This window comes from Pseudescherichia sp. (assembly GCF_031979925.1).
GTDB lineage: Bacteria > Pseudomonadota > Gammaproteobacteria > Enterobacterales > Enterobacteriaceae > Pseudescherichia.
The window spans coordinates 1-57,671 of the sequence record NZ_DALZFB010000009.1; the positions used below are offsets into that span (position 1 = coordinate 1).

Annotated in this window: 48 protein-coding genes and 1 pseudogene (1 of these 49 running past the window's edge); 16 read left to right on the forward strand and 33 right to left on the reverse strand. The window is 58.5% G+C overall.

The window, feature by feature from the left end:
• Positions 1-122 precede the first annotated feature (122 nt).
• The gene (gene amiC / locus RTM13_RS14995) at positions 123-1,376 is read right to left on the reverse strand and encodes an N-acetylmuramoyl-L-alanine amidase AmiC (protein ID WP_312212822.1); all 1,254 of its coding nucleotides are present in this window, start codon (positions 1,374-1,376) and stop codon (positions 123-125) included.
• A 231-nt stretch (positions 1,377-1,607) separates the two neighbouring features.
• Here amiC and argA point away from each other — a divergent pair, with 231 nt between their 5' ends.
• On the forward strand, positions 1,608-2,939 hold the full coding sequence (argA, locus tag RTM13_RS15000) for an amino-acid N-acetyltransferase (protein WP_312212824.1): 1,332 nt from the start codon (positions 1,608-1,610) through the stop codon (positions 2,937-2,939).
• 34 nt (positions 2,940-2,973) lie between these two features.
• Here argA and recD read toward each other — a convergent pair whose 3' ends face one another.
• From recD to rppH, 12 genes are all read right to left on the reverse strand, one after another.
• Entirely contained in the window at positions 2,974-4,806 is a 1,833-nt protein-coding gene (recD, locus tag RTM13_RS15005) for an exodeoxyribonuclease V subunit alpha (RefSeq protein ID WP_312212826.1), read from the reverse strand.
• A complete protein-coding gene (gene recB, locus RTM13_RS15010) occupies positions 4,803-8,363 on the reverse strand; it encodes an exodeoxyribonuclease V subunit beta (protein ID WP_312212828.1) in 3,561 nt (1,186 codons plus the stop codon). Before recB ends, recD begins: the two co-directional genes overlap by 4 nt.
• Complete coding sequence (ptrA, locus tag RTM13_RS15015) at positions 8,363-11,245, reverse strand: pitrilysin (protein ID WP_312212830.1); 2,883 nt, start codon at positions 11,243-11,245, stop codon at positions 8,363-8,365. Before ptrA ends, recB begins: the two co-directional genes overlap by 1 nt.
• 116 nt (positions 11,246-11,361) lie before the next feature.
• Positions 11,362-14,730 (reverse strand): exodeoxyribonuclease V subunit gamma, encoded by a 3,369-nt coding sequence (gene recC / locus RTM13_RS15020; RefSeq protein ID WP_312212832.1) that lies wholly within the window; start codon positions 14,728-14,730, stop codon positions 11,362-11,364.
• Between the two features lie 12 nt (positions 14,731-14,742).
• A complete protein-coding gene (locus RTM13_RS15025) occupies positions 14,743-15,066 on the reverse strand; it encodes a prepilin-type N-terminal cleavage/methylation domain-containing protein (protein WP_312212833.1) in 324 nt (107 codons plus the stop codon).
• Complete coding sequence (locus RTM13_RS15030) at positions 15,051-15,458, reverse strand: DUF2509 family protein (RefSeq protein ID WP_312212835.1); 408 nt, start codon at positions 15,456-15,458, stop codon at positions 15,051-15,053. Before RTM13_RS15030 ends, RTM13_RS15025 begins: the two co-directional genes overlap by 16 nt.
• Positions 15,455-16,018 carry a prepilin peptidase-dependent protein gene (locus RTM13_RS15035; RefSeq protein ID WP_312213078.1) on the reverse strand — a complete coding sequence of 188 codons (564 nt, stop codon included), beginning with the start codon at positions 16,016-16,018 and terminating at the stop codon, positions 15,455-15,457. The genes RTM13_RS15030 and RTM13_RS15035 overlap by 4 nt, the downstream gene beginning before the upstream one ends.
• Entirely contained in the window at positions 16,009-16,479 is a 471-nt protein-coding gene (locus RTM13_RS15040) for a prepilin peptidase-dependent protein (protein WP_312212837.1), read from the reverse strand. The genes RTM13_RS15035 and RTM13_RS15040 overlap by 10 nt, the downstream gene beginning before the upstream one ends.
• Before the next feature lie 183 nt (positions 16,480-16,662).
• The gene (gene thyA, locus RTM13_RS15045; protein WP_312212839.1) at positions 16,663-17,457 is read right to left on the reverse strand and encodes a thymidylate synthase; all 795 of its coding nucleotides are present in this window, start codon (positions 17,455-17,457) and stop codon (positions 16,663-16,665) included.
• Positions 17,458-17,463: 6 nt separating this feature from the next.
• On the reverse strand, positions 17,464-18,339 hold the full coding sequence (lgt, locus tag RTM13_RS15050) for a prolipoprotein diacylglyceryl transferase (protein WP_312212841.1): 876 nt from the start codon (positions 18,337-18,339) through the stop codon (positions 17,464-17,466).
• Between the two features lie 165 nt (positions 18,340-18,504).
• A complete protein-coding gene (ptsP, locus tag RTM13_RS15055; protein ID WP_312212843.1) occupies positions 18,505-20,751 on the reverse strand; it encodes a phosphoenolpyruvate--protein phosphotransferase in 2,247 nt (748 codons plus the stop codon).
• Positions 20,752-20,763: 12 nt separating this feature from the next.
• A complete protein-coding gene (rppH, locus tag RTM13_RS15060; RefSeq protein WP_312212845.1) occupies positions 20,764-21,294 on the reverse strand; it encodes an RNA pyrophosphohydrolase in 531 nt (176 codons plus the stop codon).
• 680 nt (positions 21,295-21,974) lie between these two features.
• Between rppH and mutH the strand changes: the two genes are divergently transcribed.
• Complete coding sequence (mutH, locus tag RTM13_RS15065) at positions 21,975-22,670, forward strand: DNA mismatch repair endonuclease MutH (RefSeq protein ID WP_312212847.1); 696 nt, start codon at positions 21,975-21,977, stop codon at positions 22,668-22,670.
• Between the two features lie 63 nt (positions 22,671-22,733).
• Positions 22,734-23,447 carry a TerC family protein gene (locus RTM13_RS15070; protein WP_312212849.1) on the forward strand — a complete coding sequence of 238 codons (714 nt, stop codon included), beginning with the start codon at positions 22,734-22,736 and terminating at the stop codon, positions 23,445-23,447.
• Positions 23,448-23,484: 37 nt separating this feature from the next.
• Here the strand turns inward: RTM13_RS15070 and RTM13_RS15075 are convergent, their stop codons facing one another.
• Positions 23,485-23,709 carry a hemolysin XhlA gene (locus RTM13_RS15075; RefSeq protein WP_312212851.1) on the reverse strand — a complete coding sequence of 75 codons (225 nt, stop codon included), beginning with the start codon at positions 23,707-23,709 and terminating at the stop codon, positions 23,485-23,487.
• Between the two features lie 196 nt (positions 23,710-23,905).
• On the opposite strand from RTM13_RS15075, the gene RTM13_RS15080 reads away from it, so the two are divergent.
• Positions 23,906-24,124 (forward strand): YgdI/YgdR family lipoprotein, encoded by a 219-nt coding sequence (locus RTM13_RS15080; protein WP_312212853.1) that lies wholly within the window; start codon positions 23,906-23,908, stop codon positions 24,122-24,124.
• A 123-nt stretch (positions 24,125-24,247) separates the two neighbouring features.
• The gene (locus RTM13_RS15085; RefSeq protein ID WP_312212854.1) at positions 24,248-25,288 is read left to right on the forward strand and encodes an NADP(H)-dependent aldo-keto reductase; all 1,041 of its coding nucleotides are present in this window, start codon (positions 24,248-24,250) and stop codon (positions 25,286-25,288) included.
• Positions 25,289-25,328: 40 nt separating this feature from the next.
• On the opposite strand, the gene lplT is transcribed toward RTM13_RS15085, so the two are convergent.
• Together lplT and aas are read right to left on the reverse strand one after the other, a co-directional pair.
• A complete protein-coding gene (gene lplT, locus RTM13_RS15090) occupies positions 25,329-26,522 on the reverse strand; it encodes a lysophospholipid transporter LplT (RefSeq protein WP_312212856.1) in 1,194 nt (397 codons plus the stop codon).
• Positions 26,515-28,674 (reverse strand): bifunctional acyl-ACP--phospholipid O-acyltransferase/long-chain-fatty-acid--ACP ligase, encoded by a 2,160-nt coding sequence (gene aas / locus RTM13_RS15095; protein WP_312212858.1) that lies wholly within the window; start codon positions 28,672-28,674, stop codon positions 26,515-26,517. Before aas ends, lplT begins: the two co-directional genes overlap by 8 nt.
• Before the next feature lie 421 nt (positions 28,675-29,095).
• Here aas and galR point away from each other — a divergent pair, with 421 nt between their 5' ends.
• Positions 29,096-30,103, forward strand: a complete 1,008-nt coding sequence (galR, locus tag RTM13_RS15100) for an HTH-type transcriptional regulator GalR (RefSeq protein ID WP_312212860.1) — start codon at positions 29,096-29,098, stop codon at positions 30,101-30,103.
• On the opposite strand, the gene RTM13_RS15105 is transcribed toward galR, so the two are convergent.
• Both RTM13_RS15105 and lysA read right to left on the reverse strand, forming a co-directional pair.
• Positions 30,100-30,549 carry a GNAT family N-acetyltransferase gene (locus RTM13_RS15105; RefSeq protein ID WP_312213080.1) on the reverse strand — a complete coding sequence of 150 codons (450 nt, stop codon included), beginning with the start codon at positions 30,547-30,549 and terminating at the stop codon, positions 30,100-30,102. The two genes, galR and RTM13_RS15105, sit on opposite strands and share 4 nt — an antisense overlap.
• Before the next feature lie 10 nt (positions 30,550-30,559).
• Complete coding sequence (lysA, locus tag RTM13_RS15110; RefSeq protein ID WP_312212862.1) at positions 30,560-31,822, reverse strand: diaminopimelate decarboxylase; 1,263 nt, start codon at positions 31,820-31,822, stop codon at positions 30,560-30,562.
• 113 nt (positions 31,823-31,935) lie between these two features.
• Here lysA and RTM13_RS15115 point away from each other — a divergent pair, with 113 nt between their 5' ends.
• Positions 31,936-32,862, forward strand: a complete 927-nt coding sequence (locus tag RTM13_RS15115) for a LysR family transcriptional regulator (protein WP_312212864.1) — start codon at positions 31,936-31,938, stop codon at positions 32,860-32,862.
• Here RTM13_RS15115 and RTM13_RS15120 read toward each other — a convergent pair.
• Positions 32,859-33,551, reverse strand: coding sequence for an aspartate/glutamate racemase (locus tag RTM13_RS15120; protein WP_312212866.1), 693 nt, complete (start codon positions 33,549-33,551; stop codon positions 32,859-32,861). The genes RTM13_RS15115 and RTM13_RS15120 overlap by 4 nt on opposite strands.
• A gap of 149 nt (positions 33,552-33,700) precedes the next feature.
• Here RTM13_RS15120 and RTM13_RS15125 point away from each other — a divergent pair, with 149 nt between their 5' ends.
• From RTM13_RS15125 to RTM13_RS15145, 5 genes are all read left to right on the forward strand, one after another.
• Entirely contained in the window at positions 33,701-34,030 is a 330-nt protein-coding gene (locus tag RTM13_RS15125; protein ID WP_312212868.1) for a cupin domain-containing protein, read from the forward strand.
• A gap of 287 nt (positions 34,031-34,317) precedes the next feature.
• Complete coding sequence (locus tag RTM13_RS15130) at positions 34,318-35,208, forward strand: carbohydrate ABC transporter permease (protein WP_042387955.1); 891 nt, start codon at positions 34,318-34,320, stop codon at positions 35,206-35,208.
• Positions 35,201-36,103, forward strand: coding sequence for a carbohydrate ABC transporter permease (locus RTM13_RS15135; RefSeq protein WP_312212870.1), 903 nt, complete (start codon positions 35,201-35,203; stop codon positions 36,101-36,103). The genes RTM13_RS15130 and RTM13_RS15135 overlap by 8 nt, the downstream gene beginning before the upstream one ends.
• Positions 36,104-36,115: 12 nt before the next feature.
• On the forward strand, positions 36,116-37,243 hold the full coding sequence (locus RTM13_RS15140) for an ABC transporter ATP-binding protein (RefSeq protein WP_312212872.1): 1,128 nt from the start codon (positions 36,116-36,118) through the stop codon (positions 37,241-37,243).
• 13 nt (positions 37,244-37,256) lie between these two features.
• Positions 37,257-38,546, forward strand: coding sequence for an ABC transporter substrate-binding protein (locus RTM13_RS15145; RefSeq protein WP_312212874.1), 1,290 nt, complete (start codon positions 37,257-37,259; stop codon positions 38,544-38,546).
• A 46-nt stretch (positions 38,547-38,592) separates the two neighbouring features.
• Here RTM13_RS15145 and RTM13_RS15150 read toward each other — a convergent pair whose 3' ends face one another.
• The 3 genes from RTM13_RS15150 to kduI form a co-directional block, all read right to left on the reverse strand.
• Positions 38,593-40,011, reverse strand: coding sequence for a sugar porter family MFS transporter (locus tag RTM13_RS15150; protein ID WP_312212876.1), 1,419 nt, complete (start codon positions 40,009-40,011; stop codon positions 38,593-38,595).
• A gap of 347 nt (positions 40,012-40,358) precedes the next feature.
• Positions 40,359-41,120: a 2-dehydro-3-deoxy-D-gluconate 5-dehydrogenase KduD gene (gene kduD, locus RTM13_RS15155; RefSeq protein WP_042387961.1), complete on the reverse strand. Its 762-nt coding sequence runs from the start codon at positions 41,118-41,120 to the stop codon at positions 40,359-40,361.
• Between the two features lie 61 nt (positions 41,121-41,181).
• On the reverse strand, positions 41,182-42,018 hold the full coding sequence (kduI, locus tag RTM13_RS15160; protein WP_312212878.1) for a 5-dehydro-4-deoxy-D-glucuronate isomerase: 837 nt from the start codon (positions 42,016-42,018) through the stop codon (positions 41,182-41,184).
• A 491-nt stretch (positions 42,019-42,509) separates the two neighbouring features.
• On the opposite strand from kduI, the gene RTM13_RS15165 reads away from it, so the two are divergent.
• A complete protein-coding gene (locus RTM13_RS15165) occupies positions 42,510-43,685 on the forward strand; it encodes an oligogalacturonate lyase family protein (protein ID WP_312212880.1) in 1,176 nt (391 codons plus the stop codon).
• Between the two features lie 151 nt (positions 43,686-43,836).
• Here the strand turns inward: RTM13_RS15165 and RTM13_RS15170 are convergent, their stop codons facing one another.
• From RTM13_RS15170 to RTM13_RS15185, 4 genes are all read right to left on the reverse strand, one after another.
• Positions 43,837-44,517, reverse strand: coding sequence for an oligogalacturonate-specific porin KdgM family protein (locus RTM13_RS15170; RefSeq protein ID WP_312212882.1), 681 nt, complete (start codon positions 44,515-44,517; stop codon positions 43,837-43,839).
• A gap of 379 nt (positions 44,518-44,896) precedes the next feature.
• Positions 44,897-45,709, reverse strand: a complete 813-nt coding sequence (locus RTM13_RS15175) for a MetQ/NlpA family ABC transporter substrate-binding protein (protein WP_222888758.1) — start codon at positions 45,707-45,709, stop codon at positions 44,897-44,899.
• A 28-nt stretch (positions 45,710-45,737) separates the two neighbouring features.
• Positions 45,738-46,406, reverse strand: coding sequence for a methionine ABC transporter permease (locus RTM13_RS15180; RefSeq protein WP_103818366.1), 669 nt, complete (start codon positions 46,404-46,406; stop codon positions 45,738-45,740).
• Positions 46,399-47,421: an ATP-binding cassette domain-containing protein gene (locus tag RTM13_RS15185; RefSeq protein ID WP_312212885.1), complete on the reverse strand. Its 1,023-nt coding sequence runs from the start codon at positions 47,419-47,421 to the stop codon at positions 46,399-46,401. The genes RTM13_RS15180 and RTM13_RS15185 overlap by 8 nt, the downstream gene beginning before the upstream one ends.
• 410 nt (positions 47,422-47,831) lie before the next feature.
• Between RTM13_RS15185 and RTM13_RS15190 the strand changes: the two are divergent.
• The 3 genes and pseudogenes from RTM13_RS15190 to RTM13_RS15200 all read left to right on the forward strand — a co-directional run.
• A pseudogene (locus RTM13_RS15190) lies at positions 47,832-48,794 on the forward strand (PLP-dependent cysteine synthase family protein); the annotation flags it as partial.
• Entirely contained in the window at positions 48,792-49,970 is a 1,179-nt protein-coding gene (locus RTM13_RS15195; protein WP_312213082.1) for a PLP-dependent aspartate aminotransferase family protein, read from the forward strand. The pseudogene RTM13_RS15190 and the gene RTM13_RS15195, both read left to right, overlap by 3 nt.
• Before the next feature lie 87 nt (positions 49,971-50,057).
• Positions 50,058-50,588: a sterol desaturase family protein gene (locus RTM13_RS15200; protein ID WP_312212887.1), complete on the forward strand. Its 531-nt coding sequence runs from the start codon at positions 50,058-50,060 to the stop codon at positions 50,586-50,588.
• Here the strand turns inward: RTM13_RS15200 and crtB are convergent.
• The 7 genes from crtB to RTM13_RS15235 form a co-directional block, all read right to left on the reverse strand.
• Entirely contained in the window at positions 50,524-51,453 is a 930-nt protein-coding gene (gene crtB, locus RTM13_RS15205; RefSeq protein ID WP_312212889.1) for a 15-cis-phytoene synthase CrtB, read from the reverse strand. The two genes, RTM13_RS15200 and crtB, sit on opposite strands and share 65 nt — an antisense overlap.
• Positions 51,450-52,928 (reverse strand): phytoene desaturase, encoded by a 1,479-nt coding sequence (locus RTM13_RS15210; protein WP_312212891.1) that lies wholly within the window; start codon positions 52,926-52,928, stop codon positions 51,450-51,452. The genes crtB and RTM13_RS15210 overlap by 4 nt, the downstream gene beginning before the upstream one ends.
• Positions 52,925-54,085 carry a lycopene beta-cyclase CrtY gene (gene crtY / locus RTM13_RS15215; RefSeq protein ID WP_409456054.1) on the reverse strand — a complete coding sequence of 387 codons (1,161 nt, stop codon included), beginning with the start codon at positions 54,083-54,085 and terminating at the stop codon, positions 52,925-52,927. The genes RTM13_RS15210 and crtY overlap by 4 nt, the downstream gene beginning before the upstream one ends.
• On the reverse strand, positions 54,082-55,323 hold the full coding sequence (locus RTM13_RS15220; protein WP_312212893.1) for a glycosyltransferase: 1,242 nt from the start codon (positions 55,321-55,323) through the stop codon (positions 54,082-54,084). The genes crtY and RTM13_RS15220 overlap by 4 nt, the downstream gene beginning before the upstream one ends.
• Entirely contained in the window at positions 55,320-56,363 is a 1,044-nt protein-coding gene (gene fni / locus RTM13_RS15225) for a type 2 isopentenyl-diphosphate Delta-isomerase (protein ID WP_312212895.1), read from the reverse strand. The genes RTM13_RS15220 and fni overlap by 4 nt, the downstream gene beginning before the upstream one ends.
• A 60-nt stretch (positions 56,364-56,423) precedes the next feature.
• The gene (locus tag RTM13_RS15230; RefSeq protein WP_312212897.1) at positions 56,424-57,296 is read right to left on the reverse strand and encodes a polyprenyl synthetase family protein; all 873 of its coding nucleotides are present in this window, start codon (positions 57,294-57,296) and stop codon (positions 56,424-56,426) included.
• A gap of 166 nt (positions 57,297-57,462) precedes the next feature.
• Positions 57,463-57,671, reverse strand: the final stretch of a protein-coding gene (locus tag RTM13_RS15235) for an SDR family oxidoreductase (RefSeq protein WP_312212899.1). 541 nt of this gene lie beyond the right edge of the window; 209 of the gene's 750 nt are visible here — the last part of the coding sequence; its start codon lies beyond the right edge, outside the window; the stop codon is at positions 57,463-57,465.

A 57,671-nucleotide genomic window follows, 5' to 3' on the forward strand; every position in this document is an offset into this window, starting at 1 on the left:
CGTCGGGCTCATAACCCGAAGGTCGTCGGTTCAAATCCGGCCCCCGCAACCACTTCAACAATAAACACCCTGACGGGTGTTTTTTTGTTTCTGCCTCCCGGAAAAACCGCCCGGAAAAAACGTTAGCCCCTGCGGGCCAACGTTACGCCATCAGCAAAGTAAGCCTTGATCCCTGCCAGAATCGACTCCGCCACCTCCTGCTGAAACGCCGAGGTTCTGAGCTTGCGCTCCTCTTCCACATTACTGATAAATGCCGTCTCTACCAGAATCGACGGAATATCCGGTGCTTTCAGCACCGCAAAGCCCGCCTGATCCACCCGGTTCTTATGCAGTTTGTTGACGTGACCGAGGCGGTTCAGCACCTCTTTGCCAAACTTCAGGCTGTCGTTGATGGTCAGGGACTGCACCATATCAAACAGGGTGTGATCCAGGTACTGATCGCCACTCTTGCTTACGCCACCGATCAGGTCGGCGGCGTTCTGCGTCTGAGCGAGGTACTTTGCCGCCGTACTGGTCGCCCCTTTCGTTGACAGCGCAAAGACCGACGAGCCGCGGGCGGCCCGGCTGGTAAAGGCGTCAGCGTGGATAGAGACAAAGAGATCGGCGCGCTGCTTCTGCGCCTTAGCGACCCGCACCTTCAGCGGAATAAAGACATCCTCGTTGCGCGTCATGTAGGCCTTCATATTGGCCTCTTTATCAATCAATGCGCGCAGCCGGCGGGCAATCTGTAACACCACGTCTTTTTCACGGGTCTTATATTTGCCGATCGCCCCTGGATCTTCTCCCCCGTGGCCGGGATCGAGCATGATCACCACCGGTCGGTCGCGCCCGGCCTTGCCCGGCTGCGGACCGCTCTGGGCAGGCGGCACTTGCTTGTCCAGGTTGCCTTTGTTGTAATCCTCCAGCAGCGCCAGGAGCGGATCCTGCTCGTTCTGGCTGTTGACCGGATAGAGATCCATCACCAGGCGCTCTTTAAACTCCGATACCGGGGCCAGCGAGAAGAGATGCGGACTGACGTTCTGCTTAAGCTCAAACACCATGCGCACGGTTTTAGGATCGAACTGGCCGACGCGGGCAGACTTAATAAAGGGATCGCTATCGTGGATTTGTGTTCCAACGCCTTTCAGCACTGAATTGAGGTTTACACCCTCAATATCCACCACCAACCGTTCGGGATTGCTTAAGGCAAACTGACGGTATTTCAGCACCCGGTTTGACTCCACGGTGATACGCGTATAGGTCGATGCGGGCCAGACGCGTACTGCGATAACCTGACTAACCGCGGCTAAACCTGCCTTGCTTACGCTAAGCAACCACAGAGCGCCAGCGCCTTGTAACAGCTGGCGACGGCTAAGAGCTGAATTGGATCCTGACATGCCTCTCCCGAGCAAAAAATTACATCATTTATTATTAAAACGGCCTGCTTGACGAAAAACTTTAACGAATGATGCATAAACTGTCATCAACAAAAGGGTAAACATTGATTTAACAGCGGTGACAATGTGGAGATTTTTTCTCGCATCCCGATGAAATTTTGACTTGCGCCCACGGCAATAAAAGAATAAAAATACATAAATTACGAATAATCATGCAATGAGGGTTGTGCCGTGGTGAAGGAACGTCGAACCGAACTGGTACAGGGATTCCGCCACTCTGTTCCCTATATTAATGCCCATCGGGGAAAAACCTTTGTCATCATGCTGGGCGGTGAAGCCATCGAACATGAGAACTTTTCCAGCATCGTCAACGATATCGGGCTGCTGCACAGCCTCGGCATTCGCCTGGTCGTTGTCTACGGCGCACGCCCGCAGATTGATGCTAACCTGGCGGAGCACCACCACGAACCTATCTATCACAAGCATACCCGCGTCACCGACGCGAAAACCCTGGAGCTGGTCAAGCAGGCGGCGGGTCTGTTACAGCTTGATATTACCGCTCGTCTCTCGATGAGCCTCAACAATACGCCGCTGCAGGGAGCGCATATCAACGTGGTGAGCGGCAACTTTATCATTGCCCAGCCGCTGGGCGTCGATGACGGCGTCGACTACTGCCACAGCGGGCGTATTCGCCGCATCGATGAAGAGGCGATCCACCGCCAGCTCGACGGCGGCGCGATTGTGCTGCTGGGGCCGGTAGCGGTCTCGGTCACTGGAGAGAGCTTTAACCTCACCTCAGAAGAGGTGGCCACCCAGCTCGCTATCAAGCTGAAGGCAGAGAAGATGATCGGCTTCTGCTCCTCGCAGGGGGTGATCAACGATGAGGGAAATATTGTCTCTGAGCTGTTCCCGAATGATGCCCAGACCCGAGTCGAAGAGCTGGAGGCGCGGCAGGACTACCACTCCGGCACGGTACGCTTTCTGCGCGGCGCAGTGAAAGCCTGCCGTAGCGGCGTGCGGCGCAGCCACCTGATTAGCTACCAAGAAGATGGCGCGCTGTTGCAGGAGCTTTTTTCCCGCGACGGTATTGGTACGCAGATTGTGATGGAGAGCGCCGAGCAGATCCGCCGCGCTACCATCAACGATATCGGCGGCATTCTGGAGCTGATCCGCCCTCTGGAGCAGCAGGGGATCCTCGTCCGGCGCTCTCGCGAGCAGCTGGAGATGGAGATCGACAAGTTCACGATTATTCAGCGCGACAACCTGACTATCGCCTGCGCTGCGCTCTATCCCTTCCCGGAAGAGAAGATTGGCGAAATGGCCTGCGTGGCGGTGCATCCGGACTACCGCAGCTCATCGCGCGGCGAAGCGCTGCTGGAGCGTGTTGCACTCCAGGCGCGGCAGATGGGCCTCAGCAAACTGTTTGTGCTGACCACCCGCAGCATTCACTGGTTCCAGGAGCGTGGTTTTACCCCGGTAGATATCGACCTGCTGCCGGAGAGTAAGAAGCAGATGTATAACTATCAGCGCCGCTCAAAGGTGCTGATGGCAGATCTTACCTAAGCAAAACACCCTACCCGCCTGGGTAGGGGTTTCTCTATTTGACCTGAGCAAAAATGTCGCCGAGGCCGCTGCGTCGTTCGGTACGGGTGGCAATGGCCTGCACCAGAATACGTTCGTCGGCATAGAGCGACAGGCGACGGCGGGCACGCGTAATGGCGGTATAGACCAGCTCCCGGGTCACTACCGGTACCATCTGCCCCGGCAGGATCAGCGCGGCGTGGTCAAACTCCGAACCCTGTGATTTATGTACCGTCATCGCCCAGGCCGTTTCATGCTCCGGCAGACGGCTGGGCTGTACCGATTTAATGCTGCCGTCCGGCAGCGGGAACCAGACGCGCGTTCCCTGTCCCCGGTTCAGCGCCACGCCGATATCGCCGTTAAACAGCCCCAGCGCGCTGTCGTTGCGGGAGATCATTACCGGGCGTCCATCAAACCAGCGCGAGTGTGGCGTCCGACTGATCCGCCGCTGGTTCGCCAGGGTCTGCTCCAGCCGCTCGTTGAGGCCTGCTACGCCAAACGGTCCCTCGCGCAGGGCGCAGAGCAGCTGGTACTCGCTGAATGCTGCGAGGATCGCCTTTGGCTCCGCCTCATCTCGCACCAGCTGCAGATAGCGGGCGTATCCCGCCAGTGCATCGTCTAACAGTGCCTGGTAATCATCACGCGCCTGGAGAGGCTTGTGCTCAATGTCGCTAAAGCCCTGGCTGAACACCGAGCGGGTACTCTTCTTATCGCCCCGGTTTACCGCCGCCGCCAGTTGGCCAATGCCGGAGTCGCTGCCGAAGCGGTAGCTGGTTTGCAGCAGGCAGAGGCTGTCGCGCAATGCGCCCGCCCCGCCCGGCTCGCCGCCGGGAACCGCCATCCCCGTCAGGCGAGAGAGCTGCTCCGCTCGCGCCGGGGTAAAGCCTGCGTTAACCCACGCGCAGATGTCTCCCAGCACCGCCCCTGCCTCTACCGAGGCCAGCTGATCGCGGTCGCCTAAGAAAATCACCCGACCATGGACGGGCAGCGCATCGATCAGCCGCGACATCATCGGCAGGTCAATCATCGATGCTTCATCTACTACCAGCACGTCAAGGTGCAGCGGATTCCCGGCGTGATAGCGCAGGCGCTGACTGCCGGGCTGGGCACCCAGCAGGCGGTGCAGCGTGCTGGCCTCCACCGGCAGACGCTTTTTCTGATCGTCGGTTAACGCCAGCTGGCGCAGGGCTGCGCCCAGCGACTCCGTCAGGCGCGCCGCAGCTTTCCCGGTCGGGGCCGCCAGATGGATGCGGCAGCGGCCGCCGTTCGCCATCTGTACCAGTGCGGCCAGCAGCTTCGCCACCGTGGTGGTTTTTCCGGTGCCAGGTCCGCCGGAGATCACCGAGATCCGCCGGGTCAGCGCCACCGCTGCTGCCACCTTCTGCCAGTTAATCCCCTCCGTTGGCGGGAAAAGCCCGTCCAGCGTATTACGTAGTTGATCCTCGTCGACGCTCAGCGGCTGGTTAACCTCGCTGAAAAAGCCCGCTACGGTCAGCTCGTTGCACCACATACGGTTAAGGTAGAGGCGATCTCCGGCCAGCACCATCGGCGCAGGGGTTTGGCCGTCGCTGACGGCGTCGGATCGCTGTAAAATGCCTGCCCAGTCGCAGGGCGCACCCGCCTCGGCAAACAGCGCCGTCAGCAGCGAATGGCTTTTATCTTCGGCCTCTGCCGCCAGCCGGGAGAGCGGCAGGCAGACATGGCCCTCCCCCGCGTCGCGGCTGAGTATCGCCGCTGCCAGGGTTACCGCTGGCTCGTCGCGTCCGGCCACGGTCAGGGCAAACTGGACGTCCAACGGGCGAAACAGCTTCTGCGCCAGCGCCTCAATAAGCAGAGTTTGCATCGTCACCGTGCGGTCTCCTGATAATTTTCTTCTAGCTCTTCACCACTAAACAGGGCATCCATCTCATTAATCAGCCGCACATCCGGGCGGGTGCTGTAGATGCCCTGCTCGCTGTTTTGCGCATCAACGCCGCGCAGGAACAGGTAGATTACGCCGCCAAAGTGGCGCTCATAATCGTAGTTCGCAATGCGGTGGCGAAGATAGCGGTGTAGCGCCAGAGTATAAAGTTGATACTGTAAGTCGTAGCGGTGCGACTGCATGGCAGCCGCCATCGCTTCCCGGGTATAGGCCTCGCTGCTCTCGCCCAGCCAGTTAGACTTGTAGTCCAGCAGGTAGAAGCGCCCATTGTGGCGGAAAACCAGGTCGATAAAGCCCTTTAGCATGCCGCGCACGTCGCGAAAATCCAGCGGCGAGCAGCCCGCTGAGAGCGGATCGTAGCGACGGATCGCCGCATCCAGCTTCTCTGAGGTCAGGGTCTGGGCGATCGGAATATAGAACTCCATCTCCACCTGCTTATCTTTCTCGGTGAGCTGACTTAACGACAATCCTGATTCAATAAGCGGCGCACGCAGAACGGTGTTGATCCATGCCAGCAGCACCGGCTGCCACTGCTCATCAAAACCGCCCGCCTGAAGGCGCTCGCTAACCCACTCTTCAGTCACCGGCTGGGTGAAATCGATATCTTCAAACAGCCCGTGTAAGAAGGTGCCCGGCGACGCCCCACGCGGGAAGGCATGCGGCGTTAAGGCAGGTGCTTCGTCCGCCTGACGCTCGCCAGCGGCGTCAACGTCCAGTCGCGGGAGCAGATCCTGGGCGATACCGTGCCCGCGCTGTTGCAAACCGGAGTAGCTGGTCACCCGCCAGTCGTCGAGGACGGGGCGGTCAATGTGCCGGGCGCGCAGCGACGGCGGCAGGGAGAGCGTATACTCCCAGCGCGAATTATCCGGCGTGCCGGGGATGCTCAGCACGATATCATTCCCACACAGCGCCTCCAGGCAGTGCCGCAAGCCTGCGGCATCCCGCGACTCGCCCTGCTGGATCAGCCTGCCCAGCGCGCTATGGTGAAAATCGCTTTCGCCGCTCTTCTCACCCCGACGGCGAAACAGCGGCGCAATACCGAGGCTACAGTGCCAGACGGAGCGCGTCAGCGCCACGTAGAGCAGGCGCAGATCCTCCGCCAGCCGCTCCGCCTCGGCCAGCTCAATGCTCTCGTCGGCCTGGCTAAGATCCAGCACCGCTTCAAAGGAGGTACGGTCGTGATAGAAGGCCTGATCCTGCGCCCGGTAGTTGGCGATAAACGGCAGCCAGACCAGCGGATACTCCAGCCCTTTCGCTTTATGGATGGTGACGATCTGCACCAGGTGCTTGTCGCTCTCCAGCCTGAGCTGCTGGCTGGCGGCGTTGCTGTCCGGTTCGGCAATATGCTGCGCCAGCCAGCGCACCAGCGCATGCTCGCTCTCGGTATGCGCCCCCGCCTCCTGCAACAGCTCGCTGATGTGCAGGATATCGGTCAGACGCCGCTCGCCGCCAGAGGTCGCCAGCAGGTTCTCCGCAATATTGCGCCGGGCCATCAGGGTGCGCAGCATTGGCATGACGCCGCGCTTCTGCCACGTCTGACGGTAGCCGTCAAACTCCTCAACCACCCGATCCCAGGCCTCTTCATCCTTGTTGAGCTGCTCAATGTCCTGGGCGGTCAGGCCGAGCATCCCCGTCGCCAGCGCGCTACGCAGGGTGCTCTCCCGCTCGGGGGTCAGCACAGCCTGGATAAGCCACAGCAGCTCCTGCGCTTCCGGCGTCTCAAAGACGCTGTCGCGGTTGGAGAGGTAGACCGAGGGGATGTTCAGCAGCGTCAGGGCATCGCGGATCAGCGCCGCCTCGTGACGGCTACGCACCAGCACGGTAATGTCGGAGGCCTGCACGGGCCGGGAGCGTTTGCCGTCGAGCAGCAGCGCGCTGCCCTGCTGGCCTGCCACCAGCCAGTCGCGGATCTGCGCCGCACAGAGCTGGGCCATAAAGGCCTGGTAGTCCCCGATACCAACGCCATCGCCCTCCATCAACCACAGGTTCATGGCAGGCTGGGTTTCGCCGTTCAGTTCAAAGCGCAGGGGCTGGTTTCTTTCCGCCGCCTTCACCGGCATGAAGGGGATCTCGCGGAACATAAAGGCGTTGTCCATCTGGCTAAAGAGCGTGTTCACGCTGTTAACCATGCCGGGAGCGGAACGCCAGTTGGTATCGAGTGTGTAGTGGGCGCTTACTTCACCACGCGCTTTCATATAGGTAAAGATATCCGCGCCACGAAAGGCGTAGATCGCCTGCTTGGGATCGCCAATCAGCAGCAGGGCCGTATCCGGCTGCTGTCGCCAGATACGGCGGAAAATACGGTACTGCTGGGGATCGGTATCCTGAAATTCATCGATCATCGCGACCGGAAAACGCTGGCGGATCGCGGTCGCCAACGCCTCGCCGTTTTCACTGTTTAGCGCCTGGTCGAGGCGGCTCAGCATGTCATCAAAGCCTAACTCGCCGCGACGGCGCTTCTCCCGGGCCACCGCCTCGCGGATCTCCCGCATGGCGGTGGTCAGCACCAGGTCGCTAAGAGTGAGCGGCTCGGCCAGCAGCCTCTCAATGGCGACAAACAGCGGATGCTCCGGCACGACGCCGCCCGCCTTGGTGCGCGAGGTTAAAAACGACTGGGCGAACTTCTCGAGCGCGTCCGGCAGCAGATAGGTTCGGGTCTCTTCCTGCGCCCAGGCGTTAATCTTCTCGATCCACTTGCCCTGGTTGCCCCGGTTAAACTTGCGTCGATCAATGCCTGAATTTTCAATGAGGGGATCAAGCTCCCCGACCGCCGCAAGCCACTGCTGCTTGATGCCATCAATGCGGGCGATGATTTTGGCATGACGCGAGGCCAGAGTTTCATCCGCTGGCGGCGGCGATTTGATCACCGGCGCTTCCCCCTGCAGATAACGGTTAATCGCGTTCAGCAGCTCCAGCGGCCCCTTCCACGAGGCGTGGATCACCTCGGCAATATCGCGCGGCAGCGGGTAGCAGTGGCGACGCCAGAAGTCGGCGCAGGCCTGCGCGCGCAGCAGGGACTCATCCTCAATCAGCTGCTGCTGGAAAAGCATTCCGGACTCGAAGGCGTTAAGGCTCAGCATGCGCTGACAGAAGCCGTGGATGGTAAAGACCGCGGCCTCATCCATCTGCCGCTCGGCTAACATGAGCCAGCTCGCCGCCTGCTGCTTATCGGGAATATCGTCAAGCAGGCGGGCATAGAGCGGATTGTCAGTGCTTTCGCGCAGGCAGGCGATGCGCAGCTCGTGAATATTACTGCGGATACGGCCGCGCAGCTCTTCGGTGGCGGCTTCGGTAAAGGTGACCACCAGCAGCTCTTCTACGGTAAGCGGCCGTGAAAAAGCGTTCTCGCCGCCCAGCCCCAGCAGCAGGCGCAGGTAGAGGGCGGCGATGGTGTAGGTTTTCCCGGTGCCCGCAGAGGCTTCAATCAGGCGCTCACCGCGTAAGGGTAAGCGCAGGGGGTCCAGCGTCTCAGCGGGGTTACTCATTATTTCTCACTTATCAGGGGCAGCGTGCGCTGCAGTGCGCTGACGTTGTCCCATACCTTCCAGCCTTCAGGGTGTACATACCCGGATTTATCACTCGGTGTGCCGGAGACCTGGGACAGGATCGCCATCCCCTGCGGATCGACCACCGCCTGGTGGAAGAAATCGGCAAGCTTCTGCGGCGTCAGCTGTTTAATCTCAGCGACAACTTTATCACGGGAATCAAAGCGCATATTACCCCGATCGAAATCTTTGCTGATCTGCGCCGCCTCTTCGCCCAGCGTTTGCGGGGCCTGCGTGACCTGGGCTATGACCGCCTGCTGGAGCTGGGCAAACTCCTCTGCGCTCATCTTGCGCAGCCGATCCTCCGCCGTTGGGAAGAAGGCCTGGTAACGCGCCCACAACGCCGACGGCGGCTTGTCGCTGCTCTGCAGCAGGAAGCCCAGGCCCCACTGGCGGCCAACGCTCATCGGGAAGGCAAACACCGCGTAGCCGAGCTGCTCTTCGGTACGCAGCTGGTTGTAGAACCACGGCTGGATAATCTGCCCCAGCATCGCGCTGTAGGCCGAGCTGCTGTACTCGTCATAACCCGGCGGGACAAACACGGCGGCCAGCGCCGAGTCGCTGGTGCTGCCCGCTTTTTCAAAAATAATTCCCTGCTTTTTATCTACCAGCACGTCGCGGTTGCGGCACCACTGGTTTCCCTTCGCTGCAAGTTGATCCTGGACTTTGTGGGCCAGATCTTTCGCCTGCCCCTCGCTCATATTGCCGACAATCAAGAACTCCGGACGGGCGTTGCTTTTCAGCCGCTCGCGGTAGGCCATGACATCTTTCAGGGTGATCTCAGGCAGCAGCGCCCGGCGCTCTTCACGCTGGAAGTAGGGAACCTGAGAGAGCATTTGTGCAGGCATGATTGCCTGTTCGTAGGCTTTGCCCTTCTCTGCGGAGTCCATCATCTGTGCATACCAGGACTTCGCCTGTGCCAGCTGGTCCTCGGTTGCCGTATAGCTGAAGTAGCCCGCCAACAGGTCACTGAAGAGCTGTGGCAGATGCTGGGTATAGCCGTTGGCGTTAAGCATCAGGCCGTTATTGGCGTTAGTAGAGAAGCCAATCCCTCCGACGGAGGCCTGGTTGCTCAGTTGATCCAGAGCGATCCCCGCCAGGTAGTCGTTCAGGGCGAACATCACCTGGTTTTTGGCGCTGTCCATCGCCAGCGGATTGCGCAGCACTACGCTGACGTCTGCCTTCGGCTCGCTGGCAAAGTAGCGGCTCGGCATATAGACCACGCGCAGGGTTGGCTCATCCACGATCAGCTCAGGGTGGCTAACGTTTTTCGCTGGCTTTTGCAGCGTGAAATCATCCGGAATATAGGGGTTCAGCTCCGGCAGCTTCAGCGCGATGGCGCTGGATTTCTGCTGCCAGTCGGCAAACGTCTGGGCGCTAATTTTATCGACCTGATAAGGCGCGTCGACAAAATAGGCGGTTTTATTGTGCGGCTCCTGCGGGCTGATGTACCAGATGCGCGCGTTCTGCGGCGTCATCATCGCCAGACGGGCCTTAACGGCCTCGGCATCAAACTGGTCAGCAATGTTTACCGCGTCGAGGGTGTGCTCAACCGGCACGCGGATCATGGTATCCGCCAGCCACTCGACGTAGTCCATATCGCGGGTAATAGAGGGGTAGCGGAAATCGAGATCCAGCACGTGGGAGAGCTCGTCAAAGTAACGCTTGTCCACGCCCTGCTCGCGCAGCAGCTGGAGATAGCTAAAAATGGCTGCAACCACTTCGTCACGGTGCGCCAGACCCTTGTCGGTCAGGGTCGCAGAAATAGCCAGCACGCCACTGTTGCCGTTAACGACAGGATCCGAGTCGGCGCGGATACCCTCGGCCAGACCCTGCTGCTGCAGCCAGTCAGAGAGCGTTCCCGGACTGCGGTTGCCAATCAGATAGGTAATCAGTTCATCGGTTTTGCTGCGGAACTGCGGCGTATTGTTATCGATACGGAACTCAACCCGCACCACCTTGCGCGGCATCACCGGCACGTAGTGAAGGATCAGCCCTTTCTGCGCATCGGTCACCACCGGCACGTCAATTTTCGGCAGGTCCAGTGATTTGTTCGGCACGCGGCCAAAGGTTTTCGCAGCAATGGCGGCCAGCTCCGGCAGCGGACGATTGCTGTAGACCACGGCCTTCATCAGGTTTGCCGAGTAGTATTTATCGCGAAAGGCCAGCAGCGCCTCCTGCACCGGGCTGCCCGGTTTGTCGCTCAGGGTCTCCATGTTACCGCCGGAGAAGCGCGAAGCCGGATGCGCCGGGTTGATGGTCTCCGCACTCACCTGCGCCATGCGCATCCCGTCCCGGGAGCGGGCCAGCGTCAGCTCGGCGTTGACCGCGTTACGCTCGCGTTCGGCATACTTTTTATCAAGCAACGGCGAGGCGATGGCATCCGCCAGCCGATCCACGGCCCCCTCCAGCGCGTCGTTCTCGACTTCCAGATAGAACGCGGTACGGTAGGGCGCGGTGCTGGCGTTGTGGCTACCGCCGTGCAGCTTTAAAAATTCGGCAAGGCTATCTGGCTGCGGATAGTGCGTAGACCCCATCAGAGTCATGTGCTCAAGATAGTGCGCCAGGCCGGGATGCGCCTCGGGATCCTGCAGCGAGCCAACGGGCACCACCAGCGCGGAGAGCGATTTTACGGCCTGCGGATCGTTAACCAGCAGGACCACCATGCCGTTATCGAGGCGAATAGCCTGATACTGGCGGGTGTCCTTATCGCTTTTACGAATTGTTTCCTGAACGGGCTGCCAACCGGTGTCTGCCTGACTTAACGGTGCCCAAAGGGCGACAAATAAGACTAACGCTTTGAACAAGGTGCTGCTGGGCATTCACGAACCTCATCATTAACAAACCAGTGCCGGTGAGACCGGCATATCCAATCAGTCCGTGATTCGCTGCGCATCATAATGGAAGCCCTTCCGTTGCGCAATTTTTATACACCTCATCAGGACTGACTAAAGCGAAAGAGCGGCAGCAGATAACGCTCTGCCTGTTTAACTATCTCGGTATAGTTCTCAGGTTCGAGGGTGCGCCACAGGCGTTGATACCAAACGTCCTCGCCCTCGCCGCTAACCATCATGTTACCTTCATAGGCCTGCAGGAATTTGCTCCGCGCCTTAGCGAGCGTCTCCTCGTCTTTTAACATCGCATCATTCGTTGCGTCATAACAGGCTTTTATCCACGCGCCACCGCTTTCTGGTAGCAGCAGCAGCGGTTTTTTCATCCCTTCCCGATAGCCTTCAACCAGCTCCTCAAGGTACTTGAGCGCCTCATCCTGCTTCAGGGGTGGGAAGTGCCAGGCTTTATCATTGCGGACAAATAGCCGACTCTCTCCCGTTCCGCCGCTGGCACAGTAGACAAGATGTTCCAGCCAAAGTTGCAAACCCTGCGAGACCTTCAGCATCGACGGACGCCAGCGCAGCAGGCCATCCTCCTGCACATGCTGTAGCCAGCCGGTCAGGTGCACCTTGCCGCAGTCAAGCTCGATCTCCATGCTCTCGGCGGGCTTGCGGTGCTCATGAACCCGCGACGCCAGCTGCTGCATCTCCTGGTGCTGGGTCTCCCAGACAATTTCACCAAACGCGCCGTAGGGCAGCTGGCCTGCCGCACGATACTGACGGAAGAGCTTCTCGACGTCCTCCTCCTCCACCAGGGTGTTGAGCAGCGCCTGGTTGAGCTGGTAGCGGTCCAGGCCATCAATGATAAACGGCTCGGCGTCGGGAATATCGCTCGCCTCAGGACGGAAGTTCACCTTCAGACGCATCTGGAAGAAGGCTCGCACCGGATGCGCCCAGAAGCGCTGAAGCTGCTCAAACGGCAGCGTCTCCAGCGGCTCCTCCTCCAGCTCCTGAATAAAGGTGGCATGCGCCACCCCCTGCTGGCTGGCGGCGGGCAACCACTCCCGGGCGTAGCTTTGCAGCTCATCGGCAATAAAGTTTTCTGCATCAAACGGCATCCGCGTATGCAGGTGGGTAATATGCTCGACCACCCGCTGCGCGCTCTCGTCGCAGGTAAGCGCTTCATCGCCGGGCAGATAGTGGCTCTGCCCAATGTAGTCCACCAGCTCCTGCACCAGCACCGACGGGAACCGTTCGCTGTTATCCTGAATCGAGCGCCCAATATAGCTGATGTAGAGCTTCTGCTGCGCAGAGATGAGAGCCTCCAGGAAGAGGTAGCGGTCATCGTCCCGGCGGCTGCGGTCGCCCCGCATCGATTTCTGGCTCATCAAATCAAAGCCGAGCGGAGCCAGCGCGCGCGGATAGACGCCGTCATTCATCCCCAGCAGGCAGACCACCTTAAAGGGGATCGAACGCATCGGCATCAGCGTACAGATATTGATAGGTCCGGCGAGGAAGCGCTGGCTAATACGCTCCTGGTCAAGCCTCTGCGCCAGCTCGTCGCGCAGCAGGGAGAGCGGCACCGCCTCGTCATAGTGTGCGCCGACGCCCTGGGTGATAACCGCCTGCCACTGCTGCTCAATCAGCGCCAGCGCGGCTTCGGTATCGGGATCGGGCAGGAAAAAGTCGTTGAGCATGTCGCGGCAGACCGGTAGCCACTCGGCCAGCGGGCGATCCTCGGCCAGTCCTTTGCGCCACAGCCTGAGCTGCATCAGCAGCGAGGCCAGATGGCCCACCAGCTCGGCAATCAGGCCGCTGGATTCATCGTAGGGCAGCACCGACTGCCACTCACCCTGGCGGCTCTCCATCGCGTAGCCAAGCAGCATGCGCGTCAGGCCAAACTGCCAGGTGTGCTGGCCAGTGGCGGGCAGCGCCAGCTCGCGAACGTTGTCATCGTCCATGCCCCAGCGCACACCGGACTCGTTGACCCACTGGCGCAGATAGCGCAACCCCTCTTCGTCGATGTTGAACCGTGCGGCGAGCACCGGCACATCCAGCAGGGCCAGCACGTCCTCCGACTGGAAGCGGCTGTCCGGCAGCGAAAGCAGGCTGATAAAGGCCTGCAGCGCCGGGTGCGACTGGCGGGCGCGGCGGTCGGAGATGGCATAGGGCAGATAGCGCTCCCCGCTGGCGCTGCCAAATACCGCCTGGATAAAGGGGCTGTAGCTGTCGATATCCGCTACCATCACGATAATGTCGCGTGGGGAGAGGTCAGGATCCTCCTCCAGCATCGCCAGCAGACGATCGTGTAGCACCTCGACCTCCCGCTGCGGACTGTGGCAGACGTGAACCGCCACGCTGCGATCCTCCCGCTCCAGCCTGCGCTTGGCATCGCTGCGCTCATACTCCTGGGCCGTCACGCCGGCGACGGCGCTATTTTTTAACTCCAGAATGTCATACTGCAGGTTTTGCAGCAGCGCGCCGGGCGTAATATCAACAAAGGCATCGAGATCGTCGTAGCGATCCATCCCCGCCAGCAGATAGATGTAGTCGCGCCCCAGCTTGCCCCATGAGGCCAGCAGCGGGTTACCCACCTCCTGCTCGCCTTCGCTGTTAAACAGGCCCTCTACCGGCTGATCTTCACGGAACAGGGCCACCGGATGGGCATCAAGGTGGTGCTTACGCTGGCGGGCAATGAGCCGGGAGAGAAACGCCGGATCTTTGATATCCCCCCAGTAGTAGCGGCAGGGGTTGGTAAACAGCAGGTGAATATCCACGTGCTTGCCCAACGCCTGCAGCGCCTGGAGATAGACCGGCGGCAGGGCGGAAATACCGCAGATAAAGACCCGGGAGGGCAGCCCGGCAGGCGGCGTCGTGGCGGACTCCAGCACGTTGATAAAACGCTGATAGAGGTTGGCACGATGCCAGTGCGGCTGCCCCAGCGCGGCGGTATGCTCCACCAGCGCACGCCATAGGGGCGCCTGCCAGATCTGCGCCTCACCGAGGCCATCAATCAGACCACCCTCTTCCCAGCGGGTCAGCCACTCCGGACGGAAGACCAGATACTGGTCATAGAGATCCGCTACCCGAGACGAGAGCTGAAACAGCTTGCGCTTGTCGTCATCATCATTGAGGTAGTGGCGAAGCATGGTGAACGCCTCCTGCTCCAGCATCTGCGGCAGCAGGGTCATCAGCTTCCAGCTCATGCTCTGTTTATTAAAGGCGCTCTCTTTCGGAATGTCCGGCAGCACGCGGACAAACATATCCCAGATAAAGCTCGCCGGGAGCGGGAAGTCGATATTGGCGGCGATGCCAAACTTTTGCGACAGCGTCATCTGTAGCCATTGCGCCATGCCGGTACTCTGCACCAGCACCATTTCGGCCTCAAAGGGATCGTCGAGCCGTTCGTGCTCAACGATAAACTCCATCAACGCTTCCAACACATCCAGACGATTGGAGTGATAGACCCTTAACATAAACGCTCCTGACTACTTATAAACTGGGCAATGTAACCGCGTCATCTTCCCCTGCCTGCCCATCGGCGAGGTGATGGTTACGCTGATGCTGACACATCCGGCGTCCGTTGTCTGTACCCGGCTGACCTGCCAGCCCGGCGGTAGTGGCGCGGGCCGGGGCTGCGCCTGCTGCCAGCCGTAGCGCCACAGGTAGCGATAGTGGCCCCAGGCGGTGAAGCCCTCCAGCAGCACGCGATGATACCCTGTCAGCGCCGTCACAACCATGACCAGCAGCACTATTGCCAGCAAGGTTTCCGGCAGGCTAAAGCCTCTCTGGGAGGCTACGGCATCTGACATTGGCCTGGCTCCTTGAAGGGACAGAAATCGCTCCAGCCGTGGGGCGAAAACGTCACGTTGCTCTCGCGTATCTCCCCGCTGCGCCACAGGGTTTCGCTGCCGCTGGAGGCAGTCAGCAGCAGCGTTCTGTCGGCAAAAATACGCAGGCAGGCCCGCCACGGCTGACGGTTATGCTCCCGGCACTGCACGGTAGGCTGCGTTTGCCAGCCCTGCATTCGCCCCCACTCCAACGCCGAATGGGCAGCGGCTAAATTACGCAGTGCCCGGCTTTCGCTGGTGATGCGCTGCGTATGGGTGCGTTGGCGCTGGTTCAAGCCGGTAAGCATCAGGCTGCCTAGTACCAGAATTAGCAGAACCAGCGCCAGGGATGAGATCCCTCTTTCGTCTCTCACAGGTTGTACCCTACTACGCTGTACGTTGCACTGATGGTTTCCTGAGGATGGTCAAGAGGAGCCGCCGCCAGCGTTATCGTCAGCGTAGGGGCCAGAATGCCCTGCAGCTGGCGAACTACCATGAAGCGCTGTACGCTGACCGTAGCGGGATCGGTGATTTTATCCCACCCCTTCTCTTCACAGCTCTTCGCCCCCTGTCGCGTCTCCAGCACGCCGTTCTGCAAGCGAAAGCCGGTCTGCTCCGCCTCGGAGAGGGGCGCGTGCTCCCACCGGCCGTTGCCGTTGGCATCCCACTGCACAATAACGCAGGCTCCCTGACGACCAATGACTAGCGGCTGCCCAGTGCACTCGCCCAGACAGTAGCCGGCCCGCTGGAGATGCTTTCCCAGCGTGAAGAGATGTTGCCAAACCGCCTCCTCCAACGTTTGCTGCCGGGCCTGGTGCAGCATTGCCGCTTGCAGTGCAGGTAAAAAGCGGGCGGCGCTGAGCAGGAGCACGCTGCCGATGGTCATCGCGATGAGTACCTCCAGCAGCGAGAAGCCGCCCTCGGTTAGCTGCATGAGCCGCTGTCTATACGCTGGCATACTCTTATCCGCCCCCAGTTCGATACAATGATTTGCCACTCCCCCGCCTCGCTACGCAGCGAGATATGTCCGGCCCATGCCGTATTGCGCAGCCCGTAAAAACCGAGCGAGGGGGTAATATCCACCAGCGCCACCTCTGGCCATAACGGACGCAGCGCAAAAGAGTTCTCCGCCCCGCAGGACGCCTGTACGTCAGCCGATGCCAGCAGGCACCAGCGGCCGCTCTCCTGCTTCACCCATACCTTGCGATCCCGGTTGTGCCAGTTGGCGTCATCCCGCAGCAGCTCCAGATAGTCACGCACCTGCCAGGCGGTTTGCCACAGACGCTGGTGCGCCTGGTAACTCTGCCAGCCATACAGTCCCGACGCGCCCAGGATGACCAGAACAATCATCGCCACCGTGATTTCTATAAGGGTGTAACCCTGCTCTTTTTTCATGGACGCACTCTGCACCCAAAATGCAACGCATGCGAGGCGAGATGGTTACTTTTACGAGGCGCTACGAGAGAAATAGTGTGATTTGCAGAGGGTTACATCGCAGCGGGAAAGCGGGTCGCAAAACGGAATGAGGGAAGAAAAAAACCGGCGCATCAACGCGCCGGCTGTGGCAGGCTGTCAGCGTTAGATAGCGACCGGGGCTTTAATCCCAGGGTGCGGATCGTAGCCTTCGATCTCAAAGTCATCGAAGCGGTAGTCAAACAGCGAGTCCGGCTTACGCTTGATCACAAGCTTCGGCAGCGCGCGCGGCTCACGGGTCAGCTGCAGGTGCGTCTGCTCCATGTGGTTACTGTAGAGATGGGTATCGCCGCCGGTCCAGACGAAATCACCCACCTCCAGGTCACACTGCTGCGCCATCATATGCACCAGCAGCGCATAGCTGGCGATATTAAACGGCAGGCCGAGGAAGACATCGCAGGAGCGCTGGTAGAGCTGACAGGAGAGCTTGCCATCCGCAACGTAGAACTGGAAAAACGCGTGGCACGGGGCCAGCGCCATTTTGTCCAGCTCGCCGACGTTCCAGGCTGAGACGATGATCCGCCGGGAGTCCGGGTCGGTCTTCAGCTGGTTCAGCACGGTCGCGATCTGGTCGATGTGGCGACCGTCCGGCGTTGGCCATGCGCGCCACTGTTTGCCGTAGACCGGGCCGAGGTTACCCTGCTCGTCGGCCCACTCGTCCCAGATAGAGACGTTGTTTTCATGCAGGTAGGCGACGTTGGTATCGCCCTGCAGGAACCACAGCAGCTCATGAATGATTGAGCGCAGGTGGCAGCGCTTGGTAGTCACCAGCGGGAAGCCCTCCTGCAGGTTAAAGCGCATCTGATGGCCAAAAATGGAAAGCGTGCCGGTGCCGGTACGGTCGTTTTTCTTCGTGCCTTCATCAAGCACTTTTTGCATCAGTTCTAAATACTGTTTCATGATTCCTCAGGAGACGTGTTGCTGCGGGCGACGGCGGTACGCCCAGACCATCATCAGCGCGCCCGCAATAATCATTGGGATAGAGAGGATCTGGCCCATGCTGATGTACTGCACCCACTCGCCGGTAAACTGCGCGTCCGGCTGGCGGAAGAACTCCACGATGATCCGGAATGCGCCATAGCCGATCAGGAACAGGCCTGATACCGACCCCATCGGGCGCGGCTTGCGAATAAACAGGTTAAGGATGATAAATAGCACAATACCCTCTAACGCCAGCTCATAGAGCTGTGAAGGGTGGCGCGGCAGTACGCCGTAGGTGTCAAAAATAGTCTGCCACTCCGGGTGCGAAGGCAGCAGCGCCATATCTTCCGCGCGGGAGTTAGGGAAGAGCATCGCCAGCGGGAAGCCTGGATCGACGCGGCCCCACAGTTCGCCGTTGATAAAGTTACCCAGACGCCCGGCACCCAGCCCAAACGGGATCAGCGGCGCGATAAAGTCGGAGACCTGGAAGAAGGTACGCTTAGTGCGTTTGGCAAAGATAATCATCACCACGATCACGCCAACCAGGCCGCCGTGGAAGGACATGCCGCCATCCCAGACGCGGAACAGATAGAGCGGATCCTGAATAAAGGTTGGGAAGTTGTAGAACAGCACGTAGCCGATGCGTCCGCCAAGGAAGACGCCCAGGAAGCCCGCATAGAGCAGGTTTTCCACTTCGTTTTTCGTCCAGCCGCTGCCGGGACGATTTGCGCGGCGGCCAGCCAGCCACATGGCAAAAATAAAGCCAACCAGGTACATCAGGCCGTACCAGTGCAGCGAAACCGGTCCGATAGAAAAAATTACCGGATCGAAATCGGGAAAACGCAGATATCCATTATTCATCTGTCACCACAAAGTGTTGTTATTCCGCCAAAAATCGACAGCGGTTAAGATGTGCGCCCGCTTAGCAGGGCGCTCCAAAGCTGGGAATCATAGCATAAGCCAGGCGGGCGATTAGGCCGAAGTTGTAAAAGATCTGTATCTTCCCTTTACCCGCTGCTGCTAACGCTAGCGTCCGCCGCGGATCAGGCCACCCATGCCACGGCGCTCCATGAAGGCCGCTACCTGATGGCGCACCTCGCTGGTGAACTGGGCTTCCAAAGCACGGTTTGCCAGGGTCTCGGCATCCTCGCGATCGATATGGCGCAGCAGGTATTTAACACGGGCCACCGAGCGGCCGTTCATCGACAGATGACGATAGCCAAGGCCAATCAGCACTGCGACGCACATCGGATCGCCCGCCATTTCACCGCACAGGCAGAGATCGATTCCGTGGCGCTCCGTCTCTTGGGCAATAGTCGCCAGCGCCCGCAGAACGGCAGGATGCAGGCTGTCGTAGAGGCTCGCCACGCGGGTGTTGTTGCGATCGACCGCCAGCAGGTACTGGGTAAGATCGTTGGTGCCAACGGAGATAAAATCGACCCTGCTTGCCAGATGCGCCAGCATAAAGACCATCGAAGGCACCTCCAACATCACGCCAATGCGCGGTCTGGGGATGGCATAGCCGATCATCTCTTCAACTTCCCGCCCGGCGCGCTCAATCAGGCGGCGAGCTTCGTCTACCTCTTCGATGCTGGTGACCATCGGCAGCAGAATGCTGAGGTTACCGGTAGCGGCGTTGGCGCGCAGCATGGCCCGGACCTGGATCAGAAAGATCTCTGGCTGATCGAGCGTAATACGGATCCCCCGCCAGCCAAGGCACGGGTTCTCCTCGCTGATGGGCATATAGGGCAGCTGCTTATCCGCGCCGACGTCCAGCGTGCGCAGGGTAACCGGCTTCTCGTTAAAGAGTTGCAGCATTCCCTGATACTGGGCCACCTGCTCCTCTTCCGAGGGAAAACCGCTTTGCAGCATAAACGGGATTTCAGTGCGGTAGAGGCCAATACCGTCGATGCGGCTGCCGAGCTGCTCCTCATGCTCAGGGCTAAGGCCCGCGTTGAGCATCACCTTGACCCGATCGCCGCTTTTCAGCTGGGCGGGAAGGTTAACCTCATCCTCAGCAAGCTTGCTTAACTCGTTCTCTTCGGTGATGAGACGCTGGTACTCCTGGAGCAGGATCGGCTCGGGATCGACCAGGATCTCGCCCCGATAGCCATCCACCACCAGCGTACGGCGATGCAGTACTGAGGGCTGGATATCGGCCCCCATCACCGTTGGAATGCCCAGCGCTCGCACCATAATAGCCGCGTGGGAGTTGGCCGCACCGTCGCGTACCACCACCCCTACCAGCCGATCGTGGGGCAGCTCCGCCAGCGTAGTAGCGGAGAGCTCGTCGGCCACCAGCACAAAACGCTCGGGCCAGGTATTGGGTCCCTGTAGGCTATCGTCGAGATGGAACAGCAGGCGCTGCCCCAGCGTGCGCAGGTCGCCGGCACGCTCCTTCAGGTAGCCGTCGGAAAGGGCAGCAAACTGTTCGGCAAAGCGCCCGATGACCTTTTTAACCGCCCACTCGGCCACGAAACCGCGATCGACTTCGTCAAACAGCTCGCGTCTGAGACGGGCGTCCGATAGCAGGTGGGAATAGAGATCGAAGATGGCCGCCGTCTCTTTCTGCTGCCCGGCAGCGAAACGCTTGCTGTAGCGGCGAAACTCACCTGCGGCCTCTTCAAGCGCGCCGGTAAGCCGTTCACGTTCAAGGCCGGTGTCCAGCGTCGAGGCCTCGTAGACCTGCTCCATCAGCGGCAGCGTGGCATCCATCCAGCCCTCGGCGATGGCCACGCCGGGAGCGGCAGGCAGCGCACGAATGCGCGTCTGGCGATACTGACCAAACAGGGCGGCAAGCTGCGACTGGGAGAGAATGGCAGCCATCTGGGTTGCCAGCGTGACTAAAAACGACTCTTCGCTCTCGTCAAACTGGCGCAGCTCGCGCTGCTGCACCACCAACACGCCCAGCAGTTGGCGTCGCTGAATAATCGGCACGCCAAGAAACGCACGAAACCGCTCCTCTTTTACTGAGGGAATGTACTTGAAGCTGGGATGTTTATGCGCGTCGGCAAGGTTAATCGGCTCCGCCAGCCTGCCTACCAGGCCGACGATACCCTGATCGAATGCGAGCGTGATGGTGCGGCCGCGCGGCTTTTTCAAACCGCGCGTCGCCATCAGGTAATAGCAGCGTCTGTCGTGATCGGCGAGGTAGACCGAACAGACTTCGGTGTTCATCGCCAGACAGATGTCGGTCACCAGGATATCCAGCGCCTCGTTAAGGCGCGGCGCGCTGGCAACTTTCTCAACTATTTCTCGTAACCGGGTGAGCATGATATGTAAGGCTTATCCTCTCTTACGTCGCCAGGCAGGAGAGTGTTGTGGCTTTGGGGTGCTTTCCGTCAGCGCCATAACCACACTTGCAAACTCCTTCATCACCCGACGATAAACATCGCGTTTAAACGAGACGACCTGACGAACAGGATACCAGTAGCTTACCCAGCGCCAGCCATCAAACTCAGGGGTACTGCTGGTTTGCATATTGATATCCGCATCGTTGCTGATCAATTGCAGAAGAAACCACTTCTGTTTTTGGCCGATACAAACCGGCTTTGTGTCCCAACGCACCAAACGTTTTGGTAACTTGTAACGCAACCAGCTGCGGGTCGAAGCAAGAATACGTACATCCTTACGGCTCAGCCCCACCTCTTCGAACAGCTCCCGGTACATAGCTTGCTCCGGGGACTCACCAGGGTTGATACCCCCCTGGGGAAACTGCCATGAGTGCTGACCGAAGCGCCTGGCCCACATCACCTGGCCTTGTCGATTACAGATTACGATACCCACATTTGGGCGGTAGCCATCGTCATCAATCACCGGACTACCTCAAAATAAACCTGAATTAAACGATTGTTTCACACTCGTGAGGTACGGTAAACCACTCTCTCAATGCGCTATAACCGAATAACATTTGAATAACTCACAATTATCACCTGAGTTATAAACAGAATGAGGGCTCCAGCCGCGGTTTTATTCACGATTTCTGTGGATAGAGTTGTGCAGAAGTATGGAATTACTCCGGGAAAACCCGGACGCCCCTGAATAATCTGTTTATCACTCAAAAAAATAATATGGGACTATTCATTAGGTTATACCACGATCTTTGCACCTATGGGATCAATATGTGATGTGCATCACAGGGCCGATCCCGTAACTGATGAAAGATCGAACAGAGTCGGTTTTATCCACAGATTGTGCCAATAAGTTAAGCACAATTTGTGTGAAAATTCGATTTTGCTCGCACGTCAAGGCTGTAAATGGAAACAGTAGTACCGCTTTTTCTCACTTATCCCACTTTTCTGTGGATAACATGGTGTAAGATCCTGTTCATTGTCAGTGACCAGATTTGGAAAACCCTGCAAGCTGTTGCGCAACAAACAGAGCGCAAGGGAAAAAGATCCTAAAAATCATTGCGTTGTTCATTGCTGTGGGAAAAGATCTTACCCATTACCCCCTGTGCACTATTGCTGTTCATTTTTTAACCAGAGGTTGTTCATATGCTGCCGCTCTCCCCTTTTACTTCGCCGCCCGTTTCGGAAAGTGCCCTACTGGAGCAGGCGCAACGGCTGGCAGGCCTAACCCTTGGCGAGCTGGGCGCGCTGGCTGGCCTGCCAGTGCCAGCAGACTTCAAGCGTGACAAGGGCTGGACTGGAGTACTGCTGGAGCGCTGGCTGGGGGCGAGTGCGGGCAGCAAGCCTGAGCAGGATTTCGCCGCGCTCGGGGTGGAGCTGAAAACCATTCCGGTGGATAGCCTGGGCCGTCCGCTGGAGACGACCTTCGTCTGTGTTGCGCCGCTAACCGGCAACAGTGGCGTCACCTGGGAGAGCAGCCATGTGCGTCACAAGCTCAAGCGGGTGCTGTGGATCCCGGTAGAGGGCTCACGGGAGATCCCCATCGCCAGCCGCCGGGTTGGCTCGCCGCTGCTGTGGAGCCCCAGCGAGCTGGAAGAGCAGCAGCTGCGGATGGACTGGGAGGAGCTGATGGATCTTATCGTGCTGGGTCAGGTAGAGAGCATTACCGCTCGCCATGGCGAGGTGCTACAGCTGCGACCTAAGGCAGCGAACAGCAAGGCGCTGACCGAGGCGGTGGGCCAGCACGGTCAGCCGATCCTCACCCTGCCGCGAGGCTTCTACCTGAAGAAGAACTTTACCCGTGCGCTGCTGGAGCGACATTTTTTGTTGCAGGGTTATTAAATTTTTTGCCCTCTTCCGCCGCAGGCTTATAATTAGCGCTTCTTTTTTTGGCAGGACTTTACGATGTTATTTGCATGGATAACCGATCCCAACGCCTGGCTCGCGCTCGGTACGCTGACGCTGCTGGAGATTGTGCTCGGAATCGACAATATTATTTTCCTCTCTCTGGTTGTTGCTAAGCTCCCGACCGCACAGCGCAACCACGCCCGGCGTATCGGCCTGGCGGGCGCAATGCTGATGCGTCTGGCGCTGCTGGCCTCTATCTCGTGGGTCACCCGGCTGACCACGCCGCTGTTTAGCGTTTTCGATCACGCGGTCTCCGCCCGGGATCTGATCCTGCTGCTCGGCGGTCTGTTTTTGATCTGGAAAGCCAGCAAGGAGATCCACGAGTCCATCGAAGGTGAAGAGGAGGGGCTGAAAACCAACGTTCACTCTTTCCTTGGTGCCATCGTACAGATCATGATGCTGGATATTATCTTCAGTCTCGACTCGGTCATTACGGCGGTGGGCCTGTCGGATCATCTGTTCATTATGATGGCGGCGGTGGTGATCTCCGTCGGCGTGATGATGTTTGCCGCCCGTCCTATAGGCGAGTTTGTCGACCGTCACCCGTCGGTAAAAATGCTGGCGCTGTCGTTCCTGATCCTGGTTGGCTTTACGCTGATGCTGGAGAGTTTTGGCATTCACGTGCCGAAAGGCTACATCTATTTCGCCATGTTCTTCTCGATCGCCGTCGAGACCCTGAACCTGTTGCGCAATAAAAAGAATCCGCTGTGAGCTCTCGCTCCCCCGCTACGGGGGAGCCATCGCTGCATTAATGGGCGAGAAATTTGATGATGACGCCTGAAGCGACGCCGGTAATGGCAATCATTGAACCAATAATCGCCATAGCCTGAGTCCTGATAACGCTATGTAGCTCAGCTTTAACGTTGGCAACTTCAATCCTGATTGCAGACGTATCCTCCTTCGTTGCATAGTTAGATTTAATCACGGCAACATCCGTGACCAGCAACTCCACCTTCTCCTCAAGCGTTTTCACGCGTATCTCCATCTCTCCTCTCCGTTAATTGTAACGTTAATTACGTCATGGAAATATTACTATGCTATGCGTATGATAAACCGTGGCGAATACCGCTATTTGGCGCTGTCTTTTAAGATTTTCCCGCTTTTTCCTTTCGTATCCGTGCGTTATTACTACACTCAATACAGATTTGGCCTTAAGAAGGAGAACAACCGTGAAAAAATGGGCAGTAGTGATTTCCGCAGTGGGTTTAGCCTTTACCGTATCAGGATGCAGCAGCGACTATGTAATGGCGACGAAAGATGGCCGTATGATCCTCACCGAAGGCAAGCCTGCCGTTGATGACGATACCGGACTGGTCAGCTACCGCGATCAGCAGGGCAACGAGATGCAGATTAACCGTGATGATGTGTCGCAAATTATCGAACGTTAAGTGCTAAGGTCAGCAATCTGCTGGCCTTTTGATTTTTCTCTTCCCCTTTTGCCTCCCCTCTGCCATGTTTATATTCCTTTGTCAGGAAGCCCCTGACGTTGTTAAAAAACAAGGAAGCCGGCTATGCATTATCACCGTATCCCTCACAGCTCGCTTGAGATAAGCACGCTGGGGCTGGGCACAATGACCTTTGGTGAGCAGAACAGCGAAGCCGAGGCCCATGCACAGCTTGATTACGCCGTAGCCCAGGGTATCAACCTGATCGATGTGGCAGAGATGTATCCCGTGCCGCCGCGCCCGGAGACCCAGGGCTTAACCGAAACCTACGTCGGCAACTGGCTGGCGAAGCACGGCAGCCGTGAAAAGCTGGTTATCGCCTCTAAGGTAAGCGGCCCCAGCCGTAATAACGACAGCGGCATTCGCCAGAATCAGGTGCTGGATCGCAAGAATATCCGTGAAGCGCTGGACGCCAGCCTGAAACGTCTGCAAACCGACTATCTCGATCTCTACCAGGTTCACTGGCCGCAGCGCCCGACCAACTGCTTCGGCAAGCTGGGCTATGAGTGGACAGAGTCCGCTCCCGGCGTGACTATTCTCGAAACGCTGGAAGCGCTGGCCGAGTGTCAGCGGGCGGGCAAAATCCGCTATATCGGCGTCTCCAACGAAACGGCGTTTGGCGTGATGCGCTATCTGCACCTGGCGGATAAGCACGATCTGCCGCGCATCGTCACCATCCAGAACCCTTACAGCCTGCTGAACCGCAGCTTTGAGGTCGGTCTGTCAGAGGTGAGCCAGTTTGAGGGCGTAGAGCTGCTGGCCTACTCCTGTCTGGCCTTCGGCACCCTGACGGGTAAATACCTGAACGGCGCGAAGCCCGCCGGGGCACGCAACACGCTGTTCAGCCGCTTTACGCGCTACAGCGGCGAGCAGACGCAAAAAGCAATCGCTACCTACGTGGATATCGCTAAGCGGCATAATCTGGATGCGGCGCAGATGGCGCTGGCCTTTGTCCGCCGCCAGCCGTTCGTGGCCAGCACCCTGCTGGGGGCCACGACCATGGAGCAGTTGAAAACCAATGTTGAGAGTCTGTATCTGGAGCTGAACGAAGAGGTATTAGCGGAGATTGAAGCAGTGCATAAGGTTTATACCTACCCGGCACCGTAAGTGAATTGCCCGGCGGAATACGCCCGCCGGGCATGTTTTTTTATCGACGGCGCTGCCACAGCCACAGGGCGGCAATCGCCAGCGTAAACAGCACGCCAAAGCCGACCCCGACGCCGACCACCGGCGCACCCGCTTTCACCGCCAGCGAGTAGAGTCCCAGCATAATCAGCATCGCCGCGTTCTCGCCCAGGTTCTGCACGGCGATAGCATTGCCCGCCCCGACGGAACGTTTCCCGCGCTCCTGCAGAAGCGCATTGAGCGGCACGACGAAAAACCCGCCCAGCACGCCGATGAGCACCAGCAGGCCGTAGGCAGGTAGCAATGCATGTTGTAACGAAAACAGCGTTACCACCACGCCGATGAGGATCCCGGCAGGCATGCAGCGGGCCACGCTCTCCAGGGTCACCAGCTTCGCCGCCACGCCAGCACCGACAACAATTCCTACCGCCACCATGGCGTTAAGATAGGTTGGCGTCGCATTATCCGTAATGCCCAACGCCACCGGCACCCACAGCACCAGCAGGAAGCGCAGCGTCACTCCCGCACCCCAGAACAGGCTGGTGCCCACCAGCGAGAATCGGGTTTCGCCGTTTAGCCACAGCGTCTTACAGGCGTGAAAGAAACTTTGGGTCATAGGGGTAAAGCGCCAGCTTAGCCCTGGACGAGCCGCAGGCAGCTTGGGGATCATCAGGTTGGCCACCACCGCCCCGGCATAGACCAGGGCGCAGATGCCGAGCGCCGCCAGCACATGCCAGTCCGCCAGCACGCCGCCCGCCACCGAACCCAGCAGGATGGCAGCGATGGTCGAGGACTCCATCAGGCCGTTGGCCTTCACCAGCTTATCGCCGGTGGTCAGCTCGCCGAGAATGCCGTACTTGGCCGGGGAGTAGGCCGCCGCGCCAATGCCCACCAGCGTATAGCCAATAAACGGATTAAGGCCCACGCAGATACTCAGTGCGCCAAGCAGCTTCAACCCGTTGGCGAACATCATCACCCGCCCCTTGGCAAAGCTGTCCGCCACCTGACCGACAAAGGGGGCGAAGAGGATGTAAGCGCCTACAAACACCATCTGTAGGATCGGCTGGCTCCAGTCGGGATAGAACTCGGCTTTGAGCAGCGCCAGGGTGGCAAATAGCAGGGCGTTATCGCCAAACGCCGAAAGGAACTGGGCGGCAGTGACCGCCAGCATGCCCTTCGACAGCAGAGAATTGTTAGTGCTCACTGACTCATGCATGTTGCGCTTCCGTCTCGTCGAGTTTGCTCTTCAGGGTCACAAAATCCGGCTTGCCGCTGCCCAGCACCGGCAGCTGCTTCAGGAAACGAATATCGCGCGGCACGGCCAGCTCTGGTACGCCCTGCGCGCGTGCCTGCTGAAGCAGCATATCGCGGGTTAGCTCGCTGTCGGTGGTAAACATCACCAGCGCCTCGCCTTTGCTGGCGTCGCTCTTCACCACTGTAGCGTGCATTTTGTCCGGCGAAGCCAGCAGCGCCAGCTGCTCGACCATCTCCAGAGAGATCATCTCCCCGGCGATTTTGGCGAAGCGCTTGGCCCGGCCCTGGATCTGCACAAAGCCCTGCTCGTCGAAGCGTACAATGTCGCCAGTGTCATACCAGCCGGGTTCCATCTCGCCCTCAGCGTTCTCCGCTGCCGGGCGCTCAAGCATCCCAGGGTTCTCGACGCGCAGGTAGCCGGTCATGACGTTCGGCCCCTTCAGCTGCAGCCTGCCCCCCTCCTCAATGCCCGGCACCGCCATCAGGCGTGCGTCCATCCCCGGCAGAATACGCCCCACCGTGCCCGGCTTCGCTGCCATCGGTACGTTGATGGAGACCACCGGCGCGCATTCGGTGACGCCGTAGCCCTCAAGCACGCGCAGACCAAACTTGTCCTGCCAGAGCTGGCGGGTGCTCTCCTGCAGTTTTTCTGCCCCGGCTACGACATAGCGCAGGCGGTAGAAGTCGTAGGGGTTAGCGAAGCGGGCGTAGTGCCCAAGGAAAGTCGAGGTGCCAAACAGCACGGTGCAGTTACGGTCATAGACCAGCTCCGGCACGATACGATAGTGCAGCGGGCTGGGATAGAGAAAGACCTCTGCCCCGGTCAGCAGCGGGGTAAAGAGCCCCACGGTAAGGCCAAAGGAGTGGAACAGCGGCAGAGCCGACATAAAGCGATCCCGGGCGGTAAAGTCGGCAATGGTCCGGATCTGCTCCACGTTGGCGAGAATACTTTTATGGCTGTGGACAACCCCTTTCGGATTGCCCTCCGAGCCAGAGGTAAAGAGCACCAGCGCGTCATCTTCCGGCTGCTGCGGCACCTGCGCCAGGCGCGGCATCAGCAGGTGACCGAAGATCCACAGCTTATCGGCGGTGGTCACCTCACCTTTCAGATCCTCAAGATAGATCCAGCGCACCTGGGTTAGCTGCTCCGGCAGATGCCAGAGCTTGCCCTTCTCCATAAACTGACGGGAGGTAAAGATGGTTTTGATCTGCGCGGCGGTAATGGCGCTGCCCATGCCCTTCACTCCCGCCGTGTAGTTCATCATTGCCGGGACGCGTCCCCGGGCAATGGCACCGAACACCACCGCCGCTGCGATGCCTGCGTTCGGCAGCATCAGGCCGATAGTTTCGCCCTGGGCGCTGTACTTATCCAGGATGCGCGCCACAAACAGCGTTTTGGTCAGCAGCTTGCGGTAAGTATCGGGCTTGAAATTGATATCCTCAATGCAGTTCTTGCCTGCGCCATAGCGGTACTGCGCCGCCAGCAGGGCTTCGAATAGCGTCTCCCGCGGGCGCACGGCCATGCGCGCTTCCATCATAATCTGATGCAGCATCTCGCCTGCCAGCCTGCGGCGATCGCGGGCGCGGGGCGCGTCCGGCATCGGTAGCTGGGTTGGGGGCAAAATATGCAGGCTGATACGCGGGAAGAGGCGCTGCTTCACTAGCCCCTTCAGGCGGCTAAAGAAGGTCAGCTCTGCCCCCTCAATGCGCACCGGGATCACCGTTGCCCGCGATTTAGCAGCGACAAAAGCGGCCCCGTCATAAATTTTCATCAGCGAACCGGAGACCGAGATGCGCCCCTCCGGGAAGATCACCACCGGCCGACCGCTTTCGATCAGGCGCACCAGCTGCTTGATCGACATTGGCTTGGTGGGATCGAGAGGCACAAAGTCGATCAGGCTCGACAGGGCGCGCATGTACCAGCTTTGGCTAATTGAGGTATAGACCGCAAACACCGGGCGCACCGGTAAAAACAGCGCCAGCAGGATGCCGTCAATAAAGGAGACGTGGTTTGGGGTGATAAGTACACGCTCGCCGCGCAGCGGCTGCGTATCGCCGGTGAGCTCGACGCGGTAGAGCAGACGGACGAGGGTACGGAAAAAGCCCAGCATCATTAACTTCCTGTTCAGTCGTTCGGGGTATGGCAAGAATTGTGGCAGATTACACGAGAAGTGTGGCGGGCAGCAAAATCGGGGCGAAAAAAAACCTGCGCATCCGCGCAGGTTGGTGCAAAAAGTGAGTACTCTATACGTACTGAAATCTCACCAATCAATACCTCTGGGATCTTGATTGTGGCCCCTCCCCCCGGTGGATGCCAGGGAACAATCGCAACAGCTCATCGCAAAGTGTAACTAAAGGTTTGAATTACCCTTTTTCTGTTTTATTTACTGGGTAACACGGGTGTAACGGTTCCACACTGTACATGCGCTTTGGCTCACGTTTGCGCACTTCAGGAGTGCAAGAACCTTGAACCCGCCGCGCTTTTCCGCAACACTTATTCAGGTGTAAACGTTTACCCATTAAAGAAGGTTCAGAATGGCGACTATAAAGGATGTTGCAAAGCTCGCAGGTGTCTCCGTCGCCACGGTGTCGCGCGTCATTAACAACTCTCCTAAAGCCAGCGACGCCTCACGGCAGGCGGTGCAGAGCGCCATGGCCTCACTTAACTACCATCCCAACGCCAACGCCCGCGCCCTGGCCCAGCAGTCAACGGAGACCATCGGACTGGTAGTCGGCGACGTCTCCGACCCCTTTTTTGGTGCCATGGTTAAAGCCGTGGAGCAGGTGGCCTACCACACCGGTAACTTTTTGCTGATTGGTAATGGCTACCATAATGAACAGAAGGAGCGGCGCGCTATTGAGCAGCTGATGCGCCACCGCTGTGCGGCGCTGGTGGTACACGCTAAAAGTATTCCCAATGAAGAGTTAGCTGCGTTGATGGATCAGATGCCTGGCATGGTGCTGATCAACCGCATTCTGCCCGGCTACGAGCAGCGCTGCGTGGCGCTGGACGATCGCTACGGCGCATGGCTGGCGACCCGGCATCTTATCCAGCAGGGGCATACCAAAATTGGCTACCTCTGCTCCAACCACGCTATTTCCGATGCGGAAGATCGCCTCCAGGGCTATTACGATGCGCTGCGGGAGAACGGCCTGCCCTGTAACGACAGGCTGGTGACCTGGGGCGAGCCGGATGAGAGCGGCGGCGAGCAGGCAATGACCGAGCTGCTCGGGCGGGGAAGGCACTTTACCGCTGTTGCCTGCTATAACGACTCGATGGCCGCCGGAGCGATGGGTGTATTAAACGATAACGGCATTGAGGTGCCGGGCGAGATCTCGCTGATTGGTTTTGATGACGTACTGATCTCCCGCTACGTCCGTCCGCGCCTGACCACCGTGCGCTACCCCATCGTCACGATGGCGACCCAGGCCGCAGAGCTGGCGCTGGCGCTAGCGAAAGAGCAGCCCCTGCCGGAGATCACCCACCTCTTTAGCCCGACGCTGGTGCGCCGTCACTCGGTGGGTACTCTTCAGGAGAGCTAGAGCGCGCAGCGATAAAGGTGCACCGTGGTGGCCGGGTAGTCCAGGCCGTCACCGATGTAGTGCCAGCCGAAGCGCTCATAAAAATCGCGGCAGGCGGAGTAGAGATGCAGCTGGGTAAAACCCCGCTCGCGGGCGTAATCCTTCACGTGCTGCTGAAGCCTGCCCGCCAGCCCCTGCCCGCGCGCGGCCTCATCGACATACAGCGCCGCCAGCCACGGCCAGAGATCCTGACGGCTGATGAGATCGCAGCGCCAAAGCCCCACCGTGCCCAGCATTCTCTCGCCTTCAGTGGCAATGAACGTCACAGGCAACGCCTCAGGCTGCTGACTGTGAGCAACCACGCTGGCAAAAAAATCCCGCGACAGCGTGTCGCCAAAGGCCTGCCACAGCCAGTCGGTCACCTGAGTGGCGAAATGCGGCGCGTCGTACAGAGGCAGGATCTTCAGGCTCATCGTCTTACAGTAGCTCCAGCGCCAGCAGCTCGTCGATGGTCTGCCGACGACGGATCAGTCGCGCCGCGCCGCCGTCAAACAGCACTTCCGGCAGCAGCGGACGGCTGTTGTAGTTGGAGGACATCGATGCACCATAGGCTCCGGTATCGTGCAGCAGCAGGTAATCTCCCGGCACTACCGCAGGCAGAGCACGAGTTTCAACTTCCCCGCCCGCCTGCTGGGTAAAGACGTCTCCGGATTCACACAGCGGACCGGCCACTACGGTATCAATAAGCGGTTCAGCCGCCAGATCGCGACCGTCTGCTGCAAGGGCGCTAATGTGGTGATAGCTGCCGTACATTGCCGGGCGCATCAGATCGTTAAAGCCAGCGTCGATTAGCACAAAGTGACGGCTGCCCATCGCTTTGACGCTGCGCACCTGAGCCACCAGCACGCCGGATTCGGCTACCAGGAAGCGTCCCGGCTCGATCTCGAGCTTCACCGGATGCCCCAGATGGGCGGCGATTTTTTCCCGGGCGCTGTTCCACAGGCCAAAGTAGTGATCGGTATCGATCGCCTCTTCCCCTTCGCGATAAGGGATCGACAGCCCGCCCCCGGCGGAGATCGCCTCCAAATCCTGACCGAATTCAACGACCTGGCTGACCATCGCGCCGCAGACCTGCTCAAGGTGGCCATAGTCTACGCCCGAGCCGATGTGCATATGAATGCCCACCAGCTTAAGCTGGTAGCGCTGCATAACCTCCAGCGCGGCGGGCAGATCGCTGTACCAGATCCCGTGCTTGCTGTTCTCGCCGCCGGTATTGGTTTTCTGGCTATGGCCGTGGCCGAAGCCCGGGTTAACCCGCAGCCAGACGCGGTGGCCCGGAGAGACCTCCCCCAGTTGGGCCAGCATATCCACCGAGCCGGCGTTAACCGGGATCTGTAGCTCATGCACGCGGGCCATTGTCGGAGGATCGATCAGATCGGCGGTAAAGACGATCTCATCCTCACCGTTCTGTGGCTGGTAGCCCGCCGCCAGCGCGCGTTCGATCTCGCCCAGTGATACTGAATCCACCTTGACGCCCTGCTCGCGCATCAGACGCAGAATATGAATATTGGAGCACGCCTTCTGGGCGAAACGCACCACGTCAAACTTCGCCAGTTGCGCAATCCGGCGGCGGATAATCTCGGCGTCGTAGGCCCAGACCGGGCAGCCAAATTCAGTCACCAGGCTGTGCAGGTTTGCGGCAGTGAGCGCGGTATCGGTATTGTTTAACGGGCGTGGCATGGCGAACTCCATAATGATTTTTCACTATTACGCCACAGGCCGAAGGGAATAAAAAATATCGTTATGTTACGATTCTATGCATATCTGATATACCTTGCGCCGCAGGAAAACCGATGCCCGCCGTTAACCTTCGCCATATCGAAATTTTTCACGCCGTGATGACTGCCGGGAACCTGACCGAGGCTGCTCGCCTGCTGCATACCTCGCAGCCCACCGTCAGTCGGGAGCTGGCGCGCTTTGAAAAGGTGATTGGTCTGACGCTGTTTGAGCGTTCGCGGGGGCGGCTGCACCCTACGGTGCAGGGCCTGCGCCTGTTTGAAGAGGTACAGCGCTCGTGGTACGGGCTGGATCGCATCGTCAGCGCCGCCGAAAGCCTGCGGGAGTTCCGTCAGGGGGAGCTGTCTATCGTCTGCCTGCCGGTCTTTTCCCAGTCGTTTCTGCCCCTGCTGCTGCAGCCTTTTCTTGCCCGCTATCCGGAGGTGAGCCTCAACGTGGTGCCGCAGGAGTCACCGCTGCTGGAGGAGTGGCTCTCTGCCCAGCGCCACGATCTCGGCCTGACCGAAACCCTCAGCACGCCCGCCGGGACCGAGCGCACGCCGCTCCTGACCCTGAACGAGGTGTGCGTTCTGCCCGCCGGGCATCCGCTGGCGCAGCATGAGGTGCTTACCCCGCAGGATTTTCAGGGCGAGAACTATATTAGCCTGTCGCGCTCGGACAGCTATCGCCAGCTGCTGGATGCCCTGTTCACTGAGCATCAGGTAAAACGCCGCATGGTCGTAGAGACCCACAGCGCCGCCAGCGTCTGCGCAATGGTCCGCGCCGGGGTTGGCGTGTCGGTGGTCAATCCCCTTACCGCCCTCGATTACGCCAGCAGCGGCGTGGTAGTCAGGCCCTTCAGCATTGCCGTGCCTTTTACCGTCAGCCTGATCCGCCCCCTGCACCGCCCCGCCTCGGCACTGGTGGATGCCTTCTCCGCTCACTTACAGCAGGCGGTATCGCGTATTATCGCGCCGTTAGAGGCGGTGCTGGCGGAGCGTTAATCCAGCATAAAGTCGACAACGTCGGCGGCGTGCAGCGCGGCGGTATCAAATACCGGGATCGGGCTTTGATCCTGGGAGACCAGCAGGCCAATCTCGGTGCAGCCAAAGATCACGCCTTGCGCGCCCTGGTTTGCCATGCGCGCAATCAGATCGATAAAGTACGCCCGTGACGGCTCACTGAAGGTGCCCCGGCATAGTTCATCAAAGATGATCTGGTTAACCCTGGCGCGATCCTCCCCGTCCGGGACACAGGTCTCAATGCCGTGGGCATCACGCATCCGCCCGCGGTAGAAATCCTGCTCCATGGTATAGCGGGTGCCCAGCAGGGCGACCAGCTGTAGGTTTTGCTTCTGGATCGCCCGGGCGGTAGCGTCGGCGATATGCAAAAACGGCACGCTACAGCGATCCTCAATCTGGTCGGCGACCTTATGCATGGTGTTGGTGCAGAGTACGATCCCTTCGGCTCCGGCGCTTTCAAGGCCTGCAGCGGCGCTGGCAAGAATATCCCCGGCCTTATCCCAATCGCCGCTCGACTGGCAGGCCTCAATCTCGTGAAAATCGACGCTGTGCAGCAGCAGGCTGGCGGAGTGCAGACCGCCCAGCCGGGCTTTTATTCCCTCATTGATCAGACGGTAGTAGGGAATGGTCGATTCCCAGCTCATCCCGCCCAGCAGTCCTATGGTTTTCATCTTGCCTCTCTCCCCTGTTATCCGCCCGTGAAAACAAACTTGTGATCGGCTTTCCACTTATTAGGCGTCGCGTTTCTTTTTAACGCTGGCTGATATAAATTTAATGAAACATTGTTTTACTCTTAACCCGTTTATTACAGGACGCTCTCATGTTTACTTTCCACCAGCAGACCCAGCTCGACGATCTGGGCAACGGCGTTACCCGGCGCATTCTGGCCCACGCAGGCAAAATGATGGCGGTAGAGGTGAATTTTAGTGAAGGCGCGGTTGGCCCGCTGCATAACCACCCTCATGAACAGCTTACCTATGTTTTGTCTGGCGAGTTTGAATTTACCATCGGCGATGAGAAACATATCGTTCGCGCCGGGGATACCCTCTATAAAGAGCCGAACATCGTGCACGGCTGCGTCTGCTTAAAGGCGGGCACTCTGCTCGATACCTTTACGCCGGTACGTGAGGATTTCCTCAAAGCATATTAAACACCGCTATGCCGGGTGGCGGCTCTCGCCTTACCCGACCTACAAAAACGATGCCCTCCGCCGCGAGGGCGTTTTTATTTATAGCAAATCATTAGCGGGTTAATCATTCACTTATCCCGGCACTTACCGCGCGTGCTCGCTGGAAATGTCACCTGGCTCACCTTATTGAAACGTCGTTTCGACTTTGATCACATTTCCATAATTAATCGAATGACGCAGAAATAAATCGCAATAAGATAAATTAAAACACCGTTTTAAAAAGCAATCATACACCCAGGCAGGTATATATGAATGAAAACAGACTGCTGGGATTGGCCTGGATATCGCCCTATATCATCGGGTTGATCGTCTTTACGGCCTTTCCCTTCGTTTCCTCGTTTTTCCTCAGTTTTACTGAGTATGACTTAATGAGTCCGCCGGTATTTAACGGGATTGAAAACTACCGTTACATGCTGACTGAGGACTCCCTGTTCTGGAAATCGATGGGCGTCACCTTTGCCTACGTATTTTTAACTATCCCGCTGAAGCTCGCCTTCGCGCTGGGGATTGCCTTTGTTCTTAACTTTAAATTACGCGGCATCGGCTTCTTCCGTACCGCCTACTACATTCCGTCGATTCTGGGCAGCTCCGTTGCCATCGCCGTGCTGTGGCGCGCGCTGTTTGCTATCGACGGCCTGCTGAACAGCTTTATCGGCGTTTTTGGCCTCGATCCGGTGAACTGGCTGGGTGAGCCATCGCTGGCGCTGATGTCCGTGACCCTGCTGCGCGTCTGGCAGTTTGGTTCCGCGATGGTGATCTTCCTCGCCGCGCTGCAAAACGTTCCGCAGTCGCAGTATGAGGCGGCGATGATCGACGGCGCGTCAAAGTGGCAGATGTTTATGAAGGTGACCGTGCCGCTGATTACGCCGGTGATCTTCTTCAACTTTATCATGCAGACTACTCAGGCGTTCCAGGAGTTTACCGGCCCGTACGTCATTACCGGCGGCGGCCCGACCTACTACACCTACCTCTTCTCGCTCTATATCTACGACACCGCCTTTAAGTATTTCGATATGGGCTACGGCGCGGCGCTGGCGTGGGTACTGTTCCTGGTGGTGGCCGTCTTCGCCTCCATTGCCTTTAAGTCATCAAAATACTGGGTCTTCTACTCCGCCGATAAGGGAGGCAAAAATGGCTGACGTTCAACCAATTTCTACAGCAAGAAGCATCGCTGACCAGGAAGTCGCGCGTACCTTGCGTAAAGAGAAGATCAACGCCAGCATCCGCTACGTGATCCTGCTGTTCGTTGGCCTGCTGATGCTCTATCCGCTGGTGTGGATGTTCTCAGCGGCGTTCAAGCCTAACCATGAGATCTTCACCACCCTGAGCCTGTGGCCAGCCAACGCCACTTGGGACGGGTTCATCAACGGCTGGAAAACCGGGACCGAGTATAACTTCGGCCATTACATGCTGAATACCTTCAAGTATGTGATCCCGAAAGTGATCCTGACCATTATCTCCTCCACCATCGTGGCCTACGGCTTTGCCCGCTTCGAGATCCCATGGAAGAAGTTCTGGTTCGCGACGCTGATCACCACCATGCTGCTGCCAAGCACCGTGCTGCTGATCCCGCAGTACCTGATGTTCCGTGAGATGGGCATGCTCAACAGCTATATGCCGCTCTATCTGCCGCTGGCCTTTGCCACCCAGGGCTTCTTCGTCTTCATGCTGATCCAGTTCCTGCGCGGCGTGCCGCGTGACATGGAAGAGGCGGCGCAGATCGACGGCTGTAACTCTGCCCAGGTGCTCTGGTACGTGGTCGTGCCGATCCTGAAACCGGCGATCATCTCGGTGGCGCTGTTCCAGTTCATGTGGTCAATGAACGACTTTATCGGTCCGCTGATCTACGTCTACAGCGTGGATAAGTATCCGATTGCCCTGGCGCTGAAAATGTCCATCGACGTGACCGAAGGCGCGCCGTGGAACGAAATTCTGGCAATGGCGAGTATCTCCATTCTGCCGTCCATCATTGTCTTCTTCCTGGCTCAACGCTACTTCGTACAGGGCGTGACCAGCAGCGGAATTAAAGGTTAAGAGGGAAATATCATGGCTGAAGTTATTTTCAACAAGCTGGAAAAAGTGTACTCCAACGGCTTTAAAGCGGTACATGGTATCGACCTGAAGATCGCTGACGGGGAGTTTATGGTGATTGTCGGGCCGTCCGGCTGCGCCAAGTCCACGACCCTGCGCATGCTGGCCGGGCTGGAGACCATCAGCGGCGGCGAAGTGCGCATCGGCGAGAAAATTGTGAACAACCTCGCGCCGAAAGAGCGCGGGATTGCGATGGTATTCCAGAACTACGCCCTCTACCCGCACATGACGGTGCGCGAGAACCTCGCCTTTGGCCTCAAGCTGAGCAAGATGCCAAAGGATCAGATCGACAGGTACGTGGACGAAGCGGCGAAGATCCTTGAGCTGGAAGAGTTGCTGGAGCGCCTGCCGCGCCAGCTCTCAGGCGGCCAGGCTCAGCGTGTCGCGGTAGGCCGGGCGATTGTGAAGAAGCCGGACGTGTTCCTGTTTGACGAACCGCTCTCTAACCTCGACGCCAAGCTGCGCGCCTCAATGCGCATCCGTATTTCGGATCTGCATAAGCAGCTCAAAAGCTCTGGCAAACCGGCCACCACCGTCTACGTGACCCACGACCAGACCGAAGCGATGACCATGGGCGATCGCATCTGCGTAATGAAGCTGGGGCATATCATGCAGGTGGATACCCCGGACAACCTCTACCACTACCCGAAAAACATGTTCGTGGCGGGCTTCATTGGCGCACCGGAGATGAACATCAAGCCCGGCAAGCTGATTGATAAAGCGGGCCGCTTGCATATCACCATTGGCGACGAGAGCCTGCCGCTGAACGCTCGCCAGCAGGAGAAGGTGGCAGCGTATCAGAACCAGTCGGTGTTCTTCGGTGTACGCCCGGAATTCGTCTCCCTCTCCGATGAGCCGTTTGTCGAGGGCGGCTGCACCGGTGAGATGGTGCGCACCGAAAACATGGGCCATGAGTTCTTTGTCTATCTGAAAGTGGGCGACTACGAGCTGACCGCTCGTGTTCCGTCCGATGAAGCTAAGCCGATGATTGAAAAAGGCCTTAACCGTAAGGTCTGGTTTAATTTTGACATGGATAAGTGTCATATCTTTGACGCGAAAACTGAACAGAACATCTCTCTCTAACTGGAGTATAAAAATGAAAAAAGTGCTTTTAAGCGCAGCAATCTCCGCCACATTAGGCCTGAGCGCCCTTCCTTCACAGGCGGCGGATAACGTCGACCTGCGTATGTCCTGGTGGGGGGGCAACGGCCGCCATCAGGTGACGCTGAAGGCGATCGAGGAGTTCCACAAGCAGCATCCGGACATTAACGTAAAATCAGAATACACCGGCTGGGACGGCCACCTCTCCCGCCTGACGACGCAGATCGCCGGCGGCACAGAGCCTGACGTGATGCAGACCAACTGGAACTGGCTGCCGATCTTCTCTAAAAACGGTGACGGTTTTTACGACCTCAACCAGGTGAAGGATGTGATCGATCTGAGCCAGTTCGATCCGAAAGAGCTGCAGTCGACCACCGTCAACGGCAAGCTGAACGGGATCCCGATCTCCGTGACCGCACGCGTCTTCTACTTCAACAATGAGACCTGGAAAAAAGCGGGTGTTGCGTATCCAAAAACCTGGGATGAGCTGAAAGCCGCAGGCAAAACCTTTGAAAGCAAGCTGGGCAAGCAGTACTACCCGGTGGTGCTGGAGCACCAGGACACCCTGGCGCTGCTGAACTCGTACATGATCCAGAAGTACAACATTCCGGCGGTAGATGAGAAGACGAAAAAATTCGCCTACAGCAAAGAGCAGTGGGTGGAGTTTTTCCAGACCTATAAGGATCTGGTCGACAACCACGTAATGCCGGATACCAAATACTACGCGTCGTTTGGTAAGAGCAACATGTATGAGATGAAGCCGTGGATTGAGGGTGAATGGGGCGGTACCTACATGTGGAACTCCACCATCACCAAATACTCCGACAACCTGAAGCCACCGGCGAAGCTGGAGCTGGGCAGCTATCCGATGCTGCCGGGCGCAACCGACGCGGGCCTGTTCTTTAAACCAGCCCAGATGCTGTCGATTGGTAAATCCACCAAGCATCCGAAAGAGGCGGCGCAGCTGATTAACTTCCTGCTGAACAGCAAAGAGGGAGCCGAGACGCTGGGTCTCGAGCGCGGCGTACCGCTGAGCAAGGCGGCAGTTGAGACCCTGACCGCGAACGGCACCATCAAAGAGGAAGATCCGTCGGTTGCAGGCCTGCGCCTGGCGCAGTCCCTGCCGGCGAAGCTGACGGTATCACCCTACTTTGACGACCCGCAGGTAGTGGCCCAGTTTGGGACTTCCCTGCAGTACATCGACTACGGCCAGAAAACCGTGGCAGAGACTGCGGCTGACTTCCAGCGCCAGGCTGAACGTATCCTGAAACGCGCAATGCGCTAGGTTTTACAGGTGTGCCGGGTGGCGCTCCGCTTACCCGGCCTACGGTTTACACCCCAATATTTCTTAACTTCTCTCCCGCCATCAGCTTACGCTCGATATGTTCAAGGGTGACGTTCTTCGTCTCCGGGATCAGCCAGAAGGTAATGCCCACAAAGGCAATATTCAGCGCGGTATAGAGCCAGAAGGTTCCCGCCGCCCCGATAGCATCAAGCAGCGTCAGGAAGGTCGCGCCGATAATCATATTTGACACCCAGTTAGTGGTGGTCGAGCAGGTAATGCCGAAGTCGCGACACTTCAGGGGCTGGATCTCCGAGCAGAGGATCCACACCACCGGCGCGGCGCTCATGGCGTATCCGGCGATACAGATCATGGTCATGCCGACAGAGAGCCAGGAGAGACCGCTGGAGGCGGTGCCGTTATCGAACTGCATCAGGCAGTAGCCCAGCACCAGCGTGCCAAAGGCCATGACGCTAAAACCGATCTTCAGCGCGGGCTTACGTCCGGCTTTATCCACCATAAAGATGGCGATAAAGGTGGCGAACATAAAGGTCAGGCCGACCACCAGGGTGGCCAGCATCTGCTGTTCGGTGGTGGTAAACCCGGCCATCTTAAAGATACGCGGGGCGTAGTACATGATGATGTTCATGCCGGTAAACTGCTGCATCGCCTGCAGCAGCATGCCAAGAAACACCGCCCGACGCACGTTTGGGTTGGCTTTGAACAGCCCCCACCCGCCCTGCTTATGCTTCAGGCTTTCGCGGATCTCGTTCAGCTCTTCCCGCGCCTTCTCGGAGGTATCGCGCAGCATGCGTAGCACCTCCTCCGCCTCAATATGTCGTCCCTTCTCTGCCAGCCAGCGCGGGCTGTTCGGCAGGAAGATGACCAGCGCAATCAGGACCAGCGCCGGCAAGGCCAGCACGCCCAGCATCGCGCGCCAGTTACCGGAGTAGCTCAGCGCCGTGTCGGAGAGAAAGGCCATCACGATCCCCAGCGTGACCATCAGCTGGTACATGCTGATCATTTTGCCGCGCACGTTCTCGCTCGCCATCTCGGAGAGGTAGAGCGGCGCGGTATAGGAGGCGATGCCGACTGCGACGCCGAGGATCACCCTCGAGAAGATCAGCACCTCAACGTTGATGGCGAAGGCCGACCCGAGGGAGCCAGCCACGAACAGGATCGCTCCCACCATCAGGCTGTATTTACGCCCCAGACGAAACGAGAGCCAGCCGTTAAACAGCGCCCCGATGGCCGCCCCCAACATCATGCTGCTCACCACCCACTCCTGCTGGCGGCTGGTCAACGTAAAGTGGTCGGTAATAAAGGGGAGCGCCCCGGCGATCACGCCGATATCCAGACCAAACAGCAGACCGGCTACGGCGGCGGAAACAGAGACAAAAAGATTCATGCGCCGCGTATCCTGCAACGCGCGCGGCAATGACGGTGCGTTATGACTCAGTAAACTCATCTTTTGTTGCCTGAAGTAGTAAATCGTCTATTGAAAGTAAGAGAGGGATGGCGAAAGGTGTCAGGGGTTAACGGTCATAGATATGGATAATATTGCTATGCATATAGTTTATGTGATGGATATTCCACTTTCATAACCATATTTAATATTATCAAATTATTTTAATATCATGTTTTAGCTAATAAATAAGCAGAGAAGCGCCTTTATTTGGCATTTTGATATGGATATTTCGTTATTGAGCATATGGATTTATCTGATTTACGGCGATAAAAAATCCCGCCGCGTGGCAGGATTGTGTAGGTCGGGTAAGCGCAGCGCCACCCGACACTTTTCAAGGCCAGACGTAATTAACGCGCCAGCCAGCCGCCGTCTACCGCTACGGTGTAGCCGTTGATGTAGTCAGAGGCGCTGGAGGCCAGGAACACCACCGGCCCCATCAGATCGCTCGGCAGACCCCAGCGGCCCGCCGGGATGCGGTCGAGGATCTCAGCGCTGCGCTGCTCGTCAGCCCGCAGCTGCTGGGTGTTGTTCGTTGCCATGTAGCCCGGAGCGATGGCGTTCACGTTGATGTTGTGCTTCGCCCACTCGTTCGCCATCAGGCGGGTGATGCCCATCACGCCGCTTTTAGAGGCGGTATAGGACGGTACGCGGATGCCACCCTGGAAAGAGAGCATGGAGGCGATGTTGATGATTTTGCCGCCGTTGCCCTGGGCGATAAAGTGCTTCGCCGCAGCCTGGGACATAAAGAACACGCTCTTGATGTTGAGATCCATCACGTCGTCCCAGTCTTTTTCGCTGAAGTTGATCGCGTCTTCACGACGGATCAGACCCGCGTTGTTCACCAGCACGTCGATATGGCCGAACTCGCTCACCGCGCGCTCCAGCAGCGCAGGGATGCCGTCGATCTGACGCAGGTCAGCGGTCAGGCTCAGGAAGCGACGACCCAGGGCGGTGACGCGCTCAATGGTCTCGGTCGGCTCAACGATGTTAATTCCGACGATGTCGCAACCCGCTTCCGCCAGACCCAGGGCCATGCCCTGACCCAGGCCGGTGTCACAGCCAGAGACAACCGCAACTTTACCTTCAAGAGAAAATGCATTCAGAATCATAGTGGTTCCTTAATCTATCTGCGCCTGTTCGCCAGGCAGGGTTTGCTTTGCTCTCCGCGACTTAGCGCAGATCCTTAACGGCAACGTGGTCCATATCATCAAAGACCTGGTTTTCGCCTACCATCCCCCAGATGAAGGTGTAAGCGCGGGTACCGACGCCAGAGTGAATGGACCAGCTGGGTGAGATCACCGCCTGTTCGTTATGCATAATGATGTGGCGCGTCTCTTGCGGCTGCCCCATCATATGGAACACGCAGGCGTCCTCATCCATATTGAAGTAGAAGTAGACCTCCATCCGGCGCTCATGGGTATGGCACGGCATGGTGTTCCACAGGTTGCCCGGCTCCAGCTCGGTCAGGCCCATGCTCAGCTGGCAGGTTTCCAGCACGTCCGGCACGAAGTATTTGTTAATGGTGCGGCGGTTGCTGGTCAGCGGATCGCCAAGGGTCACCGGCGCGACATCCGCCGGAGTGACCTTTTTGGTGGGGTAAGCGGTATGCGCCGGGGCGCAGTTGTAGTAGAACTTGGCCGGTTTTGCCGGATCGATGCTGGCAAACACGACCTCTTTCGCCCCTTTGCCGACGTAGAGCGCATCGCGATGGCCGATTTCGTAGCACTGGCCGTCAACGGTGATGGTACCCGGACCACCAATGTTGATGGTGCCCAGCTCGCGGCGCTCGAGGAAGTAGCTGACGCCCAGCTGCTTGCCCACTTCGCTGCCGACGGCGACGGTTTTTGCCACTGGCATGATACCGCCAACGATAATGCGGTCGATATGGCTGTACACCATGGTGTAAGCGTCCGCCTCGAATACCTGCTCAACTAAAAACTCGTCGCGCAGCCCCTGGGTGTCCAGCGTCTTAGCATGTGCGCTGTGGATGCTTTGTCTGACTTCCACATTTACCTCCAAAATCGTTTTTGACTGAACGTCACATAACGGCGCGTCGAAACGCTGTTCCGTTTTGTAGTATGGCGGCCATATTATCCCGGCTAAAACGCGTTTTCAATTGCAAATAAAACATTGTTTCATTTTTTCTGCTATTTCATTTGAAAATTGGAATTAGGATCACGATTGTTCAGCGTTGACATTATGCAGGCGACCCGCATCAACTGAAGATAATGATAAAAAATTATTTATTAACAATGAGTTATAAAATCTTTAAGTTTCAGCTGCCTGGTTGGATTTTCTTGTCACAAATCAAAGACATCTCTTCTCCTCATACCCGCTCACGATATCCTCACGACTTTTTTCTTATAAAGTGCGTGACCAATCACACATACTGAAACGATGTTTTGATAATTTAACACCTAGTTTTTAAACTCATAATCCATTCGGGTCATTACGCTAGCCGAAACATCGTGACAGGCCCTCTTAACAAGGAGATAAGTATGGCGAAAGGTATGCGGGTTAAGCTTAACTATGAAGTCAGCCGCGATCCGGACACGGGTGCGGAAGTGATCCGCTTAACGCCTCCCGAAGTCACCTGTCATCGCAACTACTTCTATCAGAAATGCTTCTTTAACGATGGCAGCCACCTGCTCTTCGCAGGCGAATTCGATGGCCACTGGAACTACTATCTGCTGAACATTGAGCAGGCCGAAGCGGTGCAGCTGACCGAAGGCGCTGGCGATAATACTTTTGGCGGCTTCCTTTCGCCGGATGATAGCGCGCTCTATTACGTTAAAAACGATCGCACCCTGCGGGAAGTGAACCTTAAAACCCTGGCCGAGCGTGAAGTCTACCGCGTGCCGGAAGAGTGGGTTGGCTACGGTACCTGGGTAGCGAATAGCGACTGCACCAAGCTGGTCGGCATCGAAATTGCCAAAAGCGACTGGACGCCGCTCAATGACTGGAAAATTTTCCACGACTTCTTCCTGAAAGGTCCCCGCTGCCGCCTGCTGCGCGTCGATTTGCAGACCGGCGAAAGCGCCACCATTCATGAAGAGAAGCTCTGGCTGGGCCACCCGATCTACCGTCCGTTTGACGACAACACCGTTGCCTTCTGCCATGAAGGCCCGCACGATCTGGTGGATGCGCGTATGTGGCTGGTGAATGAGGACGGCAGCAACATCCGTAAAGTGAAGTCCCATGCCGAGGGTGAAAGCTGCACCCATGAATTTTGGGTGCCAAACGGCTCGGCGCTGGTCTACGTCTCCTACCTGAAGGGGCAGCAGGGCCGCACCGTCTATCGTTTTGATCCGACCACCGGGGTGAACGAGGCGATCATGGCGATGCCAGCCTGCTCACATCTGATGAGTAACTTTGACGGCACCCTGCTGGTAGGTGACGGCTCAGGCTCGCCGGTTGACGTCAACGATGCCGACGGCTACAGCATCGATAACGATCCCTATATCTACGTGTTCGACGTGGCGGAGAAGCGCTACTACCGCGCAGCGCGTCACGATACCTCCTGGGCAACGGTGGCAAATAGCCGCCAGGTGACCCATCCGCATCCGTCATTTACGCCGGATGACAGTGCGGTTCTGTTTAGCTCCGACAAAGACGGTAAGCCTGCGCTCTATATTGCCCGGCTTCCCGAGCAGCGTGAATGGCTACAAGCATAATTGAGTGTGTTTAGTAACTGGCCTTGCCCTCCGTATGGAGGGCCTTTTTTTATCTGTATTATTTCACTCACAACTCTATTTCCTTCTCTCTCTATTTATATAAAGAAAAAACCCCAGCCAACTGCTCCGGGGTCTTCTCATGAGGGTTCTTTTAGAAGGTATATGCTACGCCGACACGGAAACGCGTCTGGCGCTCGTCGGTATTTCGCACGCCGACGTTACCCACTTCGCCATACGGGGCCCAGTTTTTATCCCATTTATAAGCGAGCTTAACGTTATATTCGTTAGAATAGGTTTTGTTATTTTCACGAATAACGTCTTCGGTACTTTTCGCGTAGACGTAGTTCAGCTCGGTGCGCCAGTCGCCCATCGCCCAGCCTACCCAGGCATCGAATTTATTTACTTTGTTATCAACCACGTTAGAGTCCGGGTTGCGGGTGTACTCATAGCGGTAGCGACCAGCGATATAGACACCGCTGTCAAAGCTATACTGCGCATGCAGATAAGGTTTATAGATAGAGAAGGTATCTTTACTTTCAATATTAATGCCCGGGTTAAGAGCAAAATTATCTGTCGCTTTCCAGCGCCAGTTCAAGGATTCTTCGTGACCGTTGCCAACGATTTCGGTTAATGGTTGATCGGCGTTATCACCGCCAGATTTCCATTTTGCTTCGACGCCAAAACCCAGGCCGTTATCAAAACGGTGAGAGACCGCCACGCGATCGGCGTTGGTGCCGTTATCAATATATTCGTGACGCAGATCGACAGTCACCGCCTGCGCAGCAAAAGAGGCACCGATAAGAGACGCAAGGATCAGAGTATTCTTCAACATAGCCACCCTCAAAAATTAAAATGATGTTCCGTTTTTATGGAATTGCATTTTATTTTTTAAATAACTTTATTTTAGTGATCGGGATCGTAATTGACTGTTTCAAAAAATTAGGAAAGTGAAGACGTGATGAATATCAACAAAGAGAGGCTTTTTGGACTATAAATAACGACGCAGATCACAGCAGACCGCTATTAACGTCACAATTACAAATATTTTATAATAAGTCAAAGTTCTTATTTATCAGTGCATTGTTGAGTTAGCTAACAAATAGTTACATGCGTGATTTTATTATATTCGTATAATACTTTTCTTAAGCATTAATTCTGACGTAAAAAAGCCCGCTCTTAGGCGGGCCTTGCAGACAGACAACAGATCAAACTCAGTTGTTAACTGGGATCACTGCGCCTTTGTACTTGGTACGGATCCACTCCTGAATCTCTTTGGAGTGCAGCACGTTCACCAGCGCGACGACGTCTTTCTTCTTCTCGTCGCCACGGTGGACGGTGATGATGTTGGCGTACGGGTTGTTCTCACCGCTCTCTACCGCAATCGGATCTTTCACCGGGTCCAGACCGGCATCAATCGCGTAGTTAGCGTTGATCACCACCGCATCGCCTTCGTCGTTGTTATACATCTGCGGCAGCAGGGAGCCTTCTACGTTCGGCAGGAACTCCAGCTTTTTCGGGTTCTCAACGATATCGCTGATGCGCGCGTTAACTTTATTCACGCCCGGCTTCAGCTTGATCACGCCCTCTTTCTCGAAGATAGAGAGGATACGGCCCTCTTCTGCCACGGCATCACGCATGATCACTTTGCCGCCCTGCGGCAGATCCTTCAGCGATTTGTATTTCTTGGAGTAGATACCGATCGGCTCGATATGGATCGCGCCTGCGCTGACGAAGTCATAAGTTTTGTCGCCTTCGTGATCTTTCAGCACGCTATTCAGATACGGAATGTGCTGGAAGTAGTTCGCGTCGATGTCACGGCTGGCCAGCGCGGTGTTCGGCAGGATGTAGTCCTGGAACGGTTTGATCTCGAGATCGATCCCCTGTTTTGCGAGGATAGGTTTAGCCTGCTCGAGGATCTCCGCGTGCGGCACGTTAGATGCGCCAACGGTCAGGGTATCAGCCCAGGAGGCGAAGCTCAGGGCGCTGAGGGTTGCTGCGGCAATCAGTGTCAGTGTCTTTTTCATGATGTTGGTTCCCAAATTGTTGTTGTGTTTAGCGTTTATCTAACAAAGAAGTAATCACGTCGCCGCAGAACTGGATGATGAAGACGATGATCAGAATGGTCACCGTCGCCACCAGCGTGACGTCGTTGTGGTTACGCTGGAATCCTTCCAGATAAGCAAGATTTCCTAAACCGCCCGCGCCGATCACACCAGCCATTGCGCTGTAGCTCACCAGAGCGATCAGCGTAACGGTGATGCCTGACACTAACGCAGGCGACGATTCAGGCAACAGCACCCGAAACACGAGCGTACTGAGGCGCGCACCCATGGAGCGCGTAGCTTCAATAACGCCTTTATCCACTTCGCGCAGCGCAATCTCTACCAGGCGGGCATAGAACGGCGCAGCGCCGACAATCAGCGCTGGCAGCGCGGCGTTGGCTCCTAAAATGGTGCCGACAATGGTCTTGGTGAAGGGGATCAGCAGCACGATCAGAATAATGAACGGGATCGAGCGAAACACGTTCACCACGATGGAGATCACGCTGTAGAGCGGCTTGTTCTGGAACAGTCCGCCCTTCGCGGTTAAAAACAGCGCCAGCCCGAGCAGGATCCCCAGCACAAAGGTCGCGACGCCAGAGAGCGCCGTCATATAGAGTGTCTCCTGCGTGGCGGACCAGAGCTGGTCCAGGCGCAGATGCGGGAATAAATTCTCAACCATGTTTGATCACCTCGCCGTCAATATCGCTTTTCTGCAGATCTGCGAGGATATTGCCTAGTTGTTCCTGGGTTGCTACGACGTGCACCCAAAGTTGTCCAAAAACGCCGTGCGCCGTCTGGGTCATTTTGCCATGCAGAATATTGAACGGCAGACCGTAGCGCAGGGTCAGTTCCCCCACGATCGGCTTGTGCGTGCTGTGGCCGGTAAAGGTCAGCTTGATGACGCTGCCAGCCAGATCGTTAGCCAGCTCCGGATTAAAGGTCTCTTCTTCCGCATACTGGCTTACCTGGCGCACAAACTGGCGAGTGATCGGCTGCTGCGGACGGGTAAAGACATCCAGTACGTCACCCTCTTCCACCACTTTGCCGTTCTCCATCACCGCCACGCGGTCGCAAATCTTACGCACCACATGCATCTCATGAGTGATCAGCACGATGGTCAGCTTGAAGCGGCGGTTGATATCCAGCAGCAGATCGAGGATCTGATCGGTAGTCTGCGGGTCCAGCGCCGAGGTCGCCTCGTCGCACAGCAGCACGTCAGGGCTGTTAGCCAGCGCACGGGCGATGCCGACGCGCTGCTTCTGCCCACCGCTCAGCTGGGACGGGTAGGCGTTTTCACGTCCGGTCAGACCGACCAGCTCGACCAACTCCGCTACCCGGGCGGTGATTTTTGCTTTCGGTACGCCCGCGATCTGCATCGAGAAGGCAATGTTCTCATTTACCGTACGCGACCAGAGCAGGTTAAAGTGCTGGAAGACCATGCTGATCTTCAGCCGCGCCTGGCGCAGGCTCTCACCGCGCGCGGCGGAGATATCCTGACCGTTGATGGTCACGCTACCCTCGGTGGGCTTCTCCAGGCCATTGAGCAGGCGGATCAGGGTACTTTTCCCCGCGCCGCTGTAGCCGATAATGCCGTAAATTTGCCCCTGCTCAACCGTCAAGTTCACATTATCCACGGCGGTAATAGGTACCTTTCCGTGGTCAAAAATCTTAGAGATATTCCTCAGGACGATCATTTCGTTGGTGTATCCGTTATGGCGGTTTAGCAGTATGGATGTCTGAATGATGATAAACAGGCGTTATTATCTTTGAAATAACAAAAAATGAATAAGATATAACGTGCAGATCTAAGCGGCTCATACCGTGACCTGCCGTCTATAGGATTAATTCAGCAACCGTTATCGAAAAAGCGCATAAGATTAGCACTGGTTTACGGTCTGCGATAGCAGGGGTAGGCTCTAAGCCTTTGTTTTGTAGGCCGGATAAGCGCAGCGCCATCCGGCGTCACATCCAGATGGCTTTCCATCCTGACGGCTAAACAGCACAGATATGCCATTTCGTTCTATTTAGCAGAGAATCATTCTTTAAAAGCTGTTTTTAACCACCCTATCCTCCTGCTATCGCATTTCATAACAGGTGACAAAACATGTCCGTATTCCACTCCATTACCGACCTCATTGGTCAGACGCCGATCCTCCAGCTACACAAACTGGATACCGGCCCGTGCGAGCTTTTTCTTAAGCTGGAGAATCAGAATCCCGGCGGCTCGATAAAGGACCGGGTGGCGCTATCGATGATCAACGAGGCCGAGCGCCGGGGCCTGCTGACTCTCGGTGGCACTATTATTGAAGCCACCGCAGGCAATACCGGTCTGGGACTGGCGCTGATAGCCGCCCAGAAGGGCTATAAGCTGGTGCTGGTGGTACCGGATAAGATGAGCCAGGAGAAGATTTACCATCTGCGCGCGCTGGGCGTGGAGGTGCGGCTCACCCGCTCCGACGTGACTAAAGGCCACCCGGAGTACTATCAGGACTACGCCCGTCGCCTGGCGAAAGAGACGCCGGGAGCCTACTACATCGATCAGTTCTCCAACCCGGCTAACCCGCTGGCGCACGCCACCACCACCGCGCCGGAGCTGTTCGACCAGCTGGCGGGCAGGATTGACGCCATAGTCGTGGGCGTTGGCTCCGGCGGCACGTTGGGAGGGCTACAGGCGTGGTTTGCCAAACACTCTCCGCATACTGAATTTGTGCTGGCCGATCCCGTCGGCTCGATTCTGGCAGATCAGGTTGAAACCGGGCAGCACGGCGAGGCGGGCTCCTGGCGAGTTGAGGGGATTGGGGAAGATTTTATCCCTCCCCTCGCCCATCTGGAAAACGTTCGTCAGGCGTACCGGGTATCAGATGCGGAGGCGTTTGCCACTGCCCGCCAGCTCTTACAGACGGAAGGCGTGCTGGCTGGCTCCTCCACCGGCACGCTGCTGGCCGCCGCGCTCCGCTACTGCCAGGCCCAGACGACGCCCAGGCGGGTGGTGACCTTCGCCTGCGACAGCGGCAACAAGTACCTCTCCCGCATGTTTAACGATGAGTGGCTGCAACAGCAGGGCTTGCAGGATGATGACCAACCCGCGCCCGCTGCGCCTGTTAGCGCTCTGGCCACCCTCAGCGTACATAGCGGAGCGTTTAACGACCAGCACGGGGCGGTAATGCCGCCTATCTATGCCACCTCGACCTTTGCCCAGCCTGCGCCAGGGCAGCACACCGGCTACGAATACTCCCGCAGCGGCAACCCGACGCGCCATCCCCTGGAGAGCGCCATCGCCGAGCTGGAAGGCGGCACGCGCGGCTACGCCTTCGCCTCCGGCCTGGCGGCGATCTCTACCGTGCTGGAGCTGCTGGATAAAGATAGCCATATCGTCGCCATCGACGACGTCTACGGCGGTACTTATCGTCTCATTGAAAACGTGCGCCGCCGTAGCACCGGTCTACAGGTGAGCTGGGTAAAGCCGGACGATCTTGCCGGTCTGGAGGCGGCCATCCGCCCGGATACGCGGATGATCTGGGTGGAGACGCCCACCAACCCGCTGCTTAAGCTGGCGGACCTGGCGGCTATCGCCGACATCGCCCGCCGTCATAACATCATTAGCGTGGCGGATAACACCTTCGCCTCACCCCTGATCCACCGTCCGCTGACGCTGGGCTTTGATATCGTTGTGCACTCGGCTACTAAATACCTTAACGGCCACTCCGACGTGGTGGCCGGGCTGGCGGTGGTGGGCGATCGCCCAGCGCTGGCGGAGAAGCTTGGCTACCTGCAAAACGCGGTAGGCGGCGTGCTCGATCCGTTCAGCAGCTTCCTGACCCTGCGCGGCATCCGCACCCTCGCCCTGCGCATCGAGCGCCACAGCAGCAACGCCCTGGCGCTGGCTCGCTGGCTTGAGCAGCAGCCGCAGGTGGAAAAGGTGTGGTTCCCATGGCTGACGTCACATCCGCAGTATGCCCTGGCGCGCCAGCAGATGGCCCTGCCGGGGGGCATGATCTCTATCGTGATCAAAGGCGACGACCAGCGCGCGGCTGAGGTGATCGGTAAACTGAAGCTGTTTACCCTCGCCGAGAGCCTGGGCGGCGTTGAAAGTCTGGTGAGCCAGCCGTTCAGCATGACCCACGCCTCGATCCCGCTGGCGCAGCGCCTGGCGAACGGCATTACGCCGCAGCTGATCCGCCTGTCGGTGGGCATTGAAGATGAGAAGGATCTGCTGGCAGACCTCAAGCAGGCTTTGGCCTGATACCGACGCGCGCCCAGCGATTGCGACTATGCTTAGAGGCTAAGGGTTTTGATTAAGCCAGTCTGAGTCGCAGGAGCGCGCACCGCTATGCTAGTAAATAGTCTGATCGTCATCTTGAGCGTTATTGCGATGGAGGGCATCGCCGCATTCACCCACCGCTACATTATGCACGGCTGGGGATGGCGCTGGCATGAGTCGCACCACACTCCGCGCAAGGGGGTGTTTGAGCTGAACGATCTCTTTGCGGTGGTCTTCGCCGGGGTGGCTATCGCGCTGATCGCCGCAGGCACGGCGGGGATCTGGCCCCTGCAGTGGATTGGCTGCGGCATGACGATCTACGGCCTGCTCTACTTCCTGGTGCACGATGGCCTGGTGCACCAGCGCTGGCCCTTCCACTGGATCCCGCGCCGGGGCTATCTGAAGCGGCTCTACGTCGCCCACCGCCTGCACCATGCGGTGCGCGGACGGGAGGGCTGCGTCTCCTTCGGCTTTATTTACGCCCGTAAGCCTGCCGACCTACAGGCGATCCTGCGCAAGCGTCATGGCCGTCCGCCTAAACGGGACGCTGCCAAAGAGCGGCCGGACGCGGCGTCACCTTCGTCATCTTCGCACGAATAACCTGGCCCGGGGCGGCCATCAGCATGGCGATTTTTTCACCTTTGCTGGTGTGCTGGCGGCGATCCCAGGCGCTGCCTCCCGCCGCTTTTACCTTGATACCGATCTCCCGGTAGACGCTGCGGGCGGTGGCGATCGCCCAGGCGCAGCGCGGGGGCAGATCGTGCAGCCCGGCCAGCGAGGAGATGTAGTACGGCTCGGCGGCATCAATAAGCCGCTCCGCCACCCGCGCCAGCGCCGCCCGGTTCTCCCGTGCGGCATAGTTCTCCTGCGTCAGTCCGGCATCGTGCAGCCACTCGGCGGGCAGATAACAGCGGTCAATAGCCGCATCGTCAACGATATCGCGGGCAATATTTGTCAGCTGGAAGGCCAGGCCCAGATCGCAGGCGCGATCCAGCACCCGCTCGTCTCGCACGCCCATCACCCTGGCCATCATCAGGCCCACCACGCCCGCCACGTGATAGCAGTAGCGCAACGTATCCTCAAAGGTGCCATAGCGAGTCTGGGCCACGTCCATCGCAAAGCCGTCGAGGTGATCGAGCGCCATGCGCGGCGTAATGCCGTGGGTCAGCGCCACCTCCTGAAAGGCGGCAAAGGCGGGATCCTGCATCTCCGCCCCCTCAAACGCCGCCAGGGTCAGCTTGCGCAGCCGGGCCAGGCGCTGCGTTGCCTCCTCTTCTGCCGCGGCCTCGCTGGCAAAGCCGTGGGTCTGGTCATCGATAACATCATCGCAGTGGCGGCACCAGGTGTAGAGCATCAGCACGCTACGCCGAGTGGCGGGATCAAACAGCTTCGCGGCGGTGGCAAAGCTCTTCGAACCGTTGGCCATGGTCTGCGTGGCATGGTCAAGCAGCGGCGGTTGGCTCATTGCAGATCCTCAATCATCAGGCTGGCGGTGGCCTTCGCCGAGGCCACCACGCCAGGAATACCCGCTCCAGGATGGGTGCCTGCGCCGACCAGGTAGAGGTTAGCGATATCGCTGTCGCGGTTATGTGGCCGGAACCAGGCGCTTTGGGTGAGCAGCGGCTCGATGGAGAAGGCCGAGCCTAAGTGCGCATCCAGGGTGTCATGGAAATCCGCCGGGGTAAAGATACGCTGGGTCACCAGCTGGCTACGCAGGCCGGGCATGTAACGCTCTTCAAGATAGTCAAAGATGCGGTCGCGTAGCTTCGGTCCCTCCTGCGCCCAGTCCAGCGGCGCGTTGCCGAGATGCGGTACCGGGGCCAGCACGTAGAAGCTGGCGCAGCCGGGAGGGGCGAGCGAGGGATCGGTCACACAGGGCGAGTGCAGGTAGAGGGAGAAGTCATCCGCCAGCGCGCTGCCGGTAAAGATGTCGTCGATAAGCTCCCGGTAGCGCGGGCCGAAGCAGATGGTATGGTGCGCCAGCTGCGGATGGGGCTGGTTCAGACCGAAGTAGAGCACAAACAGCGAGTTGCTCATGCTCTTGCGCTCCAGCGCTGCCGCCCGCTTCTGCCCCACCGGATGGTGGCCGAGCAGCTTTTTATAGGTATTCACCACGTCAGCGTTTGAGGCTACTGCATCGGCATCAAAGGTGCGGCCATCCGCCAGCCGCACCTGGCTCACGCGGTTATCGGTAACCATCAGCTCTTCAACTCGGGCATTCAGCGCTATCTCTCCGCCGAGATCGGTAAACAGCTTCACCATGCCGTTGACCAGTGCCCCGGTTCCGCCCTCGGGGAACCAGACGCCCCACTCCCGCTCAAGGGCATGGATCAGGGTATAGATGGACGAGGTGGTAAAGGGGTTGCCGCCCACCAGCAAGGAGTGGAAAGAGAAGGCCTGCCGCAGATGCTCATCCTCAATAAAGCGCGAGACCGACTGGTAGACGCTCTGCCACGCCTGAAGCTTAAGCAGCTGCGGCCCGGCGCGCAGCATGTCGCGAAACGAGAGAAACGGCACGCTGCCCAGCCGCAGATAGCCCTCCTGGAACACCGCCTGAGAGTAAGCCAGGAAGCGCCGGTAGCCTTCGACATCGCGGGCGTTAAACTGACTAATCTGCGCCTCAAGCTCGGCGCTGTCGTTAGCGTAGTCCAGGGTTTTTCCGGACTCCCAGCAGAGCCGATAGAAGGGCTTCACCGGCAGCAGCCTGACATAATCCTCCATCCGCCTGCCGGCCAGGGTAAACAGCGCCTCGAGCGCGGTGGGATCGGTGATCACCGTCGGCCCGGCATCAAAGGTAAAGCCCTCGTCATGCCAGACGTAGGCGCGACCGCCGGGCTTGTCCCGCTGCTCCAGCAGCACGGTTGGGATCCCTGCCGCCTGCAGGCGGATCGCCAGCGCCAGGCCACCAAAGCCTGCGCCAATCACAACGGTTTTCTTCATCCTTTTTCTCGCCTGTCAGGGAAATGGTTCAGCGCCGCCCGCCAGGCCTCCCCCAGCGGAACCGGCGGCTTGCCCGTCAAAATGCGGGCCTTATCGAATAGAGAGAGCCGACCGGCGTAAAAGCGGCCTACGGTCGGCTCCGGCAGCCCGTAAAAGCGCTGCATTACCCGCCAGCGGTTCTCCTCGCGTCCCGCCAGAAAAAGCATCCGGTTTAGCAGGCGGAAAAATCCCTGCCTGCGCCAGTGGCGTTCGGCAAACTTTCGGGTGAGCTGATAGAGCGGGACGCTGCCCAGACGCGGGCTGTCGGCGATCTCGTCGGCCAGAACGACCGCCAGCGGCAGCGAGTAGCCGGTGGTGGGGTGGAACAGCCCCGCCCGCATCCCCGAGCGCGGTACGCCCGCCCCATCGGCCCACAGCGCCTGAATGTCGCCCGCCAGGGTAATCGGCAGACAGCCGGACTCCTCGCGCTCAAGCTGAGCCAGCGACCACCCCTTGCTGTGAGCATAGTCGGTAATGGTCTGGCGCAGGGTATCGCTATCGAGCTGCGGGGCGTTGGCGTAGCGCGTGTCCTCGATCAGCAGCGTATCGGCGGAGAGCGGCAGGGTATAGACAAAGCGGTAGCCCTGCTGCTGCTCTACCGTGGCGTCCATCAGGATCGGTACGGTCAGGCCGTGGGGCTGGCTCAGCCGCCACTGTTGACCGAGAAAGAGCTGGTAGCCGGTCTGCATCGCCGGATTGGCAGTCACGCCGCGACCATCAATAACCGCCCCGGCAAGCAGCGCCTCGCCGCTGGCAAGACGCACGCTGTTGGGTAAGACCTCGCTCACCGTACAGCTACGCCAGATGTTCTCCCCCAGCGCCTGATGCAGGGCCTCGGCAAAGCTCTCTGACGTAATGGAGTAGTAGCCGCGCGCGAGGCGACGGCTGAGATGGGGAAACTGCACTTCATAGCCTGGCCAGGCGTGAGCCACCAGCGGAGCCAGCCAGGCGTGCTGTTCGGGGGTGAGATCGTCCTCGTGGAATGACCAGGTGTGGTTCCCGCCAACCTGATCCCCAGCCTCGATCAGCAGTACGTTGAGCTGCGGGTAGCGCTGGCGCAGACGCCAGGCAATCAACCCGTTGGCCAGCCCGCCGCCGACTAAAATCAGATCCCTCACGATACGCTTTTGCTCCCTGTCATGGCCTGTTCAATTAAGGTCGCCGCACGCAGAGTGCCTCCGGCGTCGTTAAGCTGCTGGCGGGCCGTCGCCAGACGTTGATGAAGGGTCTCGTCGTCCAGCAGCTGGGTAATCTCATCCGCCAGCGTCTGCTGCCTGGCGAAGCGTGACACCCGACGCCCTAATCCGTTAAAGACCAACCGGGCAGCCACGGCGGGCTGGTCGAAGGTTAGCGGTACGGCCAGCACCGGCGTAGCGGCAGCCAGCGCATCCAGCACGGTATTGAGACCGCCGTGGGTGATCACCAGATTTGCCTCAGCTATATAGCGCGGCTGATCGACAAAGCTGGCCACATCGGTAGCGCCGCAAGCGTAGAGCGAGTCGGCCTGGGCCTGGGTCAAACCATCGCAGTGGGCAATGGTCACCTCTGCCCCCACGCTGGCACAGGCCCGGGCGATTTTCCGGAACAGGCGTAGACGGTGCCCTTGCAGGGTTCCCAGCGAGGCGAAGATCCGCGGCGTGCTGCGCGGCGGGCGCTCTACCTGCGGCGGCGGCTGGTAACGCAGCGCCCCGACGTAGTGGAAACAGTCCGGCAGTGCCCGACGCGGGAAGTCGAGAAGTGGAACGGACTGGCTGATCTGCGCCAGCGGCGAGAGGCACTCGTCGAGACGCCTGCGCTCTGCCAGACCAAAGCGCTGACTGTGGCGCAGGATCGTCTGCCCGTGCGGGTACATCAGCGCATCGTAGATACGTTCGCTGACCTGAAAACGCCGCAGGGCTTTCTTATCCTCAGCGTAGTGAAACGGCATCACCGGCAGCGGTAGGCCCGGCTCGCGGTTGACCGGCAGCGCACAGGCGATAGAGATAAACGGCAGCCCCAGCGCCTCGGCGACCAGGCTTCCGGCAGGCTCCATCTCATCGACAATCAGCGCGTCCACCGCCAGCCGCTGCAGAATAGCAGGCAGCTGTCGGCAGAGCACATCGGTCAGGGATGACATGGCCGCGATCAGCCGCAGCAGGTTGCCGTTGCTCTGCTGCTGTACGCTGCGCTGGGCCTGTTGCACGCTGGCGGGAAGCGGATAGAACGTCACCCGCTCCGTTTCCTGCTCTGCCAGCGAGGCGACGTTTCCGGTAAGAAAGGTGATCCGGTGACCGCGCCGGGCCAGCTCCAGCGCCAGGGCATGCAGCGCCACCGCGTGACTGTAGAGCGGCGGTGCTACGATGGCAAAATGGCTCATGGCGCATCCCGCAAATAGCGGATATCTGCCTGCTTCAGATCGTAGAGGCTGCTGCTGCCGGTGCAGAAGCAGGCGACCCGCAGCTGTTCAATAATGACGTTGAAGTGATCGATCACCTTCTCCGTAGAGATGCCCGCGCAGCCGAGCACGGCGGCGGCCTGCCCCACCATGCAGGCCCCGAGCCGCAGCGCTTTCGCCGCGTCGACGCCGTTTTTAATGCCGCCGGAAGCAATAAGAGGTACCTGCGGCCAGGCATCAGCGATCTCAACCAGCGCTTCAGCGGTGGGGATCCCCCAGTCGGCAAAGACGTTGGCTACGCTGCGCTGCTGCTCGGTCGCCGCCCGCTCGCCCTCGACGGCAGCCCAGCTGGTTCCGCCCGCGCCGGCCACGTCAATCACGGCAACGCCGACATCCACCAGCTGCCCGGCTACCATGCGGGAGATCCCCGCTCCCACCTCTTTCACCACCAGCGGAACGGGCAGTTCACGGACCAGGGTTTCGATAGCCGCCAGCCGTCCGCGCCAGTCGCGATCGCCGCCGGGCTGTAGCGCCTCCTGCAGCGGGTTGAGGTGCACAATCAGGGCATCCGCCTCAATCATCTCCACGGCGCGGCGGGCGTAGTCGAGACCTTTCCGGCCCGTCAGCTGTGCCGCGCCAAGGTTCGCCAGCAGCGGCACGTCCGGGGCCAGCTGACGCAGGGTTTTATCCAGCCCAAGTCCGGCGTCGCTCTCAATGGCGACGCGCTGGGAGCCAACCCCCATCGCAATCTTCAGCGCCTGCGCTGCCTCAGCAAGGTGACGGTTAATATGGCGTGAGCGCTCAACGCCGCCGGTCATCGAGCTGATCAGCAGCGGGGCCTGTAACTGACGGTTGAGAAAGGTAGTTTCCAGCGTGATGTCGTTAAAATCCAGCTCCGGCAGGGCGCAATGGGTAAAGCGCCAGCGTTCAAAGCCTGCGCTGGCCTGGGTTACGGCGCGACGGGGGTCGAGGACGATATCCAGATGATCGTTTTTACGCTGAACAAGGCGCTCGTCCTTCATTCATTACTACTCCTGTAATGTGGTTCCATAGTTGAGTGCGGCTTGAACCGAAGGGCGGTATCAGGCGATTTTCATGACCGGTGACCAGTCGGCAAGGTGATGACCAAGCCACAGATGCATAAACTGTCGGATGGCCCCGCCCTGCGGACAGGCAAAGGTGAGGTGTCTGTCGGCGGAATCAATATGCTCGCGTAGCTTTTGCCGGGCCGCGTCCGCGCCCAGCCGGTTCACCAGCGTCGATTTTCCCGCGTCCTTGTTGCGATCTTTACCCGTTGCCGGATGGTCGTCACGCAGATCGTCCAGCAGCTGGAAGGCCTGGCCGAAATCGAGAGCGAAGGCGTGCAGCGTCTGCCGCGTGCTCTCAGGCGACGCAGCGGCGATGGCGACGATCTGTAGCATCGCGCTAAACAGAATACCGGTTTTCAGGTGGTTGGTGCTGAGGATGGCATCAGGGGTACGGTCCAGATCAGCATCGTTAAGATCGCGAAACTGTCCCAGCACCAGGCCCTGCACGCCGACGGCAGCAGAAAGCTCGTTGACCGCCTGGGCGCGCCTCTCCCCCGGCAGATCGCCGGTGGCGGCGATCAGGCCAAAGGCTTTGGAGAGCAGCCCAACGGAGGCGAGGATAGCCACGCTCTCGCCAAATTTTTTGTGGGTGGTAGGCTGACCACGACGCAGCTCGGCGTTATCCATGCAGGGCATATCGTCGAGCATCAGCGACGCGGTATGGGTTAATTCAACGGCACAGGCGAGATCGAGTAGCGTGGACATACTGCCCTGATAGCGCAGATCGCGGGCGGCCAGCAGCATCAGCAGCGGACGGATCCGTTTGCCCGGCGCCAGGACACCTTCGCGCATCGCAAGGCTGACGACATCCTGGCTGTCGGTTTGAGATAACAGGCCAGCCAGGTGCTCATCAATGGATTGTCTCATTACTTCTATTTCGCGATGGGGCGAAACGATCGCTTTACTGCCACTCACCATTGCAAGGTTACCCGCTGTATTGTCTTGTAGTGTCACTTAACCGTAGACCGCGCGGATAGCTCTCGCCAGGTTCTGAAGTAGTTTTACATTGATCGGAGTAAGAGACGCGCTCTCTTTAGATCTGCGCCATACCGCCATCAACAAACAGCTCCGCGCCGTTGATAAAGCTGGCCGCATCAGAGCCGAGAAACGCCACCACTTTACCAATCTCCTCCGGCTCGCCCAGGCGACCCAGCGGCACCTGTGCGGCGAGGGCATCAAACAGCCCCTGGCGATGCTCATCCGGCACCAGATCGCCGAGACCAGGCGTACGAACCGGGCCAG

Excerpts from the sequence above, each read along its gene's own strand:
- amiC (WP_312212822.1), bottom strand. The coding sequence starts at position 1,376 with ATGTCAGGATCCAATTCAGCTCTTAGCCGTCGCCAGCTGTTACAAGGC.
- RTM13_RS15145 (WP_312212874.1), top strand. The coding sequence starts at position 37,257 with ATGAAAAAAGTGCTTTTAAGCGCAGCAATCTCCGCCACATTAGGCCTG.
- RTM13_RS15140 (WP_312212872.1), top strand. The coding sequence starts at position 36,116 with ATGGCTGAAGTTATTTTCAACAAGCTGGAAAAAGTGTACTCCAACGGC.
- galR (WP_312212860.1), top strand. The coding sequence starts at position 29,096 with ATGGCGACTATAAAGGATGTTGCAAAGCTCGCAGGTGTCTCCGTCGCC.
- RTM13_RS15180 (WP_103818366.1), bottom strand. The coding sequence starts at position 46,406 with ATGGTTGAGAATTTATTCCCGCATCTGCGCCTGGACCAGCTCTGGTCC.
- RTM13_RS15070 (WP_312212849.1), top strand. The coding sequence starts at position 22,734 with ATGTTATTTGCATGGATAACCGATCCCAACGCCTGGCTCGCGCTCGGT.
- RTM13_RS15035 (WP_312213078.1), bottom strand. The coding sequence starts at position 16,018 with ATGCAGCTAACCGAGGGCGGCTTCTCGCTGCTGGAGGTACTCATCGCG.
- lysA (WP_312212862.1), bottom strand. The coding sequence starts at position 31,822 with ATGCCACGCCCGTTAAACAATACCGATACCGCGCTCACTGCCGCAAAC.
- fni (WP_312212895.1), bottom strand. The coding sequence starts at position 56,363 with ATGAAGGACGAGCGCCTTGTTCAGCGTAAAAACGATCATCTGGATATC.
- mutH (WP_312212847.1), top strand. The coding sequence starts at position 21,975 with ATGCTGCCGCTCTCCCCTTTTACTTCGCCGCCCGTTTCGGAAAGTGCC.
- RTM13_RS15165 (WP_312212880.1), top strand. The coding sequence starts at position 42,510 with ATGGCGAAAGGTATGCGGGTTAAGCTTAACTATGAAGTCAGCCGCGAT.
- RTM13_RS15175 (WP_222888758.1), bottom strand. The coding sequence starts at position 45,709 with ATGAAAAAGACACTGACACTGATTGCCGCAGCAACCCTCAGCGCCCTG.
- RTM13_RS15085 (WP_312212854.1), top strand. The coding sequence starts at position 24,248 with ATGCATTATCACCGTATCCCTCACAGCTCGCTTGAGATAAGCACGCTG.
- RTM13_RS15210 (WP_312212891.1), bottom strand. The coding sequence starts at position 52,928 with ATGAAGAAAACCGTTGTGATTGGCGCAGGCTTTGGTGGCCTGGCGCTG.
- ptrA (WP_312212830.1), bottom strand. The coding sequence starts at position 11,245 with ATGCCCAGCAGCACCTTGTTCAAAGCGTTAGTCTTATTTGTCGCCCTT.
- aas (WP_312212858.1), bottom strand. The coding sequence starts at position 28,674 with ATGATGCTGGGCTTTTTCCGTACCCTCGTCCGTCTGCTCTACCGCGTC.
- kduD (WP_042387961.1), bottom strand. The coding sequence starts at position 41,120 with ATGATTCTGAATGCATTTTCTCTTGAAGGTAAAGTTGCGGTTGTCTCT.
- RTM13_RS15025 (WP_312212833.1), bottom strand. The coding sequence starts at position 15,066 with ATGTCAGATGCCGTAGCCTCCCAGAGAGGCTTTAGCCTGCCGGAAACC.
- RTM13_RS15150 (WP_312212876.1), bottom strand. The coding sequence starts at position 40,011 with ATGAGTTTACTGAGTCATAACGCACCGTCATTGCCGCGCGCGTTGCAG.
- thyA (WP_312212839.1), bottom strand. The coding sequence starts at position 17,457 with ATGAAACAGTATTTAGAACTGATGCAAAAAGTGCTTGATGAAGGCACG.
- recB (WP_312212828.1), bottom strand. The coding sequence starts at position 8,363 with ATGAGTAACCCCGCTGAGACGCTGGACCCCCTGCGCTTACCCTTACGC.
- RTM13_RS15230 (WP_312212897.1), bottom strand. The coding sequence starts at position 57,296 with ATGAGACAATCCATTGATGAGCACCTGGCTGGCCTGTTATCTCAAACC.
- RTM13_RS15135 (WP_312212870.1), top strand. The coding sequence starts at position 35,201 with ATGGCTGACGTTCAACCAATTTCTACAGCAAGAAGCATCGCTGACCAG.
- RTM13_RS15185 (WP_312212885.1), bottom strand. The coding sequence starts at position 47,421 with ATGATCGTCCTGAGGAATATCTCTAAGATTTTTGACCACGGAAAGGTA.
- RTM13_RS15115 (WP_312212864.1), top strand. The coding sequence starts at position 31,936 with ATGCCCGCCGTTAACCTTCGCCATATCGAAATTTTTCACGCCGTGATG.
- lgt (WP_312212841.1), bottom strand. The coding sequence starts at position 18,339 with ATGAATAATGGATATCTGCGTTTTCCCGATTTCGATCCGGTAATTTTT.
- RTM13_RS15125 (WP_312212868.1), top strand. The coding sequence starts at position 33,701 with ATGTTTACTTTCCACCAGCAGACCCAGCTCGACGATCTGGGCAACGGC.
- RTM13_RS15130 (WP_042387955.1), top strand. The coding sequence starts at position 34,318 with ATGAATGAAAACAGACTGCTGGGATTGGCCTGGATATCGCCCTATATC.
- RTM13_RS15170 (WP_312212882.1), bottom strand. The coding sequence starts at position 44,517 with ATGTTGAAGAATACTCTGATCCTTGCGTCTCTTATCGGTGCCTCTTTT.
- ptsP (WP_312212843.1), bottom strand. The coding sequence starts at position 20,751 with ATGCTCACCCGGTTACGAGAAATAGTTGAGAAAGTTGCCAGCGCGCCG.
- RTM13_RS15220 (WP_312212893.1), bottom strand. The coding sequence starts at position 55,323 with ATGAGCCATTTTGCCATCGTAGCACCGCCGCTCTACAGTCACGCGGTG.
- RTM13_RS15120 (WP_312212866.1), bottom strand. The coding sequence starts at position 33,551 with ATGAAAACCATAGGACTGCTGGGCGGGATGAGCTGGGAATCGACCATT.
- RTM13_RS15200 (WP_312212887.1), top strand. The coding sequence starts at position 50,058 with ATGCTAGTAAATAGTCTGATCGTCATCTTGAGCGTTATTGCGATGGAG.
- RTM13_RS15040 (WP_312212837.1), bottom strand. The coding sequence starts at position 16,479 with ATGAAAAAAGAGCAGGGTTACACCCTTATAGAAATCACGGTGGCGATG.
- crtB (WP_312212889.1), bottom strand. The coding sequence starts at position 51,453 with ATGAGCCAACCGCCGCTGCTTGACCATGCCACGCAGACCATGGCCAAC.
- recC (WP_312212832.1), bottom strand. The coding sequence starts at position 14,730 with ATGTTAAGGGTCTATCACTCCAATCGTCTGGATGTGTTGGAAGCGTTG.
- lplT (WP_312212856.1), bottom strand. The coding sequence starts at position 26,522 with ATGCATGAGTCAGTGAGCACTAACAATTCTCTGCTGTCGAAGGGCATG.